The following is a 57,671-nucleotide window of genomic DNA, read 5'->3' as shown; positions in this document are numbered from 1 at the left end:
ATACTGGAGAAAAACAGAGCCCCTGCAACCAGGATTGTTAAATTCACTGCATCCAAATAAAAGCTCCTTTTTTCTTAATGCGCGGGGTAAATCTCCCGGTAGATTTGTTGTAAAGCGGATAACGGATCGGCAGCTTTGGTAATTGGGCGCCCTATCACCATATAGTCTACACCAGCCTTTAATGCATCAGCTGGAGTCATCACCCTTTTTTGATCATCAGCAGTGGCAAAAGATGGTCGGATCCCAGGGGTCACTAAGCAGAATTCTTTACCAAATTGCTGTTTTAATTCAACAGCTTCTTGTGCAGAACAAACCACGCCATCCAGGCCTGATTTATCCACCAGCCCTGCCAGCCTGACTACCTGCTGTTGTGGCGTTAAATTGATACCCAGTTCTGTTAAATCACTTTGCTCCATACTGGTCAATACGGTTACAGCTATCAGCAGAGGTTTTTCTTTGCCGAAGCTTTCTAAGGCTTCACGGGCTGCAATCATCATCCGGCTGCCACCAGATGCATGTACGTTCACCATCCACACGCCTAAATCTGCAGAGGCTTTAACGGCCTTAGCCACTGTATTTGGAATATCGTGAAATTTCAGGTCTAAAAAAACGTCAAACTTGCGCTGATGCAGCTCTTTGACAAAGTCTGGGCCAAAGTGAGTAAACATCTCTTTGCCGACTTTTAAGCGACATAAAGCCGGGTCAAGTTGGCTGACTAAATTCAGTGCTGCGGATTTTTGTTCAAAGTCTAATGCGACCACTATAGGACTGGTGTTATTCATCAGGTTCTCTTCTTTGTCAGATCAGCGACCGTCAATGCCGGTCATTGGCTCTACCGTTTCCCACTGCTGGCAAGACGGACAAAGCCAATAAGGTTGTTTGGTTTTAAAACCACAATTGCGGCAATGATACAGCACTTTAGTATCCAGATAAGCCTGTACCATTTGTTCTATTTCAGCCAAATGTGACTCAGACGGGTTTTGTAACCGTCTGATTTGAATAAATTTTAAAAATAAGCGAATATTCGGCTGCTGTCTGAGTTTATCAGTTAGCAAGTTCTCTGCCTGCAGCAGGTTTTCGCCTTGCGCATAAAACTGTGCCAGCTCTGCCGTCGCGCTGATGTTTTTGTGTTTACGGCTCAGTTCCGTCAGAAGTGTTTGCCACTCTGCTGGTTCTGGTGTTGTCTGTTGCACTAAAGGCAATAGCTCAGCAGCCCATTGAGGTCGTTGTTGCAGTATCGCCAGCAACAGCTCTCGTGCTTCGGTAAACTCTTCTTCTGTAATGAGTTTTTTTGCCAGTTCGTATTTGGGCCGCAAGGAGATTGGATAACGTTGGATCAACTGCCGGTACGCATCACTTGGTGCTGGTTCTTTACGCCAGGCTTCACAGCTAAAATTCGCCACACCAATACGTAAGGATCTGGAGTCTGTCTGCTCTACTACAGCACGGAAATCCATGGCTTTTTGCCATTCATGAGTGGCAGTAAATAAGCTAAACAGCTGTTTTAAAACAGCTTCACGAATGCTTTCGGCCTGAACCAGAGCGCTTAGTAAAGGTTCGGCCCTGTCGTATAAACCGGCGCTGAAGTAATCTTTGGCCAGCTCAAACTGTATTTTTTGTGCCTGTTGTTTGGGTAGTTTTAATTGATGTAGTTTTTCATGGATACGAATGGCCTTGTCCCAGTCACCACGACGACGGAACAGGTTGGCTAATGCGAGATAAGTATCAATAGTAGCGGCTTCAACATCAAGCAATTGCAATAACTGCTCAATAGCTTTGTCTTCCTGATCTGTCAGCAGGAAATTTAAGCCCGAGGATAAGTTTTTAGTGACAGAAGCCCTGCCCTTAAGCTCTTTTTGTTTTTCGCTGTTTCGCCCCATAAACCAGCCATAAGCGGCGGCGACAGGAAGTAACAGAAATAACAGTTCCAGCATAGGGATCAGGTTTTATCAGAAGATTTAGCAAACCAACCTTTGGTTTTTGCCTTCAGGATAAAGGCCATAGACACACTCAGGCCAAGCAGAAAACCAGCAACTAAAAACAGAGCGGAGATATCCACCACTCTGAGTTCTGTTTTTGCAATAAGATAATTAAATTCAGCAACTTGCTGATTGAGGGAACCCAGAATAAGCCCGAAAACAATCAGGGCAATAATAAAGACAACATAAAAAAATCTGGTCAAAACTCCGTCAACCCCGTTTTTTAGCTGAAAAGAGATCAGGTGTTAGTTTTCACCCGGTCACGTAATTCTTTACCCGGTTTGAAATGAGGCACGTATTTGCCATCTAATTCCACTTTATCGCCGGTTTTTGGATTGCGACCTACACGAGGTGCGCGGTAATGAAGAGAAAAACTACCAAAACCACGAATTTCGATACGCTCGTTATTCGCTAGTGAGGTGGCCATTTGTTCCAGAATTTCTTTGACTGAAGATTCGATGTCTTTCACCTGGACATGAGAAAAATCAGTAGACAGTTTTTCGATCAATTCAGATTTGGTCATGGACCCTCCGCTGTATCAGTAGAATGAAGGACCGGAGCCTGTGCTCCAGTCCTTCTATACAAGCATCAATTAGTCAGCTTTTTGAGCAGCTTTGAATGCTTCGGCCATAGCGTTACCACCAAAATCAGTATCATCCTGCTTTTTGATCGTGTCCATAGCTTCTTTTTCTTCAGCTTCGAATTTCGCTTTGATTGACAGGCTGATTACGCGGTTTTTGCGGTCAACACCCATCAGGCGAGCTTCTACTTCTTCACCAACTTTTAATACTGTAGTAGCGTCTTCGATACGCTCACGAGCGATGTCAGATACGCGAACGTAACCTTCAACACCACCTTCTAGCATTACAGTAGCGCCTTTCGCGTCAACTGCAGTTACGTTGCCTTTAACGATAGCACCTTTTTTGTTATCAGCAAGGTAGCCGTTGAACGGGTCTTCGTCTAATTGCTTGATGCCTAAAGAGATACGCTCGCGCTCTGGGTCAACTTGTAACACAACTGCGTGTACTTCGTCGCCTTTCTTGAATTCACGTACAGCGTCTTCGCCAGTTGAATTCCAGCTGATGTCTGACAGGTGTACTAAACCGTCGATGCCACCGTCTAAACCGATGAAGATACCGAAGTCAGTGATTGACTTGATCTTACCAGATACGCGGTCACCCTTGTTGAAGCCCTTCGCGAACTCTTCCCATGGGTTGGCTTTACATTGTTTCAGACCTAAAGAAATACGACGACGTTCTTCGTCGATTTCCAGAACCATAACTTCCACTGAATCACCTAAGTTAACAACTTTAGATGGGTGGATGTTTTTGTTAGTCCAGTCCATTTCTGAAACGTGTACTAAACCTTCAACGCCTTCTTCGATTTCTACGAAGCAGCCGTAGTCAGTCAGGTTAGTTACGCGACCAGTGATGCGAGCACCTTCTGGGTAACGTGAAGCGATAGCTGCCCATGGATCTTCACCCATTTGCTTCAGACCTAAAGAAACACGTTGTTTCTCACGGTCAAACTTCAGAACCTTAACTGGGATTTCGTCGCCAACATTGACGATTTCGCTTGGGTGTTTAACACGTTTCCAAGCCATGTCAGTGATGTGCAGTAAACCGTCAACGCCACCTAAATCTACGAATGCACCGTAGTCAGTCAGGTTCTTAACGATACCTTTAACTTCCATGCCTTCTTCTAAGTTTTGTAACAGTGTATCGCGCTCAGCACTGCTTTCAGATTCGATCACAGCACGACGTGATACAACCACGTTGTTACGCTTCTGATCCAATTTGATTACTTTGAACTCAAGTTCTTTGTGTTCTAAGTGTAATGTGTCACGTACCGGACGCACGTCAACTAATGAACCAGGCAGGAATGCACGGATACCATCCACTTCGACAGTGAAACCGCCTTTAACTTTGCCAGTGATGATACCGATAACAGTAACTTTATCTTCACAAGCTTTTTCCAGGCGAACCCAGGATTCATGGCGTTTAGCTTTTTCGCGAGATAATAAGGTTTCACCGAAACCGTCTTCTACCGCGTCCAGAGCTACGTCGATGATGTCACCAACGCTCACTTCAATCTCGCCAGCCAGGTTTTTGAATTGTTCAACCGGGATTGCTGCTTCAGATTTCAGACCGGCGTCAACCAGTACTACGTCTTTATGGATAGCAACGATGGTTCCTTTAACGATAGAACCAGGGCGAGTTTCGATAGTCTTGAGGCTTTCCTCAAACAGTAGTGCAAAATTTTCAGTCATATTCACTTTTTCAGTTTAAGTGCTCCACGCACAGTCCTGTGTCATGGGGTTGCTAAGTTAACTTGTCATCTTCCTTGCGACAAGCTGTCCAACGTGAAGGTCTAGGCCTGGTTCAACTTTTTACAGACGTTGAGAACCTCGTCCAACACTTGTTCAATGGATTTATTGGTCGAATCCAGCATGTATGCATCGTCTGCAGGCTTTAAAGGCGCTACGGCGCGATTCATATCCCGTTCGTCACGGGCCTGTATTTCGCTCAAAAGGTCGCCGATGTTAACATCATGGCCCTTTTCTTTCAACTCTAAATAACGCCGTCTGGCGCGCTCTGACGCATCGGCTGTTAAAAAGATTTTAACTTCTGCCTGTGGGAACACTACAGTTCCCATATCACGGCCATCTGCGACTAAGCCCGGCGCTTCTTTAAAGGCACGTTGGCGGCGTAATAAGGCTTCACGTACCCGCGGCAAAGAGGCAATTTTAGAGGCCACTGAACCTACTTCCTCAGTACGTATGGTATGAGTAACATTTTCGCCTTCCAGCGTAACCCGGGTATTGCCTTGTTCATCACAAGTAAACTGTACGTCAAGGTGAGCAGCCAGAGGCTGTAATGCTTCTTCGTCAGAAGGGCCTATTTGATGATGGATAGCAGCCAAAGCTAATACACGATAAATCGCTCCGCTATCCAGCAGATGCCAGCCCAGTTTTTGGGAAACTAAACGGCAAATAGTGCCTTTCCCTGAGCCACCTGGTCCATCAATGGTAATTACCGGCGCTTGTTGCATTCTGCCTCCAAAACAGTCGAACACACAAAAAGATGCGGCATTATACAGAAATAAATGACAAAAAGCGCGGTTTAATAAAGGGCGCGCGTAACCATTTGGGTTACGCGTTATTTTTCAAGCTAAAGTACTAAGAGTGCTAAATACTTCAAAGTATTGAGGAAAAGTTTTACGGGTACAATCCGGGTCTTCAATAGTTACCGCAGTGTTACTTAATGCAACCAAAGAGAAACACATCGCCATACGGTGATCGTTGTAAGTCGCTATGCTGGCATGTTTCAGTTGTGCTGGTGGCGTGATCAAGATGTAATCTTCACCTTCTTCCACTTCAGCACCTACTTTACGCAGTTCCGTCGCCATAGCATTCAGACGGTCGGTTTCCTTGACGCGCCAGTTGTAGACATTGCGGATTGCTGTTGGTCCTTCAGCAAATAAAGCTGTGGTCGCAATGGTCATGGCTGCATCAGGTATAGCGTTATAATCACGGTCTATGCCTTTGAGCTGGTTACGGGTAACCGAAATATAATCATAACCCCAGTCGACCGTCGCTCCCATGGCTTCTAATGCGTCGGCAAAGTGAATATCACCCTGCACTGCATTTTTGCCAATGCCTGTGACTTTTATCGTGCCGCCTTTAATAGCAGCAGCGGCAAGGAAATAAGAGGCAGAAGATGCATCTCCTTCCACCAGAAAATCTCCCGGTGACTGATACTGCTGATTGCCTTTGACGACAAAACTTTGATAGTTCTTGTTCTCAACAGAGACACCAAAACGAGCCATCAAGGCCAGCGTGATATCAATGTATGGTTTAGACACCAGCTCGCCACTAATGATAATTCCGCTGTCACCCGACAATAAAGGCGCGGCCATCAACACTGCGGTTAAAAACTGACTGGAAACTGAGCCATCAATATTGATTTTACCGCCAACAAGGGCTTTACCGCGAATACGCAGCGGCGGATAGTCTTTGTGCTGCAGATACTCAATATCGGCATTCCACTGCTGCAAGGCATCCACCAGATGGCCAATAGGACGTTCGTACATCCGCGGCTCACCTGTTAAGGTTACATCAACATGGGATACAGCCAGAGCTGCAGTTAAGGGGCGCATCGCTGTGCCGGCATTACCTAAAAACAGTTCTAACGGCTCTTTATGCTGAAATACGCCAGCTACACCCGTGATTTCGCACACTGTTTTATCAGCAGATAGCGAAAACTGTACGCCAAGTGCTGTTAAGGCATTGAGCATATGGCTGACGTCGTCGCTATCGAGCAAATTGGTGATACGGGTTGTGCCTTTGGCTAAAGCGGCCAGTAATAAAGCGCGATTGGAGATACTTTTTGAACCGGGTAAATGCACCACGCCTTCCACTTTAGCGATAGGCTCTAAGGTTAAAGTTTTCATCAGCCGTGCACCCGCTCAAATTCTTTCATAAAGGTTACTAAAGTTTGTACGCCTTCAAATGGCATAGCGTTGTAGATACTGGCGCGCATACCGCCCACCATACGATGGCCTTTTAATGCCAACAAACCATTGGTCTCGGCTTCGCTGACAAACAAGTCGTTCAGTGTTTCGTCACCTAATAAAAACGGCACGTTCATCGATGAGCGGAATTGTGGCGCCACGTCATTACGATAAAAATCGCTTTGGTCGATGTAGCCATATAAAGTTTCGGCTTTGAGTCTGTTACGCAGTTGCATAGCCTCTACGCCACCCTGACGCTTTAGCCACTGGAAGACTAAACCAGCAAGATACCATGCATATGTGGGCGGTGTATTAAACATACTGTCGTTGTCAGCAGCCAACCGATAATCCAAAACGCTTGGAATACTGCTGCCTTTGGCGGGTAACAAGTCTTCGCGCACTATGGCAAGGGTTAAACCTGAAGGCCCTATATTCTTCTGGGCACCGGCGTAAATCACGCCATAACGGCTGACATCAATCTGACGAGACAAGATGGTGGATGACAGATCGGCGACCAAGGGGGCTTTGGTGCTCGGTAAGTCGATAAACTCCATCCCATCTACTGTTTCGTTTGGGCAAAAATGTACAAAGCTGGCGTTATCATTCAACTGCCAATCGGATGCCGGCACTAAAGTACGCAGACCATCTTGCTTAAACTGAATAGCCTGAGCCTTTAGCGCGGTGAATTTTTCAGCTTCTTCAACAGCCGCCTTAGACCAGGCACCTGAGACTATATAATCAGCACTGACACCGGTTTTGGCTAAATTCAGTGGCACAGCGGAAAACTGACCGCGCCCGCCACCGTGCATAAACAGCACTTTGTAGTTTGCCGGTATGCACAATAAATCGCGCAGATCCTGCTCTGCCTGAGCCGCAACCTGCATAAAATCTTTGCCTCTGTGACTCATCTCCATAATGGAGCAGCCGCGACCATGCCAGTTGATCAACTCTTCCTGTGCCTGTTGCATCACTTCCACCGGCAACATAGCCGGGCCAGCACAAAAGTTATAGGTGGTCATCTCTTGCTCCTGTTACAACGCTTTATCGAATGAAAAAAATTAGAAAACGGCTTTGGGTCATCTTGGGATGATCTTTATTGTTGTGGCCTTGGGTTTATCACTAAAAGTGCTGTCAACGAATAATTCTGACGTCTGGACGGCTCTTTCTAAACAGCCGCTACTGTAGCGTACTTTGCAAAAGACAGAAATAAAAAAGGGGCCAGATCACATTATTTTTTAAGTAATGTGATCTGGCCCCTTATTCACAGTCTTACTCTTCTTCGCCGTCCGCTACAGTATCCTCTGTCGGATTTTGTGCGGCTAAGGCTGCAGCTTCCGCTTCTGCGGCTGCTACTTCGTCCTGATCCTGAATTTCGTCGATGCGTTGTACACCTACTACTTTTTCACCTTCAATGGTGCGGATCAGAATAACACCAGCGGTGTTACGGCCTACTTGTGATACTTCGCTGACGCGGGTCCGTACCAGTGTGCCTTTGTCAGAAATCAGCATGATTTCATCCAGCGCGTTCACTTGTACTGCACCGACCACCAGACCATTACGTTCGGAGACTTTAATAGAGACCACGCCTTGAGTGGCACGGCTCTTCTCTGGGTATTCCTGCAATGCGGTACGTTTACCGTAGCCGTTTTCAGTCACCGTCAGAATAGCGCCTTCGCTCTTCGGAACAATCAATGACACTACAGAGCCGTTTTCGCGTAAGCGGATACCGCGAACACCTGTAGCTCCACGGCCCATTGGACGGACCTGATCTTCTTTAAAGCGTACTACTTTGCCGTCGTCAGAGAACAACATGATCTGGCTGTTGCCGTCTGTGATATCCACACCAATCAGCTGATCGCCTTCGTTCAGGTTCACAGCAATAATGCCGTTACTACGTGGACGAGAGTATTCAGTTAATGACGTTTTCTTCACAGTACCGTTGGCAGTGGCCATAAACACATACTTGCCTTCTTCGTATTCACGAACTGGCAGAATAGCAGTGATACGCTCGTTTTCTTCCAGTGGCAGTAAGTTTACTATTGGCTTACCACGTGCCTGACGGGAGGCCAGCGGTAATTGATACACCTTCATCCAGTACAGACGACCACGGTTGGAGAAGCACAAAATCGTATCATGGGTGCTTGCGATCAAAAGCTGGTCGACAAAGTCTTCATCTTTGACTGTAGTTGCCGCTTTACCACGACCACCACGACGCTGAGCTTCATAGTCAGACAGAGCCTGATACTTGGCGTAGCCTAAATGCGACAGAGTCACGACTACGTCTTCTTCAGTGATCAAGTCTTCCATGTTGATATCCATCGCGTTGTCCTGAATTTCAGTACGACGGGCATCACCATATTGGGCTTTCGCTGCTTCTAACTCTTCACAGATCACTTCCATTAAACGCTCCGGGCTCCCCAGAATGTGTAATAACTCAGCAATCAGCAGTAATAACTCTTTGTATTCGTCCAGAATTTTTTCATGTTCCAGACCAGTCAGTTTGTGTAAACGTAAATCTAAGATCGCCTGAGCCTGTTGTTCCGTCAGGAAATACTCGCCATCACGAATGCCAAAATGTTCTTCCAGCCATTCAGGACGGGCGGCGTTTTCACCTGCACGTTCTAACATGGCGCTGACATCACCTAACTGCCAGCCACGAGCCACTAAACCTTGTTTTGCATCGGCCGGGCTTGATGAGTTTTTGATTAAATCAATAATTTCATCAATGTTGGCAAGAGCAATGGCCAGGCCTTCTAAGATATGAGCACGGTCACGGGCTTTACGTAAGTCATAGACTGTTCTGCGTGTCACCACTTCACGGCGGTGCAACACAAAACATTGCAGCATATGTTTTAAGCCCATCAACTTCGGCTGGCCCTGATCCAGGGCAACCATGTTGATACCAAACACAGTTTGCATCTGAGTTTGGGTATACAAGTGGTTAATTAAAACGTCTGACGATTCGCCACGTTTGACTTCAATAACAATACGCATACCGTCTTTATCAGACTCGTCGCGTAATGCTGAAATACCTTCGATGCGTTTTTCTTTCACCAGCTCGGCGATTTTTTCAATCAAACGGGCTTTGTTGACCTGATAAGGGATCTCATCAACAACAATAGTTTCGCGACCGGTTTTTTCGTCGGTTTCAATGTGAGTTCTGGCACGGATATACACCTTGCCACGACCGGTACGGTAGGCTTCTTCAATACCACGACGGCCATTGATAATAGCGGCTGTCGGGAAATCTGGTCCTGGCATCAGTTCCATCAGTTCAGGAATGCTGATATCCGGATTGGCAATTAATGCCAGACAGGCATCAATCACTTCATTTAAATTGTGTGGCGGAATATTGGTCGCCATACCTACTGCAATACCGGACGAACCGTTCACCAGCAGGTTTGGAATTTTAGTAGGTAATACAGCCGGGATCATTTCAGTGCCGTCGTAGTTAGGCACGAAGTCGACTGTTTCTTTATCCAGGTCGGCTAATAATTCGCCAGCGATACGCGACATACGCACTTCGGTATAACGCATTGCTGCTGCTGAGTCACCGTCTACTGAACCGAAGTTACCCTGACCGTCAACCAGCATATAACGTAAGGAGAAAGGCTGAGCCATACGAACTATAGTGTCGTATACAGCACTGTCACCGTGTGGATGGTATTTACCTATGACGTCACCGACGACACGGGCAGATTTTTTGTAGGCTTTATTCCAGTCGTTGCCTAACTCTTTCATCGCAAACAAAACGCGACGGTGAACTGGCTTTAAACCGTCCCTTACGTCCGGTAAGGCACGCCCCACAATAACGCTCATTGCATAATCGAGATAAGAATTCTTTAATTCTTCTTCGATATTAATGGGAACAATTTCTTTGGCCAAATTTGTCATAAAAAGCTTTTTTCCCTTAAATCAACAAGATACCCGCGTTTTTTACTGTAATGGGTCGCGGGACAAAGGCGGATTCTACCACAGAAAAAATACCTTGCCAGTTCTGTTGTGCTTTGTACAGATGTGTCTGGTGATTGCTCAAACAGATCAAGGCTTTATAATAGGCAAAATTTTAAATGGATACGCTTATGAACCCCTCTTCCAATGTTGATCCGGCCGAAATTGCCAAGTTTAATGAAATCGCCTCTCGCTGGTGGGATCCGTCCGGTGAGTTTAAGCCGTTGCACCAACTGAATCCTTGCCGTTTGGCCTTTATCAGTGATCAGGTGCAAGGCTTCTTCGGTAAAAAAACTGTAGATGTTGGCTGTGGTGGTGGCATTCTGGCTGAGGCGATGGCAAAAGCCGGTGCTAATGTCACTGGCATTGATATGGCTGACGAAGCTTTAACTGTCGCTAAATTGCATGCGCTGGAATCTGCCGTGTCCGTCCAGTATCAGCAAAGTACTGCGGAAGATTTTGCAGCAGCCAATCAAGGCGCCTTTGATTTGGTGACCTGCATGGAGATGCTGGAGCATGTACCGGAGCCTGCGTCTGTGGTTCAGGCTTGTGCTGATTTAGCGAAACCCGGTGCGACGCTGGTGTTTTCTACGTTAAACAAAACCTGGAAAGCCTATCTGATGGCTATTGTTGGTGCTGAACAGGTACTCAAGCTGGTGCCCAAAGGCACCCATGAGTTTGAGAAGTTTATCCGCCCTTCTGATCTGATGCGTTTTATTGACGATGCCGGTTTACAGGTGGTGGATGCCACTGGTCTGCACTACAACCCTATGAATCAGTCCTTCCGCACTGGCCCTGGGCTGGATGTGAATTATTTTGTGGTAGCGAAAAAACCACTATGACTCAACAACTCATTCAACTTAAAAAGCCGGCTGCCGTCTTATTTGATTTAGATGGAACCCTGGTCGATACCGCACAGGATTTAGGAGCAGCGTTGAATTTTGTGTTGCGACAGCATGGCATGGCGGAAAAAAGCCACGAAGAATACCGGCCTATGGCCTCTCATGGTGCTAAGGGCTTGCTGCAGCTCGGTTTTGGTGAAGCGCTAAAAGACATTGATTTTGGAAAAGCACGCCAGAGTTTGCTGGAGTACTACCACGAACATAGCGGCGTGCACAGTGGCTTGTTTCCGGGCGCTGAAGAGTTATTTGCTGCACTTGAGGTACGAAACATTCCCTGGGCTATAGTAACCAATAAGCCTTTCAAGCTCGCCGCCAAAGTACAACGTCAGTTACCTGCCTTATTACAAAGCCGCTTATTGATAGGCGGCGATAGCCTGGCACAACGTAAACCTGATCCAACTCCGTTGTGGATGACTGCTCACTATATGAAGGTCGCAGCAAGCTCTTGCTGGTATATAGGGGATGCAGAGCGTGATATTGAAGCTGGCCGTCGTGCTGGCATGCAAACCGTGATGTGTGATTTTGGTTATGTTGGACCAGATGATAAAACTGAACTTTGGGGCGCAGATTTACATATTTCTGCTTTTACAGACTTGATCCAATACCTCGATTGAGTTCAGTTTTTTCATATTTCTGGTCAATAAAAAATCACCTCTTTGCAGGTGATTTTGTGAATCACTTAAAATTTAACCGAACAGACAAAATAGATTTTTTACTGAAAAACTATTGCTTCCCTGCAGAGGTTTTTAAAAGCCTATTTCGCACGTTAGCGGACACTAACTTGTTGCTTTTTTAGCCCGGCTCCAGGGGTTGCAATTGCAGGTGATCCACTCTATCTTGTGATCCGTTCTCCTTTCACCCCTAGATGTTGTGTCGCTCGGTTGAGTTTGACCTAATGAAGCCAAAAGCGGGTGAATTCGCTGTGCAGGAGAAATTCTGTGCACACAATAATAACAATTGAGATGGAATTTTCGGCGGAAAAATATGACTCAAACATTATACGTAACCAAAAGAGATGGTCTGCGCGAACCATTAGACTTAGACAAAATTCACCGTGTGATTGATTGGGCTGCTGAGAGGTTACAAAACGTATCAGTGTCTCAGGTTGAGTTACGTTCTCATATCCAGTTTTACGACGGTATTAAAACCGCTGATATTCACGAAACCATCATCAAAGCCGCTGCCGATTTAATCTCCAAAGAGACGCCGGATTATCAATATATGGCTGCCCGTCTGGCCGTATTCCATTTACGCAAAAAAGCTTATGGTCAGTTTGAGCCACCAAAGTTGTACGACCATGTGGTCAAAATGGTGGAAGAAAAGCGTTATGACGCCCATATTCTGGCGGACTACAGTAAAGAAGAATTAGAACAGCTGGATAGTTTTATTGTTCACAGCCGTGATTTGGATTTCAGTTACGCCGCAGTAAAACAGCTGGAAGGCAAATACCTGGTGCAAAACCGGGTGACAGGTCAGATTTACGAAAGTGCACAGTTCCTTTATATGCTGGTTGCGGCTTGTTTATTTGCTAATTATCCAAAAGACACACGTTTAAGTTACGTGCGCCGTTTTTACGATGCAGTGTCTATGTTCAAGATTTCATTACCTACACCTATTATGTCTGGTGTACGTACCCCAACCCGTCAATTCAGCTCTTGTGTGTTGATTGAATGTGGTGACAGCTTAGATTCAATCAATGCCACCAGCAGCGCTATCGTCAAATACGTCAGTCAACGTGCTGGTATTGGTATCAACGCTGGTCGAATTCGTGCATTAGGCAGCCCAATCCGTAACGGCGAAGCTTTCCATACAGGCTGTATTCCCTTCTACAAACATTTCCAAACGGCAGTCAAAAGCTGTTCTCAGGGCGGTGTTCGTGGTGGCGCAGCCACACTGTTCTACCCTTTGTGGCATTTGGAAGTGGAATCCTTGCTGGTTCTGAAAAACAACCGCGGTGTGGAAGAAAACCGCGTACGTCACTTAGATTACGGTGTACAGTTTAACCGCCTGATGTACACCCGTCTGATTAAAGATGAAATGATCACCCTGTTCAGTCCATCTGACGTACCGGGTTTATATGATGCGTTTTTTGAAGATCAGGAAAAGTTTGAAGCGCTCTATGTTCAATACGAAGCGGATGCCTCAATCCGTAAAAAGCGTATTAAAGCAGTCGAACTGTTTACCCTCTTTATGCAGGAACGCGCCAGCACAGGTCGTATCTATTTACAGAACGTGGACCACTGCAACACGCACAGCCCGTTTAATCCAAAGTTTGCTTCAGTACGCCAAAGCAACCTCTGTTTAGAAATTGCGTTGCCAACCAAGCCACTGAATGACATCAACGATCCAAACGGTGAAATCGCCCTTTGTACTCTGTCCGCCTTTAACTTAGGTGCTATCGAACATTTAGATGAGCTGGAAGAATTAGCAGAACTGGCAGTACGAGCCTTAGACAGCCTGCTGGATTACCAGGACTACCCTATCCTTGCAGCTTACCACGCCAGCATGAACCGCCGTACTTTAGGTATAGGCGTGATTAACTATGCGTATTACCTGGCGAAAAATGGCGTGAAGTACTCGGATGGTTCAGCCAATGGCTTAACGCACCGTACTTTTGAAGCTATTCAGTATTACCTGATGAAAGCATCCAATAAGCTGGCACAGGAATTTGGCCCTTGCGCTAAATTTAACGAGACCACGTATTCAGAAGGCATTATGCCTATTGATACCTATAAAAAGGATCTGGATAAGGTGTGTGCTGAACCTTTGCATTACGACTGGGATCAGCTGCGTAAAGATGTAGTGCAACACGGTTTACGTAACTCGACCTTATCTGCACTGATGCCATCAGAAACCTCATCGCAAATTTCAAATGCGACTAATGGTATTGAACCACCTCGTGGCCATATCAGTATAAAGGCAAGTAAAGACGGTATTTTAAAGCAGGTTGTGCCTGAGTACGATCGCTTGAAAGACCAATATGAATTGTTATGGGATATGCCAAACAACGACGGTTATATCAGTCTGGTGGCTATTATGCAGAAGTTTGTTGATCAGACGATTTCTGCCAATACCAACTACGATCCGGGCAAGTTCGAAGGCGGCAAAGTGCCAATGAAAGTTTTGTTAAAAGACTTGCTGACGGCTTATAAGCTGGGTGTGAAAACAATGTACTACCACAACACCCGCGATGGTGCTTCCGATATCCAGGAAGACATCAAAGCGACGGCGGAAGACGATGGTTGTGCCGGTGGCGCCTGTAAAATTTAAGTCTGGGGCTGCTTTGCAGCCCTCTTTTTGTATGCATAACTAATAATAAGCTGGATATTGCTGATGAGTTACACCACCTTTAGCCGTACGAATAACGATCAAATGAAAGAGCCAATGTTTTTTGGCAATCCGGTGAATGTATCCCGTTATGATCAACAGAAATATGGCATTTTTGAAAAACTGATTGAAAAGCAGCTGAGCTTTTTCTGGCGTCCTGAAGAAGTGGATGTCAGCAAAGACAGAATCGACTTTCAACAGTTACCAGAACATGAAAAGCATATATTTCTCAGCAATTTAAAATACCAAACTCTGTTGGATTCAGTACAAGGCCGTTCACCAAACGTCGCCTTGTTACCTATAGTCTCATTGCCTGAGTTGGAAACCTGGATTGAAACCTGGGCTTTCAGTGAAACTATTCACAGCCGCAGTTACACCCATATAGTACGTAATATCACCAACGAACCTCACAAGGTGTTTGACGATATATTACTGAATGAACGTATTGTTGAACGTGCTGATGACGTTACCCGTTATTACGATGATTTGATCAATTCTGTTAGCCTGTATCACTTATGTGGTGTCGGCACTCATGAAGTCAACGGCACGACTCATACCATCAGCCTGCATGACCTGAAGCGTAAGCTTTATATCTGTATTTTGTCGGTGAACGTGCTGGAGGCTATTCGTTTTTACGTCAGCTTCGCTTGTAGTTTTGCTTTTGCCGAACGTGAACTGATGGAAGGCAATGCCAAGATTATCAAACTGATTGCCCGCGATGAAGCACTGCATTTAACCGGCACTCAGCATATGCTGAATATTATGGCTGCAGGTGAAGACGACCCTGAAATGGCCATTATTGCCAAAGAATGCGAAGAAGAAGCTTACGCTATATTCCGTAAAGCCGCTGAGCAGGAAAAAGACTGGGCTGAGTTCTTGTTTAAAGATGGCTCAATGATTGGCTTAAACAAAGATATTTTATGCCAGTACGTTGAGTACATTACCAACAACAGAATGCAGGCTGTGGGCTTAAAGCCAATTTTCAGCACCACACAGAACCCTATTCCATGGATCAACGCCTGGTTAGTATCTGATAATGTGCAGGTAGCGCCACAGGAATCAGAAATCAGCTCCTATTTAGTAGGCCAAATCGACAACGAAATGGATGGCGCTGACTTCGGTGATTTTGATCTCTGATCTGCGACCACTGACATGGTTAAAGTAGTGGTGAAGGATGTGCTCAGCCTGGAGTTTGGGCCTGAGCAGCGCACCCTGCTTGATGCACTTGAGGCACAAAAACAACAAGTGAACTACCAATGCCGTGAAGGCTATTGTGGTGCTTGTCGTTGTAAATTACTGTCAGGTTCAGTCAGCTACATTAACGAACCGCTGGCTTTTGTGCGAAAAGGCGAAATTTTGCCTTGCTGCAGCATTCCCATCACAGATATAGAAATAGAATTGCCCTGAGTATCAGAAAATACATCAGGGCAATTTTTTAGCATCTCAATTCAGCATTAAGACTTCTTAATACCTTCCACTGTCAGATCCAAATGCACAGTGGCAGATGCCGGGCCAAGAATATTTTTAATGGCAAAATCTTCCAAGTTGATGCTGGTGGTGCCGGCAAAACCTGCACGGTAGCCACCCCATGGATCAGAACCTTCACCCAGCTTGGTGGCTTTGATCACAATTTCTTTGGTTACACCATTTAACGTGAAATTACCCACCACATCAAAATCAGCACCTTCTTTGGGTACTATTTTAGTGCTGACAAAAGTGGCTTTGCCATGTTTGTCCACGTTCAGGAAATCAGGACTGCGTAAGTGTTTATCGCGCTCAGCATGGTTAGAATCAATACTTTTTGTATCAATTTCTAACTGAATTTTAGAATCTGTTAACTTTGCAGCGTCATAACTGAATGTACCTGCAAAGGTATTAAAACGGCCATATAACCAGCTGTAACCTAAATGACTGATTTTAAACTGAATAAATGCGTGGGCACCCTGGGTATCAATTTCGTAGTCTGCGGCTTGCAGTGCAGGTGCTGCCAACATCGATGTCAACAACCCGGCAATTAGTAATTTTTTCATTCCAATCTCCTTTCGTAGTAAAGTCTTAAGGTTTAAGCATTCGTTTTAACGTGTCGTCTTTATCAAAAAAGTGATGTTTAAAAGCGGCCATTGCATGCAAAAGAACTAAAGCAATTAAACCGTAAGCTGCAAACTTATGAACCAGGCCAGCTCTATCTGCCTGTTCGGCAAACAACTGACCGGCTGATGGCAAATCAAACCAGCCAAATACTTCTATAGGGCGGCCATCCGCAGTAGAAATCAGATAACCGCTACAGATAATCAAAAAGACTAGGCCATATAAAGTCAGATGGGTCAGATGACTGGCGCGCTGTATAGCCTTACTGTGGCTGGACAAAGGCGCAGCAGTTCCTTTCACAAGGCGAAAGAGTAAGCGATACAGCATCAGAGCCAGCAACAATACCCCCACACTTTTGTGCCAGAAAGGCGCAGTTCTGTACCAACTGCTGTAGTAGCTTAAATCCACCATCCAAAAGCCTGAGGCAAAAAGCCCAATCACCATCACAGCCACCAGCCAGTGCAATACAATACCTGTCCAGCTGTAGCCTTTATTTTCTGTTGCCATAGTTTACCCTCTTAGTAGAACCAGCTTATCTTTCCAGAGGATGGTTTAAAAGCCCAAAATTAAGCACATTTCGTTCTATTTAATAGATGAATTATTAAATTAAATGCAAGGAAGGGGGACAAATGTCGTCTGAACTAAAACGCTGCGGGTCAGGCTGGTATTGTTCCTGAGCATAACATGCTAAAAAGAGCCGTGAAGGCTCTTTTTTAAGATACAGGATTTAGAATTCCACTTTGCCATCGCGGATGTGTTGTTCACCCCGCTCTTTCGCCAGAGCTATTTGCTTCTGACGCTCGGCAAAAGATGCTTTCTGCTCTTCAGTAATTTTGTCATGGCAATGCGGGCAACTTAAACCTTGCACATAAAGGGGCGATTTCATTTCGTCTTGGGATAATGGCATGCGACAGGCGTAACACTGGTCGTAACTGCCTTGCTCCAGGCCATGCTTGACCGCAACACGCTGATCAAATACAAAACATTCACCTTGCCACAAACTTTCTGGTTCTGGTACTTCTTCCAGATATTTCAGAATGCCGCCATCCAGGTGGTACACCTCTTCAAAGCCCTGCTCTTTTAGAAAAGCTGTAGATTTTTCACAACGAATACCACCGGTACAAAACATCGCCACTTTTTTGTGTTTAGTTTTATCCAGATTTTGCTCCGCCCAGTCCGGAAACTCACGGAAGCTGGTGGTATTGGGATTGACGGCGTTTTTAAAAGTGCCGATAGCGACTTCGTAGTCGTTGCGGGTATCGATAACGATAGTCTCAGGATCTGAAATCAGCTGATTCCAGGCTTCACCTTTGACATAAGTACCGACTATATGAGCAGGGTTTATCCCTTCCACGCCCATAGTGACTATCTCTTTTTTCAGCTTGACCTTAGTGCGGTAAAACGCCTGCTCATCTGCAAAAGATTCTTTATATGACATGCCTTCAAACCGACTGTCGGCGGCAAACCACTGCAGCATTGCATCAATACCTTCACGTGGGCCACAAATAGTGCCATTAATACCCTCTTCGGCCAGTAACAAGGTCCCTTTGACTTTGTTCAGCACCAAATGTTGGTAGAGGTTATCACGCAAGGCAACATAATCAGGTAAAGCGACAAATTTATATAAAGCAGCAACAACGTACATTTTTTGATTCACCTTCTGCAAAGCCGGACCGTAAATCCGGGGCAAAAATACGGGCGTGCATTATAACGACTGGAAATGAAATGACAAGTTGAGGGCTTTAATGTTGCCATTGTGCCGCTGAGAAGAGTTCAAGTTCGAAGGTATGCTCACCATCTGTGATCAGTAGCTTGTCGTCTTCCCGCCACAGATCCAAATGCATATGGCCTTTGAGCATGGCACAAAACTCCTGCTGGTGTTGATGGCTCAAACTATGAAAGCGTACGTTTTTAAAATACTGCTTATATTGGCTTTTGATCTTTTTCTGCTGTGCTTCATCCAAAAACAAAATGACTTGATCGGCCTGATGGCTGGCGCGTTGCATATGCTTTTCACTGAGTAAATCGACATTGCACCACAACTTAATATGATCAGCGTTGTCGCTGACAAACAAGTCAGGGCTTTTACCTGCGCTTTCTGTTTTGGCCAGCTCAGGGGAGGATTCAAAAAACGACAGATAAGCCAGAATGCGACGGGCAAAGTGTTCAGCCAGCTCAGTTTTATAAGGCGCTATATAACAGGTCCGTTTTTGATAAAAATGACTGGCCTCTGACGCGTAGTTCAGATCCAGCCGTATCACTTTGCTCATCACTTGCATACAGACACCTCGTTGGTATCGGCAACAACCTCTGTTTAGTGTAGCTGAGATTGAATTGCACCGTAAATCAGATGCATAGCCAGTGCCAGTAATACAGCGCCCATCAAACGGTCAAACCAATAGCCTTTTAGCAGTAAAAAAGCCCTTACTTTTTCGCGAGTTAGGATTACAGATAAAAATGCAAACCAGGCCGCTGTTGCGAAGGCCATATAAAGACCATAGATCACTTTGTAAGAAAGTGGTGTAACTGGCGAAATAATGACAGCAAACAAGGACAAAAAGAACAAAGTGGCTTTAGGGTTTAAACCATTAGTGACAAAACCTGAAGTAAAAGCTTTGAGCAATGAAGGCGCTGCGGATATAGCTTCAACCTGCTCTTCTGCCTGTGGTGCTGCTGCACCACTACGGATCGCCTGCCAGCCTAAATAAGCCAGATAGCCAGCAGACAACACACTAAACAGCGTAAACAACCATGGCGTCGTTTTAATCAATAAGCCTAAACCGAGCAGTGAATAACACACATGCAAAAGGATAGCAGCACCTATACCAATACTGGCAGAGAGCGCAATAGTACGGCCGTAGCGCACGGCATAACGTAACACTATGGCGAAATCGGGGCCCGGGCTTGCTACAGCCACTAAATGAACAGAAGCGATCAGTAAAAATTCCGGCCAGAACTCCATAGCTTATCCTTTTGATTACTCGAGCATTATTATGTCGATATTAAAACATGAGATTTCAGAGTGTCGAAGCTAAATCTTAAATTAATGTTACTTCATCACAAAAGTACTTGCGTCTGAATCGTTAATCCGCAAAAATGTTATAACATCACAATCATTAACTACGGTAATAGGTTTTTCAATGCGCCCTTCTCTTTTTCAATTCTCTCCTGTTGCGATGCTGGTTGTTTCGGCATTTTCAGCCCAGGTTGTAGCACAAAGCATCACCGTGAATGGTGTAGTGCTGGATAATGACGGCAAAGCCATTGAACAGGCTCGTGTGCATGTGCATGGCCGTCAGCAATATGTTTATGCAGACAAAAACGGCCGCTTTACCATCCAGGCCCCAGCGGGCGCCGAACTGCATATCTCAGCCAAAGGTTATGGCGATCAGTTTGTTACTTTGTCAAACAACAACGAACTTAAAGTACAACTGCAGTCTGGTGGCGTGGAACGTATTGTGGTCTCAGCTTCAGGTTTGCATCAATACGATTTGGAAATGGCTAATCCTGTTTCTGTGTTATCAGGTGAAGAACTTAGCCGTAAAACAGCACCTACTATAGGTGAAACCTTAAAGTCGATGCCTGGCGTACACAGCAACTATTATGGCCCTGTGGCCTCCAGTCCGATTTTACGGGGTCTGGATGGCCCACGAGTACGAATTTTAAATAACGGCCTTGATTCTGCCGATGTATCCCGTATTGGCCCGGATCATGCCATCAGCGCTGATGCCATCACCACTGAGCAAATTGAAGTATTACGCGGTCCTGCCACTTTATTATACGGCAGTGGCGCTGTAGGTGGTGTAGTGAACGTGGTCGACAACAGACTGCCACGGCAGTTACGTCCTGCCAGCACTCAAATAGAAACGCGTTATAGCTCAGGTGCAGATGAGAAAACTGCAGCCATGACTCATGATGGTGGTCAGGATCAAGTCGCCTGGCACCTGGATGGTTTTAAGCGTAAAACCGGGAACTATGATGTGCCGGATTTTACCAATGATCAAGGCGAAAGCTCAGACCAACTGGCAAACTCCTGGCTGAATAATTCAGCGGTGAATGGTGGTTTAAGCTGGATCACCGATAAAGGCTTGATTGGCTTTTCCATAGGTCATATCGATAGTGAGTATGGTATTCCTGGTCATCACCATCATCATGAAGAACAGGATGGTCACGACGAGCATGATGATGACCAGGATGAACATACAGAAGAAGCTGTATTTGCCAAAGTGAAGCAAGACAGATATGGCCTGGCTGGTGAGCTGTATAAACCTTTTCATGGTATTGAAACCTTGTCCTTTAGCAGCGCTCTGACCCGCTATCAACATCACGAAATAGAAGAAGGCGTTATTGGTACCACCTTTAAGAATGACAGCTTTGAGAGCCGCTTTACTGCTGAACATGAAACTATTGCCGGCTGGCATGGTGTTTTTGGTTATCACCTGCAACAAAGCGATTATCAGGCGATAGGTGAAGAAGCCTTCACACCAGATACCAAAACCGATTCCCACGCCTTATTTGTGCTGGAAGAGCGCAGTTTTGGAGATTTCACAGCTCAGATAGGCGCCCGCATTGAGCACGTCGATTACAAAGCCACTGGCATTGAGTTTGAACATCACCATGAGGAAGAAGAGGCAGACGAACACCATGCTGAGGATGTAAAACATGATTTTACGGCGTCGAGTCTGTCTGCTGGCTTAGTCTGGAACTTCCAGCCCGGTTACAATGCAGCTTTATCCATCAGCCGTTCTGAACGAGCGCCAAGCGCTGCCGAGCTGTATTCAAACGGTGCCCATATCGCTACCCGTACCTACGAATTAGGTTTAGCCTACAACCTGGATCAAGATGGAGAGATTTCAGAGTCTGACATCAAGTTCAAAAAAGAAGTGGCGAACAACATCGATCTGACCTTACGCAAGTATGAAGGTGATTTTACTTTCACTTACAACCTGTTCTACAACAAAGTAAATAACTACCTGCATATGAGAGATTCAGGTTTAACTATGGCCGACCTGCACTCCCATGCAGATGAAGATCATGATCACGACCATGATGACCACGGCGATCATGACGAAAATGGCGAATTTTCTATCTTCCATTACCAGCAGCAGGATGCCACTTTATATGGTGCAGAGTTCGCTATGGCTTATCAGCTGAGCGCTGAACAACAGTTGGAGTTTTTTATTGACTCAGTGCGGGCCAAGCTGGATAACGGCGGAGATTTACCCCGTATCCCACCAGTGAAAGTAGGCACAGGTTACAGCTATTCAGCAGAGGACTGGTCAGCGAATATTGACTGGACTCATTACATGAAGCAAAACCGTGTTGCTGCAACTGAAAGTGCAACCGGCTCTTATCAAATCCTCGATCTGGGCTTTAGTTATTACTTTAATTTAAATGATCTGGATCTGACTGCTTTTGCCAAAGTGAACAATCTGACGGATGAACTGGGTTTTGTGCATAGCTCCTTTGTCAAGGAAGATGCACCTCTGCCAGGTCGTTCTTTCACTTTAGGTGTAAAAGCCCGCTTCTGATTTCGTAGTTTAAAACACAAAATGCACAAGGCCCCGATTATCGGGGCCTTGTTATCTGAATTCGTTGGTTATTGACCTCTGGCAAACAAACCAGTCCCTTTGTCTTCCATCGCTTCCCGGTACCCTCCGAGCCATTGCGACCTGGTGTCTAAATTCTGATAAGGACAAATCTCTTTTGAGCGACCTGTGACAGCGGCGCGATAACCTTGAGCATGAGCACGTTCTAAACGATCTCTTTTCTGTCTTTTCATAAGGCAATCTTCCTCGATCTGATAAATAAGCAAACAACTTACGTTGCACCTTAATAGATAGTCGAGATGCCAAAAAGGTTCCACTAATAAACTTGGCCTCCCCCTATTGACATTAAGTAAGAACCTGAAGTTATTTAAGATTTGATGACAAAATAATTTAATTTTTTTGAATTGCCAGGGGTAACTATTTACTCACATCGCTCATGATGTCCACTTTCGGCAGCTGAAGCTGTGAATAACAGTGATCCTGCAGCCTTTCCAGAACGAATATGAGAAATGGCCGAAAACACAAGTCCGATGATCTCAGAGACGACAAACCCGCTTTCGCGGGTCTGGTTTTAACAATGCTCAGTCATTATCAACTAGCTTAAACGTCTTCTTAGCAGCAGCAATGGCAACAACAATAAACTATACCAAGTGGATGAACCGCCTTGACGTTTATAAGTCTCGTCGTCTGCTACCTGGCAGCTTTCTATAGTGCCATTAGGAACAGGCGTCAGTTTTACAGCTCTGGATACGTTCTCCATGACTGGATTGCCTGCACTGTCTTTTACCACTTCACCTTTGGCATCACGTTGTTCTACGGAAACCACAGCATTGGCAATGATTTCATTATTATTGTTGATATCTTTGGCTTCAACCAAAGTAAAAGCTGAATCACAAGGCAATAAAGTATTTAAATCAGTGAAACTATCGTTTTCGATATCATACAAAAAGGCTACTTTACGTCTTGTTGTACCATCAGTAGGTAACATATCCGCAGAACCTACTACCATGTTATTCTCGTTAATAGCCATAGGGTTGGTATCCGAGCTATTAAAAAAACCATTGGGATAAGTCAGTGTTTTTGTATTGTAATCAAATACAAACAGCCTGTTCGTCGGTAAACCATTAAAAGTGGTGTTTGCAGATCCGATAATAATATTTTGATTATTAATATCAGTTGCCAAACTGGAATTCCATTCCAGAGGATCTATAACTGCTGAGACTTCACCTTCATGAAAGACGGTAGCATGTCTGGTGCTGACCCTGCGTTCCTCATCGGTATAACTAGAGTAGCCAACAGCGACACCATCATCATTGACAGACAAAGCCCGGCTAACGTAAAAGTTTTCAGCAGAACCTTCAATCACCGGACCTAAGATCCCATATTGGACAGGTGCTGAAACTTGCCCGGCCTCGTTCATTTTCCAGACCAAAGCACGTTCTATATAACCACCAACGAATTCATTGTAACAACTATTGATCGGTCTGGTTTTTCCAGTACAGGCTGTTTCAATACTCTTCTGAGTAGTTTCCATCATGGATACACTGCCAGAACCCGCTATATAGTTGTCTTCGCTGATCTTTATTGCTGAAGAAAAACCACCACCAAAGTTTTCAAAAGGAATAGGCAATGGGGTGACGCTGTTACCGTTCGCTACATAGGACTTTAAATAAGTAAGATCTGGCACCCACAAATTGACTGTCTCAGGAGAAGGCTTTTCTTCAGTGGCTTCCGGCGTAAAACTTTGCTGGCTGTATGTTGCTGTCGCAACACCAATAGCATTTCCACTGTTATTAATGTCGTAGAGGTATTCTCTGTTGGTTGGAGCCGATGCTTGTTCGCGGATTTTTACCTGCTCACCTGTCACCAGATCAAAAGCCATCACATCTGTATATCGTTGGACTTTAGTGTCTAAACTATTAGCACTCAAATAATTGATTAAAACAGCCTGTGAAGACGCGCTGATATTACCTTGTTTAATTTGTTCTATTGCTTCAGCCGTTAAAGCGGCTACCAAACTGGCATTTTCAAAATCAATAGAGCTGATATCGACAGGGAAATTGTAGATAAATGACCCAGAACCTACAGCATCACCATTGTCATTCAACGCAGCACCAAACTGTGAGCGGACTGTGTTGATCTCTGCCAGCTCCTGAACCTGATAAACAGCGGCGTAAGCTGAGCTGGCGGCCAGGCCGGGTAATAAGGCTAATACTACGGGCGATAATCTCATTCAGGTCCCCTGTTACTGCTGATTTAATGCTTCTAATTGTTCCCAACGCTCATAGGCGTGCGCGAGCTTCGACTCAGCCTCGTGCAATTGGTTCAACGCTTTTTGGGTGTAATCGGCATTTTGCCGGAAAAATTGTGGATCATTGACTTGCTGCTGCAAGGCACTTAATTCTGCATCAAGTGTCTCGATTAAAGCGGGCAATAGTTCCAGTTCTCTTTTCTCTTTGTATGATAACTTCTTACTGCTTGTGGATGAAAGCTCAACAGGCTTTTCTTCGACAGGTTTTACACTTTTTTGCACAGTTTCAACAGCTTTTACATTGTTTTGCTGCCGTTTTTGATACGCCACTACGTCTTCATAGTCACCCGCTATCTCGACCACCTTGCCCTGACCAGCAAAATACAGCGAGCTGGTCACTGTATTATTAACAAATTCACGGTCGTGGCTGACCAAAAGCACAGTGCCCTGATACTGCTGCAGAATATCTTCAAGCAGCTCCAACGTTTCTACATCCAGGTCATTGGTCGGTTCATCGAGGATCAGTAAATTGCTTGGTTTGGCGAATAAACGCGCCAGCAATAAGCGGTTTTTCTCGCCACCTGATAAAGCCCGGACTGGTGTTCTGGCTCGCGCAGGTGCAAATAAGAAATCCTGCAGGTAACTCAGTACGTGACGGGTCTGGCCATTCTGAATGATCTCCTGCTTCCCATCAGCCACGTTGTCCTGCACTGTGGCATTTAAATCCAGCTGAATACGGTGCTGGTCAAAATAGGCCACTTCAAGGTTCGTACCACGTTTAATTTCACCACTGTCGGCATTGTATTCGCCAAGCAAAGTTTTGATTAAGGTCGATTTACCGACACCGTTTGGGCCCACCAAGGCAATACGATCACCACGCATTACTAAAATGTTGATGTCTTTCAGCACTGTTTCGCCTTTAAAGCTGACGTTGACATCTTTAGTTTCAAACACCAGCTTGCCGGATTTTTGCGATTGCTCAATGGCAAATTCAACCTTGCCCATTTGTTCAACCCGTGCAGCCCGTTCGTTTCGCAGCTCTTTTAAAGCGCGCACGCGACCTTCGTTACGGGTACGACGGGCTTTAATGCCCTGACGGATCCAGACTTCTTCTTCTGCCAGTTTTCTGTCAAACAGCGCATTATGTTGCTGCTCCACTTCCAGCAGCTTCTGTTTACGCTCCAGATACTCGGCGTAGTTACCAGGATGTGACGTTAGTTCACCACGGTCCAAATCGATAATACGGCTGGCCAAAGCACGGATAAATGCCCTGTCGTGCGAGATAAAAATGATCGCACCTTTGAAGTTCATAAAGAACTGCTCAAGCCATTGAATAGCTGCTACATCCAGGTGGTTAGTCGGTTCATCCAATAGTAATACGGTGGGCTGTGAGACTAAAGCTTTGGCTAAGGCGGCTTTACGTAACCAGCCACCTGATAATGAAGCTAAGGTGGTCTCCGGGTCCATTTCAAACTGCAGACACAGCTCTTGAATGCGGTTTTCTAACTGCCAGCCATGACGGGTATCCAGTTCTGCCTGCAAGGTGCCAAATTCACGTTGTTCAGCTTCGGTTGCATCCGAGAAATGATCGGCCAGATGATAAAAACGCTGTAGCTTTTCAGCTAAGTCACCGGCGCCTTCACGAATAAAATCGGCCACTTTAATATCAACGCGAGCTGGTGGATCTTGCTCTAAGCGGCTGATAATTAAATTATTTTGTCGCACCACCTGGCCATCGTCCAGATTTTGATGACCGGTCAATATTTTTAAAAAGGATGATTTACCCGCACCGTTGCGACCAACTAAACAGACGCGTTCGCCGGCAAATAAACTGAAATCCACTTTATCTAAAATGGGGTGTGTACCAAAAGCAAGGCTGGCTTGCTGAAAACGTAATAATTCCACTCTTTATAATCCTGACGACTGCTGACGCAGCAGTTGTTGTATCTGTTCAAGTTCAAAGGGCCAGAACAGTTCCTGTTCATTCACTTTTAACACCGGAATATGGACGCGATAACGCTCAAAAGCAGCCGGTTCGTCCACTATATCTATAATTTCAACAGCACCCTCCAAACCGGCCTGCAGCAAAAGCTGCCCGGCCTGCTCGCACAAATGGCAACCCCAGGTGCTGTAAAGCTTTATTTGCATGAAAACTTACTCTTCAACCCGCTTAAACAGCTCAAAGCAAACGTGAATATTGGGATTACGTTTAAAGTCTTCCGGCAAACTTTGGGCTGAAATATCTTTGATGATCCAACCCGCTTCTTCCAGTTCTGCTTTGTCGATTTTAAAGCGTCTTTTATTGTTGGAAAAAATTACTTTGCCATTAGGCGCCAGACAACGGCCTACCATAGTCAGCAACTTGACGTGATCACGTTGCACATCCCAGGTATCTTCCATCCGTTTCGAATTCGAAAAAGTTGGCGGGTCAACAAAAATTAAATCAAACTGGTTTTTACAGCCTTTGAGCCAATCCAGACAGTTATCCTGCACAAACTGATAGGCTTTGCCATCCAGACCATTAATAAGGAAATTGCGTTTTGCCCAGTCCAGATAGGTATTTGACATATCCACTGTAGTAACAGACAAAGCACCACCTAAAGCGGCATGCACAGAAGCAGTGCCTGTGTAGGCAAACAAATTCAATACTTTTTTGCCTTTGGCTTGCTGTTGAATAGCCAAACGAGTCACGCGGTGATCTAAAAACAAACCGGTATCCAGATAATCACGCAGATTGACTAAAAATTTAGCTCCATACTCAGTAACTTCTTTGTACTGACCGGCCTTGGCCAGCGCCTGATACTGATCCTTACCTTTTTGTTTTTCACGAACTTTTAATACCAGCTTGTCGCTGCTAATACCCAGCACCTTAGGCACAAGGTTCACCACATCAAACAAACGTTTTTGCGCTATTTGCTCATCAACATTAGAAGGTGCGGCGTATTCATGGATCACTACTTCGCCGTCATACCAGTCGACAGCAACGTTGTATTCCGGAATATCGGCGTCGTACATACGGTAGCAACTGATGTTTTCGCGTTTCGCCCACTTCTCTAACTGCTTGACGTTTTTCTTCAGGCGATTGCCAAAAGACTCACTTTCCGCATAAAACAAAGCTGCACTTTGACTGTTGGCATTGACCTGCACTTGCTGTTCGGTCAAATCGAACATAGTAAATTCACAATCCAGCGGACCGTTAGTGAATTTATAGCTTTTGGCTTTGGATAACTTCAGCGCACGTAATAAATCGGGGCTTGAAGTAATAATGGCTAAACGCCAGCCCTGATAGTTTTTTTTCAGGCCTAAGGAGAATTCAGCATAAATAGGAATAAGGCTTGGCAAATCCCCTAAACGCTCACCGTATGGTGGGTTGGTAATAATAACGCCTTTGCCTTCGCATACAGCAGACTGAATTTGTGTCGCATCCTGGGTAACAAATTCAATAAAATCTGCCACACCAGCACGGGCTGCGTTCTGACGAGCTTTTTGTAAGGTGCGCTCATCGGTATCGCTACCGACAAAAGTAACGCCTTCAGCAATAGCCTGACGTGAGCCTAAAGCTTCTGCACGCAATTGTTGCCAGAGTTCTGGCTGGTGGTCACCCCACTGTTCAAAAGCAAACTTCTCCCGCTTTAAACCTGGGGCTAACTGACGGGCCATCAGCACTGCTTCTATTAATAAAGTGCCACTACCACAAAATGGGTCATATAAAGGCTGATCGGCTTTCCAACCTGAGCGCAATAATAATGCCGCAGCTAAGTGTTCTTTTAATGGCGCTTCGCCCTGCTCTTTACGATAACCACGCTGATGCAGTGAAGGACCAGAGAAATCCTGAAAGAAATGGAAAAACTGACGTTCTAAACGCACCTGAAAGCGGACGTCCGGATCCAGACGATCAACATTTGGACGCTCGTCATAACGCTCGCGGAACTGATCCACTATGGCATCTTTCACTCGCATGCCACCAAACTGGGTATTGTCTATGGTTGGGTGCTTCCCCACACACTCGACAGCAAAGCTTTGTTCCATCCGCATTAAGGAAGGCCAGTTAATGCGCATGGCGACCTGATACAAGTCTGAATTGGCATCAATTTCGATGGATTGTTCCAGGCGCATAATACGGGTCGCCAGACGCGACCATAAGCACAGCTGATATGCATCCTTAAGTTCAGCTTTAAAGCGAACCACGCCCATGCCTAATTTAATGATTTCGCCTTGATAACGACGGATCTCATCCGCCAATAGCTCTTCAACACCTTTAGATGTTAAGGCCCAGAATTCCAACATATGATCTGCCCTGCAATAAAATGGCGCACATTATAACAGAAGCGCTTTCGAAAGCATTGGGATGTTTTTCAGCTCAAAAAAACAAAGATTTGCGCTGCTGCTACTTCAGAAACAGCCGCTATCGTCTACTTAAAGACCTATGCGTTTAATAATTGTGCAGTCAGTTCACTTCTTTGGAATTTACTGATATTAAGCCTTGCGCTGCTATGCCAAAAGCTCTACTATGCGCCCCGCAAACACGGACGCGGGATGGAGCAGCCTGGTAGCTCGTCGGGCTCATAACCCGAAGGTCGTCGGTTCAAATCCGGCTCCCGCAACCAATTCGTGATTGCATTTAAGGTCTTAACACATACTGCTCGGTGTTAAGTTACGGACGCGGGATGGAGCAGCCTGGTAGCTCGTCGGGCTCATAACCCGAAGGTCGTCGGTTCAAATCCGGCTCCCGCAACCAATTATTGATTGGTGTTTTAAAGTAGTTTGGCCCTCGGGCTCCTCTTTATAACCCCGTGGCGAAGGTCGTCGGTTTAAACCACGCTCCCGCAACCAATAAAGTGTATGTTTTAAATCCTGATAGTTACTGCTCAACTGTCAATACGGACGCGGGATGGAGCAGCCTGGTAGCTCGTCGGGCTCATAACCCGAAGGTCGTCGGTTCAAATCCGGCTCCCGCAACCAACTTTAAGACCGACTTTTTAGTCGGTTTTTTTGTATCTGAAATTCATGATTGGCAGGATGGAGCAGCCTGGTAGCTCATCGGGCTCCTCTTTATAACCCGTGGCGAAGGTCGTCGGTTCGCTCTTCATAAAGATCGGGGCTCCCACAACAAACAATCAGCCGACTTACTAGTCGGTTTTTGTGTATCTGAAATTCAGGATTGGCAGGATGGAGCATCTTGGTAGCTCATCGGGCTCCTCTTTATAACCCGTGGCGAAGGTCATCAATTCAAATCCGGCTCCCGCAACCCACAATCAGCCGACTCACTAGTCGGTTTTTTTGTGCCTCAAATTTGGGATGGATCAGCCTGATAGCCTGTCGGCCTCCTCTTTATAATCCCTGGCATTAACCATCCCTTCGCACCGGAAAAGTAATTTTATAATGCAGCCCCTGTTCAGGTTCGCTTTGCACTTCGATATGGCCTTTTAAACTGACAGTCACCAGGTTATAGACAATGTGTGCTCCCAGTCCTGTGCCACCGTTATTGCGGTTGGTGGTATAAAAAGGTTCAAACAGATGCTGCAAAGCTCTCTGATCCAAACCTTTACCGTTGTCACTGAATTTCATTAACAAGGTTCGGCCTTCCTGAATAAAACTGAGTTGGATTCTGGGATCTGGTCTGTCTTTTACACCATGGATCAGTGCATTCATCACCAGATTGGTAATAATCTGAGCTATTGCGCCTGGATCGGTATAAAGCACAATATTGGGTTCGCACTGAGCGTCAAGCACACAGCCTGCTTTATGTAATTGTGGTTTTAATGTCAGCACAACATCCTGCAAGTAAGTAGCGAGATTAAATTCACGCAGACTAACATTGGATTGATCCACTGATACTTTTTTAAAACTCTGCACTAAATCTGCTGCTCTGCCCGTATTAACCTGCAGAATTTTCAGGCCTTCACGCAGATGCTGCAGGAAACGCTGAAATTGGCTTTGCTGTAGCATTTTTTGATCAACGGCGTGCTGAACTGTGTCGAGCTCAGCCTGTAAATGACTGGACGCAGTAACACAAATACCCAGCGGCGTATTAATTTCATGAGCAACCCCAGCCACCAGTGAGCCAAGTCCGGCCATTTTTTCCTGAGTGATCAGTTGCTGCTGGGTCAATTGTAACTGCTCAAAGGAGTCAGCATTGGCCACTGAGATGGCGACATAACTGGCCAAAGTGCGTAGCAGTTCAATCTGAGAATCAGAGTAAGCGTGATCTTCTAAACTTTGCACGGAAAAAACACCAACAGCTTTTCCACTGACAGTCAGTGGAAAATACAAGACGGATTTGGTCATAGAACCGTAGAGCGGCCGGGGAACTTCGGGCAGATGCATAAGGAATTCAGCGGCTTCCCGAATGATTATTTCACGCTGATTATTAAAACAAATCACAGCCGGTGTATTCTCCTGCGCCAAATCCACATCAAACCGGGGCGCCAATTGGTTATTTTCCATCCAGAAAGCAAAGTCGAGTTTGTGTTCTGTCTCGCGGTAGATACCGATAAGCAGCACATGGGCATCCAGCATATGCGATAGATGTGAATGGCAGCGGGTCAATACCTGCTTCAAATCCAGCGACGCTGTGATTTCCCGGCTAATTTGTTGTAATAAGGTAATATCCTGATAAGAGCGCCTTAACGCCTGATGTTTCTCTTGTAACTGACTGGTTTTCTGGCTCAGTTCTTCTGTACGCAAGCTGACCTGAAGCTCCAACTGGCGTCTCATTTCCAGTTGCCTTTTCATTTTTTGTTGGTACCAGGAAAAACCGCTAAACAGGACCAGAGCAACCAGCGCAGTTCTGAACCACCAGGTCATCCACCATGGTGGTAATACCTCAATAGCTAATGAGGTTTGAGTCTGCCAGGGGCCATCCCCCATACTGGCTTCCGCTTGCCAGACATAACTGCCTGGAGGCAGGCGGGTGTATGTCGCAACAGGCTGGCTGGCCTGGATCCAATCCCGGTCGAAGCCATTAAGTTGATAGCGGTAACGCAGTTTTTCTGGCTGCACAAACTCAGGCACAGAAAAATGCAGGCTGAACATGTCCTGTTGATAGTCTAATGTCAGTTTATCCAGTGCAGACAACACCACAGGTAACAAAGACTGAGTTTCAGCTCTTGCCGGTGGCACAATCTGGTTGAATAAACTCAGGCTGGTCAGTTTTAAGCTGTTTAAAGGCCATTGCTGAGGTAATTGATCAATCTGGTAGAAATCCAGCCCTTCTTTACCACCACGAAATAACCAGCCCTGATGCTCAGCCCATGACCCTATCCAGGTCACGCTTTGCACACCAAGCCGTTCATCCAGATTGAGGTAACTTTTCTGCTCCGGCAAAAAATGCTGACGATACAATAAACGAAACAGCTGAGCCGAGCGTAACTCAGCATCATCATCCGCTGCTGTCAGGTAAGGTTTAAAGCCTTCAATCTGCGCCGGCGTATTTTCAGAGCGCACTGCCCTATGACGTAAATTGCCTGCATGTATCCATAAATGTTCATTTTCTTCAACCACCAGCTGAATACCATTAAATTGCAGCCCATGTTGGCTGGCGTCCTTTTGTTGCCACTGTTGCAGCCTTCCATCCTGCTGATCATAAAGAAACAAACCTTGATCGGCAGTCCCAATCCAGATCAGACCAAAGCTGTCCTGATACACCAGATTAATGTCATCCACTGGCAAACCAGGTTTGCTGTATCTGTTCAGTGCTGTGATTTGCTGACCATCGGCACTGACGATAAATACACCATGACCCCGTGTGCCGACCCACAGTTGCTGTTGGCGATCCAGATACAACGATTTAACCACGGGTTGTGTCTGTGTATCACTGAGCAAGGATACAGACTGCCACTCTTGTGTTTTGGGTTTGAATTGCCAAAGCCCCTGCTCTGAGCCTGTCCAGACAAGGTCCAACTGTGGAGCCCATCGAACCTGCCGTGCGCTGAAATCCGGGCTACCGTCTGGCATAGGGATAGCTTCGAGTTGGGCTTGTTGGGGATCAAATTTTAATAATCCCCCTTGTCGATTTGCCAGCCAGACAGTGCTGCCATTGACCACATCAATACCTAAGATATCGCTGGCGGGCAACAGTTGCGGCAGCTCCGTTGCTGTGGGTAAGGTGCGGATATGGCGGGCAAAGCGACTGATACCGGCAACGCGCAGCTGATTAACAGTCCAGACCGTGCCTTGTTTGTCTAGCATCAGCGCGTAAATACTGTTACCGGGTAAGCCCCCACTGAATTGGCCCTGATGCTGGAATTGCAGCCAGTCACTACCCGTATCCTGTTGATACCACAATCCTGCATTGTAACTCCCCAACCATAAGCCGCCAGCTTCATCTTTGAGCATGTCGGTTAACTGGGCCTGTCGTAATGTTGCAGGTTGCACAGGGATCGAAAGCTCACCAGAACTAAGGTCTAGCTGTAACAAACCGCCACTAAAACTGGCCAGCATCAGCTGCTGAGGACTTTTCAGGTGAAGTCTATTAATAGAACCAGCCGCTTGCCCGCTCTTAACTTTATGCCAGCCACGAGCTGAGTTTTGCTCCGGATCCCAGGCAATAAGACCCCCTCCTGTTCCGGATAAAGTCCGCAGAGGTGCATCACCTGAAGCCAAATACAAAACGCCGTCTGTTGTCATCAATAAATCATTGATATGGATACTGGAGACACCATCCACATGAGCAGGTAAAGTTTGAGCCGTCAGACTTAGTTGTTGTGGATCCAATAAAAATAAACCAGCACCGTAGCTGCCAACCCAAAGCTTGCGCTTTGGATCCTGATACAGCACTGAAATTTCACTGGAGCCATTGTTGATCGTTGCAGGTAATGGCACCCTGCTAAAGCTTTCTGAAGACGGATTAAATTTGTTCACGCCCGCATAACGAGTGCCAATCCACAAGGTGCCTTGTTGATCGACCAATAAACTGCTGATCCAGTCTGCTGATAATGAATCAGGATCAGTCGCATCAGCCCTGAACAGGGTCACCTCAGACCCATTCAGGCGATAGAGGCCATGCTGAGTGCCAAGCCAGATTTGACCAGCATGATCTTGTGCCAATGCAGTAGAAGAAATATGAGCCTGGTTTTGTTCCAGTGCAATAAACCTGCTGTAGACCTGACGCACCTGCTCAGATGCATAGGCAACATTGGCCATCAGCAATACAAACCCCAGCAACAAGGACCAAAGGCCTTTTACCACAGTTTTTCCCCAGCTATATCACATTGTTTATTCAGTATTTACCGCTTTCACAATTTGAGCAAGCCAATGGATTTAAGCGGGTTGGAACTGAGTTAACCTAAACTCTGTTCCATAGTAAAGCCTTGATGTGCTGAACTAGTCTGACTGCATTAACAGCTCTTCCAGACAATGCTGCTGTATGCCGTAAAAGCTTTTGATCTGTTGAACCTGGGAAAGCAGTTCTTTGCGATTTTTTGGTTTCTGGCTTTTTACTGCCAGAATCATCTTATTTTTACTGGTGTGCTCCAGGGATATGAATTCAAACACCTGAGTTTCATAACCATAAGCCTCCAGCAGCAAAGCACGCAGACTATCGGTCAGCATTTCAGCCTGTTCACCTAAGTGAATGCCGTGTTTTAGCATGGGTTGTAACAAAGGGGGGCTGATGAGTTGTGGTCTGAGTTGTTTATGGCAACATGGCGAACACATAATCATCGAAGCGCCAGTACGAATGCCCATATGAATAGCGTAGTCTGTGGCTATATCGCAGGCGTGCAGGGCTATCATGACATCTATGCCTTTGGTCTGAAAATGTTTAACATCACCCTGCTCAAAACCAATGCCCTGTAAATTCAAATCACAGGCGACAGCATTGCATAAATCGACCAGTTCCTGGCGAAGTTCAACCCCGGTCACTTTGGCATCAAGCCCCAACTGGTGCGTCAGGTAATCATGTACTGCAAAAGTCAGATAGGCTTTACCAGAGCCAAAATCGGCAATATGCACTGCAGGTTTTTGTTTTAAAGCCGTTTGCTCCAAGGCTCGGTCAAAAACTTCGACAAACTTATTAATCTGCTTCCATTTACGCGACATGGCAGGAACCAGCTTATGCTGAGCGTCTGTGACACCAAGTTGCTGTAAAAAAGGCCGATCCAGCGTCAAAAAACGCTGTTTTTCTTTGTCATGCGTTAAAGCCGCCGGGCTAGCTGCTGCTTGTTTGATCAGCTTAGTGCTGCTTAACACTTTGCCTTTTTTACTGACACTCAATTGAGTTTCGCTGTCTGAAGCTGTGAAATGCGCCGCTTTAAACTCTGTGCCCAATAGGTTTTGGATAAGCTCAAGCCCTTCACTGAGCACAAAATTTTTGGTGATATCACGGCTTTTATGTCGGTATAAAAAGCTTAAATGCGCGACATTTTTCAGCAAGACAAGCCGTACTTCAATCCGCACCAGAGTCGTATCTTCGCCCTGATAACCGCTTAGCAGCAGTTTTTGCCAGCTGTTGCTTTCAAGCTTTTGTTTTAGGAGTTGGATAAAGGCGCTGAAATCTGAAGTACTCACTGAAATTCTCTGCAGTCAAAAGCCGTTAGTATATACCCTTGACGTAAACCCACTCCAGCCTTGTTTAGGATACAGAAGGCGTTTTTGTCTCAGCCTGAGCTTCAGCATCAAATTCAATCTGAGACTTTTCGACAAAATACTCGGGAAGCTCGGCCTGAATTGCAGGCGTCAAATCTTTAAACTCGTTCACCTGTTTCACCAGATTCGCCCTGCCCTTGTACAGCTGGCTTTCGGCAGTCTCATAAGCTTCCTGGGCCCTGTTTAAGCTCTCTTTGACTCTTAAAAAAGTCGTCAGAAAGGTGCGTAATTTGTTAAACACCGCATCGGCGCGTTTCGCCAGTTCTGCCGTATGTTTATGCTGATCTTCATATCGCCATAACTGACGGACAATATTGAGGCTGGTTAATAAAGTGGTAGGTGTCGCCACCAGTACATTCTGATTCAGCGCTTGCTGGAATAAGCTTTCATCGGCTTTTAAGGCTTCAACAAAGGCCGACTCTATGGGCACAAACATAAACACCAAATCCGGTGAATTCAGACCAGGTAACTTGTGGTAATTACGATCGGATAACTCTTTAATACGAGCGGCCATAGCAGCAACATGCTCCTGCAACGCAAGTTGACGTTCCAGATCATCCTCTGAGTTGATATAACGGCTGTAGGCATTTAAAGACACTTTGGCGTCGATAATCAAATGTTTCCCCTGGGGTAAAAACACCACTAAATCAGGCCGCAGTTTAGCGCCATCTTCCTGGGTCACCGAAAATTCACGCTGGTAATCCTGACCCGCTCTTAAGCCTGAACGTTCCAGCACATTTTCCAATACCAGTTCACCCCAATTGCCTTGCGTTTTTTTCTGGCCTTTTAAGGCCACAGCCAACTGATGTGCTTCTTCGGTGATTTGTTGATTCAAAATTTTTAAATGCTGTAACTCGTGATTCAGTAAAGCCTGCTGCTGGCTGTCTTTGAGGTGAATATCTTCCACTTTACTTTTAAAGGCATCTAATTGCAGGCGGAACGGATTCAGTAAGCTGTTTAATGCTTCCTGATTGGAGGCCTGGAAACGCACCGACTTGTCTTCAAAAATTTGTTGGGCCAACTGTTGAAATTCAAGACTGAGTTGCTGTTTGCTGTTTTGCAACAACGCCTGTTGCTCGACAAAATGCTGCTGCTTTTCTTTCAAGCTGATTTGTAAGGCACTGTGGTCACGCTGCAGCTGCATATAATCCTGTTGCTGCGCCTGATGTTGCTGCTTTAACTCGGTCCAGAGCTGTGATACCTGCTGATACTGGCTTTGGCTGCGGGCTAATTCGGCCGCATACTTTTGTTGCTGGTAACTTAAATCTTTAAAGTCGTCCTGAGCCTGCTGCAATTGCAGTTGAGTCTGTTGTAACAGCTGCTGATCATGTTGGCTTTGCTGAGCCTGAAGCTGATTTGTGGTTTGTTGCACCCCAAGTTGTTGTTGCAATTGAACTGCTTTGCTACGGAATAGGATCAAAGCCCAGATGCAACAAAGCAAAACCACAGCCAAAACGCTGGTTAAACCGAACAAAGCTTCTGTGGTCATGGTTCTCTCTACATCATAGGGGTAACAAAAATCAGCTTGCTGGCTGCCCTATACTGCACTTTTGTGCGACACAGGCACTTGCAGGCGGCATCAGCATCTGACAAGTCGACATCATTCCAAGCTTTTCATTTTGTTGCTTTTTTAGCTTTTGATAACGATCGTTGGTGTAGCTTAACATTTTTTCATCTGTATGCAGCGTCGAGTAAAGCAGATACTGATCCGGTCCACCACAAGGACGGGCGCCAACCCCTATGACTTTACACTGATTGTCTTGTTCGCACTCTTTGTTTTCTGTTAACCGTTCCAGTCTTAACTGCAACTGGCGGGTGTCGAGCTGAAGCTGTGCCAAAGGACCATCAAGCTGGGTGACCAGGTTTTCTGTAGTGGCTGGCACAGTAGCGCAGCCTGTCAGTGACAACACAAAAACAGCCAGCGTTAAGGTTTTTTTCATTTTTTATCTCCTGAACAGCGTGATCACCCAAGTGGCGAAAAGCCCGAAACGGCGCATTAGCCGCCTATCTTAGTGATCCACATCAAAGGGAACAAGAGAGTTACTGAAGAAATTTGTAAGCAATTTATTAACTTGAGTAAAGAGGGCCAAAGTTGGCCCTCTGTAAACCGATCAAAAGATTATAGAGGTTAAATCTTCGCTTCCAATTCAGGCAGAATGGCAAACAAGTCGCCAACCAGACCATAATCCGCGACCTGGAAAATTGGCGCTTCAGGGTCTTTATTGATGGCCACTATCACTTTGGAATCTTTCATACCGGCTAAATGCTGGATAGCACCAGAAATACCCACTGCTATATACAAATCTGGCGCAACAATTTTACCTGTCTGGCCTACTTGCATATCGTTAGGCACAAAACCAGCATCCACTGCAGCACGAGAAGCACCAATAGCAGCATTCAGCTTGTCGGCAATGCCGTTTAACAGCGCAAAATTTTCACCATTTTGCATGCCACGGCCACCAGAGATGATGACCTTGGCTGCCGTCAGTTCAGGACGTTCTGATTTCGTCAGCTCTTCACTGACAAAAGCCGATACACCCGCATCTTTTGCTACATTGATGGCTTCAATGGCTGCGTTATTGCCTGTATCTACCGCATCAAAAGCTGCAGAACGTATGGTCAGCACTTTAATGGCGTCACCGCTTTTCACTGTGGCTATGGCATTACCTGCATACACAGGACGCACAAAGGTATCAGCACTTTCAATAGCTATCACATCAGAAATCTGTGCAACGTTTAATAAAGCGGCAACGCGTGGTAAAAAGTTTTTGCCGTTGGTGGTCGCGCTTGCTACTACATGCTGATAATCTTTTGCCAGTTCTGTCACCAGCAGGCTGATGTTTTCTGCCAATTGATGTTGGTACACTGCCGCGTCAGCATGCAATACCTTAGTCACACCTTGTAAAGTCGCAGCTTCAGCCGCCGCTGCAGCAGAATTAAAGCCAGCCACTAACAGATGAATATCGCCGCCAATCTGGCTGGCTGCTTTCACTGCTTTATGAGTATCAGCCTTCAGGCTCTGATTGTTGTGTTCCGCTATGACTAATATGCTCATCAGATCACCTTCGCTTCTTGTTTTAATTTGGCTACTAACTCATCCACAGAGCTGACAATGACACCAGCCTGACGTGATGCCGGAGCTGTTACTTTGACGGTAGTCACGTTCGATTTTAATTCGACACCATAGCTGTCTGCTGCTTTGACATCTAAAGGCTTTTTCTTGGCTTTCATAATATTAGGTAATGAAGCGTAACGTGGCTCGTTTAAGCGTAAGTCAGTGGATACCACGGCTGGTAAGCTCAGCTCCACTTGCTGTAAACCACCGTCTATTTCGCGGGTGACTTTGACTTTGCCATCAGCGACAACCACTTTGGACGCAAAAGTGCCCTGACCCATACCAGTTAATGCAGCCAACATCTGGCCAGTCTGGTTATTGTCTGAGTCAATGGCTTGTTTGCCTAAAATCACCAGTTGAGGTTGCTCATCAGCCACTACTTTGCTTAATAACTTCGCCACTTGCAGCGAATCTAAGTTGTGTTCAGTATCAATCTGTATGGCACGATCAGCGCCTAAGGCTAACGCAGTTCGCAGCTGTTCCTGCACTGCTGCAGGCCCGATAGACACTACCACTACTTCAGTGGCAATACCTGCTTCTTTTAAACGTACCGCTTCTTCCACTGCAATTTCACAAAACGGATTGAGTGCCATTTTCACATTGGCTAAATCCACACCGCTTTGATCGGCCTTTACCCGTACTTTGACGTTGTAATCTATGACCCGTTTGACCGGTACTAAAATCTTCATAAAAACCCCATTCGGCCGCTATACTCAGCACTAAGTTGACGTTAAGGTAAAGCTGATTCTTTCCAGGTCATCAATCTACTTACTGTTGACGTTAACGTCAACCTGAAATACCCTAGCAAACAGCAGAAGTTATGAATTTTATGTCAAGTTAATCATCCATCAGCAGAACAAGGCGAAAAGCCAGACAAAAAAGATGGATAAGTTGAGGTTGTTGTGGTTGAACGTGAGTCGATGGAATTTGATGTAGTGATAGTTGGTGCAGGCCCTGCGGGTTTGTCGACCGCTATCCGCTTAGCTCAACAAGCCAAAACAGCAGGCACTGAAATAAGTCTGTGTGTTGTTGAAAAAGGCTCTGAAGTGGGCGCCCATATTTTATCCGGCGCTGTGTTTGAACCCCGGGCTTTAAATGAATTATTCCCTGACTGGCAAAAAATGAATGCGCCAGTGACAGCTTCGGTTACGCATGACCATATTTATCTGTTAAAAGACGAGCAGAATGCACAAAAGCTCCCTAATTTTCTGGTGCCTAAAACCATGCACAATGAAGGCAACTACATTGTGTCTATCGGTAATCTATGTCGCTGGTTAGCCACTCAGGCTGAACAACTGGGGGTTGAGATATTCCCTGGTTTTACCGCTGCAGAGCTGCTGATTGAAAATGATATCGTCAAAGGGGTGATTACAGGTGAAATGGGAGTCGCCCATGACGGCAGTCAAAAAGACAGCTATGTGCCTGCCATGGAGCTTCGCGGTAAATACACTGTCTTCGCTGAAGGTTGCCGCGGCCATTTAGGTAAAGAGCTGATATCCCGTTTTGAACTGGACAAAGGTCGCTCTCCTCAGCATTACGCCCTGGGTTTTAAAGAAATCTGGGATGTGCCGGCAGAGCACCATCAGCAAGGTTTAGTGGTTCACAGTGCCGGCTGGCCATTGCAACAAGATACCAGCGGCGGCGGTTATTTGTACCATGCCGAAGGCCAGCAAATTGTGGTTGGCCTTATTGTTGATTTGAATTACAGCAACCCTCACCTGAGCCCTTTTGAAGAATTCCAACGTTATAAACAACACCCTGTAATTAAACAGTATCTGCAAGGCGGTAAACGGGTGTCTTATGGCGCCCGTGCTATCGCCAAAGGTGGCCTGAACAGCTTGCCTAAAATGACCTTCCCTGGTGGTGTGCTGGTAGGTTGTGACGCGGGTACGCTGAATTTTGCAAAAATTAAAGGCAACCATACGGCGATGAAATCAGGCATGCTGGCCGCCGAAACTATATTTACAGCACTGCAGCAAGATAAAACCGGTGCTGACTTAACCGAATTTGCAGAACATTTTGAGCAAAGCTGGTTATTTGACGAGCAGTTCAGAAGCCGTAACTTTGGTCCTGCTATGCATAAGTTTGGCTCTTTCTGGGGTGGTGCTTTTAATACCCTGGATCAGAATGTCTTCGCTGGTAAACTGCCCTTCACCTTAAAAGATGACACCTTTGATCATCTGACATTAAGACCGGCCAGTGAGGCCCCAAAAATTCAATACGCTAAGCCCGATCAGAAGCTGAGCTTTGACCGTTTGTCTTCTGTGTATTTATCCAACACTAACCATGAAGAAGATCAGCCTTGCCATTTAAAACTGGCCGATGATTCCATTCCTGTTCAAGTGAACTTAGCTTTGTATGACGAGCCAGCGCAGCGTTACTGCCCGGCAGGCGTCTATGAGATCATTGAAGAAAACAACCAGCCGCGACTACAAATCAATGCACAGAACTGCATTCATTGTAAAACATGCGATATTAAAGACCCACGTCAGAACATCACCTGGGTGACACCAGAGGGTGCTGGTGGTCCAAATTATCCGAATATGTAGCAGTCAGGGGAAGATGGGATCAGAAGCAAAAAACTAAAATCGACAGTTTCTGATCCCATTTATTTCATATCCCTGGGAGATTAATGCGGTATTTTTCAGTTTTATTTTCCTGATTATCAAAAAGTTCAATTCTCTTCGATAATTTTGCTGTACTGTACTTCATGCCAATTGTAATAATAGACAGCTAAGTCTATGTTTATGACTCAGATCGAAAGTAGCTCAGAACAATAAAAACAGCTTGGAAGGTTATCCATGAGTACAAAAGTGATAAAAAGCAGCGCCGGTAAAGACGATGTAAATGTAACAGTGCGTCCATTCTCCGCCACTGAAACTGAAGCAGACCTGAATTTTGGTTCTGGCCGCTACATGTATTTCACTGAACGCGACCTGAGTCGGATCCTGTCCAATCTGGATGCCTTGCGAAATAGTGTTTTCCCTATTCCAGCCTCAGAAGTTGAAGACGTTAACAGACGACAGCAACAGTTTCCTTCGGTTTGTTTAATTGGCTTAGGCCGATGTGGCTCTAATATAGCGCTGGACGTGGCCTCTCTGGTCTACAATGCCCGCAGCTTCTATATGAACGAATTTAATATTGAAGAACGTCAGCAAAAAGAAACCGAATACCGCCCTGTACGCTGGATCAAAAAAGGCCTGAATCTGGATAAGTCCCATCAGGTGAAACCGGTGTTTTTGATTGAGCCTTTAGTGATGCTGGGTGACCTGGATAAAGATATCGAAGGTCGTATTCGTTTTTCTCATAAAGGTGAAAAATCCAATTTCCTGCAAGACTACAACAAAATGAAAATTATGGACTTATCTGAAGTCCATGCTGGTGGTGCAGGTAACGCCCCTATTCTGGGTCAGTACTTAGCGAAAATCATTCTGAACAAAGACACGCAGAAATTCTCTAACCCGGACTGGAAATTTATCCACTCTTACCTGATTGATTCCTGTGGTATCAAAGCCAACCAATCCCGTCTGTATTTCTATATTTTCAGCGCAGGCGGCGGTACAGGTTCTGGTATGGCGTCTGAGTTTGGTTTGGCTCAGCAATATGCTTATATGGCGAAAACCTTCGATACCAGACCAGAAATGGAAAATGAAGCCAACGCTGGCCATTCTTTTGTATTTGAACCTATCTTCACCAGCGGTATCTGTATACTGCCGAATATTACCGATCACGGCGTGGAGATGTCAGAAGCTTTGCATATCAACTCAGGCCGTTTGTTATGTAAGTATTTGGCTGAAGAATGGGATTTCTCGTACAACCTGGAAAATGAAGACAGCGCTGAATCCAGCGTGATGCACCGCATCCGTCCCTGGAATGCAATGATGTTGATTTCTAACGACATTATGCGTTACGCCGAAGAAACCGATGACGGTGAAATTCAGCATATTGACGTGAATGCGATGGAAAAATATGCCAACCAGTATATTTCCCAGCAGATTTTTAACATCTTAACAGCGCAGGCTGTGACCACAGATTACGACGAAAACTACTTCCGCCGTGCCGGTATCGACATTGGGGAAACTATACGTTTAGATGCCAACGACTTATTTATGAGTCTGGCAGGCCCTGTGGCAGTGGCTTATGCTGAATCTGTGATCCCAAGCACTCCTGCTGCAGTGGATAAACTGAAGTTGTTTGATAAAAGCAGCAATAGTGGTCTGAATATCGATGACCTGTTTTTCCGCTCCATTGACCTGCCCCACTTTAATAAAGTAACGCAAGCCATCGAAGGCATCAGTTTGTTACCTATCGAATCTGGCCGTTACCGCGAAGCTTTAGCGTCCTACGTCAAAAGTGGATACGATCCAAAAGATTTAAAAGATCTGCATTTCTTCAAGAACTGTTCGTCTGTCGTGTCTATTATTTCGTTGCCAAAAGACTATAAACTGTCGTACATGGATTTAAATCGTCTGAAAAGCCATTTAAATACCCTGTTCCCAAACACCACCTTAAAGCGTTATGCGCTGGTGATTGGTGCTTCAGCGAATATCTCGCTGACTACCCTGATTGTTAAAAGTCCTTGTTTAAGTGATGATTTCCTGACCTTGATCGTGTCTTTTATCAAACGTTGTTTTGCCAAAGACGACTATCGTTTTAATGACTCGCTGGATAAAGCCATGCTGGACTTTATCCGTGACGATCATTTTGACGAAGAACGTCTGGACGAGATGCTGCATGAGTTTGAAAATCCGGCGAAAATTCTCGATACCAACTGGTATGCCATCAAACCTATGTATGAGAAAAAATACCGTGAGCTGATTCGTAATAAAGACAAGTTTGTCTCTATTAATGACATTCGTTTGTCCCGCGACAGTGTGAAAAAGTCTATCCACTACCTGCGTGAGATTTATCGTCACAAGATCAGTAAAACTAAGGTTATTTCACTGAATAACCTGTCCGATAAAGGGGCTAAAACTGAGCCCGGTCCGGATAAAAACTAAGTCGCAAGCCTCCGCTGTGCGGGGGCTTTTTTTATCTTTATCTTTTTTATACTTACGGAGTCTTAATGAACCTCTCTCACTCCTTGCTGCTGGGCAGCTTCATGTGGTGCTGTTTTACCTTACAAGCCAACACTCACGACAATATGAATGCCACCTTGTGGTATCAAAGTTCAGCAGAATTTAAAGCCAGTGCGATTCAGACCTATCAGGCCGCGACTTTACAACTGCCTTTGGCAATAGCAGACAAAAGCTGGACTGCTCTGACGAACCAGAAAGAGAATTACCAACAGCTGCCACCCGCTATTATTGTCGATATTGATGAGACTATTCTGGATAACTCCCCTGTTGCCGCTCAAAGCGTGTTATTAAATGCGGGCTACGATCCGAAACGTTGGGACCAATGGGTCGCTATGGCTGCAGCAAAAGCAGTGCCGGGCGCAGTAGCTTTTGTCAACACAGCAGAAGCAGCTGGCGTCAAAGTGTTGTATATCAGCAACAGAGAATGTGAAAAACGTACTGGCTCTGATGATAGTTGCCCACAAAAAGCCGATACGCTGCGTAATTTAAAAGCTGTAGGTATAGAAAAAATTGATGCCTCACAAATCTGGTTAAAGTCAGAACAACCGCTCTGGAGCAGCGAAAAAGAAAGCCGCCGCCTGCTGGCTGCCAAAGACTTTCGCATTTTAATGTCGATTGGCGATGATTTTGGTGATTTCCTGCCCGACGTAAAGAAAAACATCACACCAGAGAAACGTTCCACTTTGGTGGATAGCTATCAGGACTACTGGGGTACAAAATGGTTTGTATTAGCCAACCCAACTTATGGATCCTGGCAGACTATTTTAGAACAACCTAATAGCCAGTATTTGCAGTCTGTGCCAACGACAAACAACTAAGTCCCACAAATAAGAACCATGAAGGGAACTGTCTTAGCTCAGTTCCCCTTCATGTAACATTTATTTGAATCACATAGAATTTTGCCTTACTGTAAAACAACAAACCAATCGATATAGGTAGATGACTGAATGAGTGATGCTTTTCAATATATGGCTGATAGATTGTTGGGGACGAACCTATCAGGACTAAACGGTCCAAAGGGCGTGACTTTGCCTCAATCTGAGGTCGATAGAGTAAACAGCATTATCATTGAGTACAATAACCTTATTAAATCTAATAAACACCTTCATGACGAGAATCAACAGTTGATTCAGAAAATTAGTGGACTGGAATCCGAAAATCAGGATTTTAGAATGAAGCTCGCGAGAATATCTTCTGAAAACAAGAGAGTGTCACAAGGTGAAATAGCAGGTTCATTTGTTGATTTGAGGCTAAATGCTTATCTAACATCAGTATCCATTGACCCTTCTCTCAACATTGAAGACCGTATTGCTAAAATGACTCGGTCCCAACGTTACACTTACAATTTGTATGCGATCGCCTCAACAGATTACATGTTGCTTACGTACAACATTGCAGATTTGCTATTAGCCGTAGAATCGCTTATCAATAAATCAAACCAACGGATGGAAACAGGATTGGAAACCTGTGACGGATACACGAAAAGCTTGTATGAAGTTAAAACTTTATTATCTGACTACCTTCTTGCTTTAACACAGGCTGACAATGAAGTCTATAAAGCATGGTTTACAAGACGAGTCGAAGAACTTAGCGCATCCGTTAGGTTTTTTAGCGATACTAAACAAATTAACCCATCTACTATCCCCTCGATCTCTTTGGGCGGAGCAGGACACTGCATTAACGATGTAAAGCTTATAAAGGCAATCAAAGCCGAATTGTCTGAGTATGCCAATTATCTTTTTGTTGGAGAAGATACAGAATTAACATCTGAGGTTTTGCTACCTAGTTGCTATCAAACTGGCGCATACGGTATAAAGTATCGGCTCATACCTATTTAACACAAAACTTTTAGCGAAGAATTGTAGAACAAGATAGACAGCGTCATTGAGCTTGTAAAAATCAATCACGCTGTTTTACCTCTTTTAAGGTAATGCCTTACCTCTGGCGGCAACGTAAAGTGCATACCAGTGTTCACGGCTTAGCTGGACAGTTAAGGCCTTTTGGCAAGCTGCAATACGAGCTGGCGAGGTGGTGCCTATCACGGGCTGAATGCCTGCCGGGTGTTTTAATAAAAACGCCAGCACTATAGCTTCCGGACTGGTTTGGTACTCTGCGGCCAATTGCGCTACCAGAACGGCAGTGGCCTGCTGAGCTTGAGTTTCAGGGCTACGGCCACCGCTAAACAAACCTTGCGCCAGACTGCCCCAGGCTTGCAGTTGCACCTTGTGCAACTGGCAATATTCCACAGTGCCATAACTAAAATGATGAGCCGCACCATCTGGCATAGCGGTCAGTACGTTCTGCTCCAGCCAGTTTAAATCTTTCAGGCTCATTTGCAGCTGATTGGCAACCAAAGGCTCAGGCAATACCGACTGCAGTAACTGCAGTTGCGGCCAGCCAAAGTTGGATACGCCAAAAGCTTTGACTTTGCCTTGTTGTTTCAGCTCTGCAAAAGCTTCAGCCACTTCATCAATCAACATCAGTTGATCCGGTCTGTGCAGCAATAAAATATCTAAATAGTCAGTTTGCAGTCGTTTCAGTGACTGATGTACAGACTCAACAATGTATTTTTTGCTAAAGTCATAACGCCCTACCGCTGTATCATCAGCAAAACGTATCGCACATTTACTTTGTATGATCAGCTGTTCACGTAATCCGGAATGAGCAGCCAGATAATCGCCAAACACAGCTTCGGCTTTGCCTCTGGTGTAAATATCCGCATGATCAAAAAAGCGGATATTAGCTGCAAGTGCAGCCTCAATGGCGGTAAAGGATAAATCCCGTTGTTCTTTGCTGGTCGTGGGCAGATCCCAGCTGCCGCCCAGGCCCATGCAGCCATAAACTAAGGCATCGGCTTGGGGGAAATAGTGCTGAATAGGTAACATCAGTGGTCCCTTCTAAATAGTAAGCAGCAAGTGTACCTCATCCACCCGTCTTGCCAAGACCCAGCCTGTTTTCTGCTCTAAAATAAACAGCGGCCTTGCCCCTGATGCATTGAGCCCCTAAACTATCGTCCTTTTTCAACTGCCGGGTGTGAAGCTGTGGAGCAAACAACATTGTTTCGTTTAAATAAATTTATTAGTGACACAGGTTTTTGTTCACGCAGGGAAGCCGATAAACTGATTGAGCAAGGTCTGGTGACTGTCAACGGTCAGCCGGGGACTTTGGGCACAAAAGTGACAGAGCAAGACCTGGTCCTGGTGCAAGGCAAGCCACTCAAAGCCAAACCACGGCGGGTTTATCTGGCTTACCATAAAGCTGTAGGAATTACCTGCACCACAGAGCTGGATGTCAAAGGCAATATTATTGACGCCATGGGTTATCCCGAGCGTATTTTCCCCATAGGCCGGCTGGATAAAGAATCTGAAGGGCTGATTTTTTTGACCAACGATGGTGATATCGTTAATAAAATTCTGCGCGCCGGTAATGAGCATGAGAAGGAATATGTGGTTACGGTCGACAAGCCTGTTACAGAGCAGTTTTTGCGTAAAATGGCCTCTGGTGTGCCTATCCTCGAGACCATTACCTTACCTTGTCAGGTGAAACAGATTTCCCGCCAAACCTTTAACATTATTCTGACTCAGGGGTTAAACCGGCAAATTCGTCGTATGACAGAATTCCTGGGCTTTAACGTCACCAAACTCAAACGTGTCCGTATTATGAATGTACGTTTGGCTGAGTTAAAAGCAGGTCAGTACCGTGAACTGACCCAGACCGAAATGGCAGAGCTGGAAAGCAAATTGTTAAGTTCCAGTAAAACTGAAGAGGCCTCCTTATTGGCGACGCCCAAAGCCGTTTCTGCCCACAGACGCAGTGAATGAATAAGCAGCTGCGCTGGTTCCTGCTGCTGTGTGGCTATCTGCTGGCCGTTACACTGGCTCTATGCGCTGCACAGCATTGGAACTACCGGCAACTGACGATAAAAGCAGAGCATCAAAGCGATAATCTCGCCGCTTTTATTCGTTATGAAATAGGCCGTTATGCTGATTTACCACAACAAATTGCAGAGTCGGCCTTCTTAGTCTCTTTACTGCAAGACCTGCCTCGATCAACTGATCCACTTAATCAGTATTTGTTTCAACTACAGCAAAGTGCAGATGTGGCTGATTTATACCTGGTCAACCCTGCAGGAATAGTCATCGCCAGTTCGAACGCAGATAAGAAGATCAATTATCTCGGCAAAGATTTTGGCTTTCGGCCTTATATACAAAACGCGCTGACAGGCCAGAGCGCTCAGTATTATGCGCTGGGTCATACCAGTGAACGCCGCGGTTTTTATTACAGCGTGCCAGTGCTTGTACAGAACCAGATAGTTGCCGTGATGGTTGCCAAAGTGGATTTGGAACCTATAGAGCAACATCAGCACCAAATTGCCGGGCTTGCCGACAGTCACTTTATGGTCACAGGACAAAGTGATGAGGTGTTTTTATCTGATATTCAGCAATGGCGTTTAACCAGCCTGACGGGGAAAGCCCTCAGCCCATCTGAGCAGCAGCGCTATATTACCCAAGATATCGAACCCATGGACTATTCGGTTCGCTCTGCTGTACTGGCTTCAGCATATAGACTGTGGCAGTTGAAGATCGACAACAAAACCTCCAGCTTTTTAGCGTACCAGCGGCCTTTGCCGGAATTTGGCTGGACCTTAACAGTGCTGGCCTCTCCTGCTCCGCACCAATCCTCCCTCTGGTGGGCGTTTTTACTGATCTCCTTGTTTTACAGTTCGGCATTATTGGCCTTGTGGGTAAAACGCGAACGGCAAAAACGTCATTTGCAATTAGTGCAACATAATCAGCAACTGGAACAACGTGTGATAGCCCGGACCAAAGATCTGGCAGAAACCAACAGGCAGCTGATACGTCAGATAGAGCGTCGTGAACAAACTGAAACTGAGCTGGCACAAACTGAACAACAGCTGGTGCAAACGGCCAAGCTTGCGACTATAGGCGCATTGTCAGCCTCTTTGAATCATGAATTGAATCAGCCGCTGACCGCTTTACAAAGTTATGCTCAAACGACTGAGAAGCTGATCGACAAAGGTTATCTGGTTGACGCCAAAACCAATATTCAGGCTATGCGCCAGTTAATGCAGCGTTTAAGTGTGATAGTGGCGCAGTTTAAAGATTTCAGCCGTAAAAGCTCCGGCAAAAACCAGTTAGTGCAGGTAAATAAACTTATTTTGGACGCCCTGGGTATAGTCAAACATCAATGCCAGCAACAAGGCGTAAAAATCAGGCTGCAGCTGCCAGATAACTCCCCTATGGTGCTGGCCGATCCTATTCAACTGGAACAAGTGCTGGTGAATATTTTGACCAATGGGGTGCAAGCTATGGCAGGAGCAGCTGATGCCAGCTTTCATATCGCGGTTAAAACTCAACAGCAGCAGGTCAGTATTCATATCCGTGATCAGGGCCCAGGTATAGAGCCTCATCATTTAGAACGCATTTTTGAGGCGTTTTTTACCACTAAACAACGGGATGGTTTGGGGCTGGGTTTATCTATTTCACAGCGTATAGTGCAATCCTTTGGTGGCCAGCTTGAAGTACGTAACGCCTCTGCGGCTGGTGCTGAATTTATTATTTCGCTTGCTATCGCAAACACAGGATCTTAAATGGCGACTACAGAACAACAGCATCCGGCTATTATTTTTATTGATGATGAAACCGATATTCGCAGTGCGGTCAGCCAGTTGTTGAAGCTGGAAGATTTACCTTGCTTCACCACCGCCAATCCTGCCGAAGTTCTTAAACAAATCAGCCCACACTATAGCGGCATAGTGATCACCGATATGCATATGCCGACGCTGAATGGCCTTGAACTATTGCAGAAAATTCATGCGATAGACGCTGAAATCCCAGTGGTGATGCTGACAGGTTATGGTGCAGTGTCATTGGCCGTCAAAGCCATGCAACAAGGCGCTTATGATTTTCTGGAAAAACCTTTTGATAATGATCATCTGGTAGAAGTCAGTCGCCGGGCTTTGGAAAAACGTCATTTAGTGCTGGAAAACCGGCAGTTAAAAGCTGCGGTTGAACGCGAACAACAGCCTGGTTTACGTATTTTAGGCCAAAGCCCTGTGATGCAGCAGTTACGGCGCACTCTGGATGCCGTGATCGACGCCCCTGCTGACGTGCTGATTTATGGAGAAACCGGCACAGGCAAAGAACTGGTGGCGCGCTACTTACATGAGCAAAGTAGCAGACGCCAGCATAACTTTGTTGCCATCAACTGCGGAGCTATACCAGAACAACTGATTGAAAGTGAACTCTTTGGTGCTGAAGCAGGAGCTTTTACCGGCGCAGATAAAAAACGTATAGGTAAATTTGAGTTTGCCAATGGCGGCACTTTATTACTGGATGAGATTGAAAGCACCCCTTTGTCTTTACAGGTCAAACTGCTGCGGGTGCTGGAAGAACGTAAAGTAACCCGCTTAGGCTCGAATCAGGCCATAGATTTGGATATTCGGGTCATAGCCGCCAGCAAAATGGATTTAAAACAATTGGCTGGCACAGGCGAATTTCGCAGTGATTTGTATTACCGCTTGTCTCTGGTGGATTTGCATTTGCCCGCACTACGCCAGCGTAAAGATGATGTGTTTTTATTATTTTCACATTTTGCCCGCATAGCCGCAGCGCGTTTCCATAAAGAATATATTCCGCTCAAAAGCACAGAGTTACAACAATTGGCGCAGCATCAATGGCCTGGCAATGTGCGGGAGCTGCGTAATATGGCGGAACGTTATGTATTAATGGGTGCGCAGGTTGCTTTTAGCACTCAGCCACATAAAGCAGAACATGGCATCACAGGCAGTATGAGCTTACAGCAGCGGGTTGAATATTACGAAAAAATGCTGCTGGAAGAAGCCTTAAATCAACACAAAGGGGCGATAAAAGCTGTGATGAGCGAGCTGGATTTACCCCGTAAAACTTTGTACGACAAAATGGCTAAATATCAGCTGACCCGCCGCGACTTTCTGGACAAAAACGAAGACTGAGCTGCACCTTGTGCGGATTAAGTGACAACCCTCTTTGTAGCTTGTGCGGAAATCCGCACAAGCCTTCTCACCCTTTAAATAAATAATATGTAACCACCTGAATTTAAACAATAATATTAAAATAAAAAAGCTGGCTTCCTCTTTGCTATTGACTGTCTGACAGGGAGATTTACTCCATAACCAGAGAGACAATAATAATGAAAAATAAAACCAAAAGGCTGCTCTCCAGCCTCTATATCCAAGTATTGTTAGCTATAAGCATAGGTATCTTTTTAGGTCATTTTTATCCGGAGCTTGGCACCGCCATGCAGCCTTTGGGCACAGCCTTTATCAAGCTGATTAAAATGATTATCGCGCCCATTATCTTTTGTACCGTAGTGGTGGGTATCGCCGGTATGGAAGATATGAAAAAAGTAGGAAAAACAGGGGGTTATGCCCTGCTCTATTTTGAAACAGTGTCGACCATCGCATTAGTCATAGGTTTAGTGGTGATTAATGTCGTCAAACCTGGTGTCGGAATGCATATAGACCCGGCCAGTCTGGATCAACAATCCATCAGTAAATACACAGCGCCGGATCAGATGCAAAGTACCACTGATTTTCTGCTGAATGTGATCCCCAGCAGCGTATTTGATGCTTTTGCCCGTGGCGATATGCTGCAAGTGCTGTTTTTTTCTGTCCTGTTTGGTTTTGCTTTGCAGCGCTTGGGTGGCCGGCAAAACCTGATTTTTGGTTATGTGGAAAAAAGCTCAGAAGTGTTATTTGCCATAGTGCATATGCTGATGAAAGTCGCTCCTGTTGGTGCTTTTGGTGCCATGGCCTTTACCATAGGTAAATACGGCATTGCTACTTTATGGTCTTTAGCCGGTTTAATGGCCACCTTCTACATCACCTGCCTGCTGTTTATTTTTATCGTATTAGGTGCAATTTGCCGTTACCACGGTTTTTCTATTACCCGCTTTATTCGTTATATTAAAGAAGAGCTGCTGATCGTATTAGGCACATCATCGTCTGAATCCGTGTTGCCACGTATGATGGCCAAGCTTGAGAAATTGGGAGCTACTAAATCTACTGTAGGTTTAGTTGTGCCTACAGGCTATTCTTTTAATCTCGACGGTACAGCTATTTATCTGACCATGGCGGCGGTCTTTATTGCTCAGGCGACAGATACCCCCATGGATTTAACTCAGCAGCTGACCTTACTGGCGGTGTTACTGGTGACATCCAAAGGTGCTGCAGGGGTGACCGGCAGCGGTTTTATCGTATTAGCTGCTACTTTAGCTTCAGTAGGTTCAGTACCAGTGGCTGGTATAGCCTTGATTTTAGGCATAGACAGATTTATGTCTGAAGCCAGAGCATTAACCAATTTAATTGGTAACGGTGTCGCCACTTTGGTGGTTTCCAAATGGTGTGGTGAACTGGATATGCAACAATTGGATAAGGAGCTGGCTCTGGGAGCAACTTCACAAACAGATACAGTGTCAGTCAAAGCGGCAGAGGTGCAACATGGTTAAATCAATATATTCTGCAGCCGTCTGTTGCACTCTGGCTTTTACAGCGTCAAAGGTCAACGCTTTTGAATGGGACTGGTACGGTAAACTTGAACTACAAGCACTGGATGTTGATAAAGGGCTGTATCGTTATGCCGATCAAGGCCGGCAAATTGAAGTGCCGTTTTCCCGTTTGGGTCTGAAAGCCAAACATCAATTGACAGATGGATTGGCTGTCATAGCTGTGTATGAGTGGCAGGTAAATGGTCTGGATGATGCCAATAAAGGTCACCGCTTCGGTTCACGTAATACCTATATAGGGCTAGCTGGTCGCTATGGCGAATTGGTGTTTGGTAAAAATGACACCAGGTTTAAAAAATCTGAGGGAAAAATCGATTTATTTAACGAGTCCCTCGCCGATATAGCTCAGATCACGCCAGCTCAGGACAGGCTGGAAAATATACTAAGTTATCAGTCGCCGATTATCGAAGGTTTTAACTTTTCCGCCACCTGGCAGACAGGGGCCAGTGATGAGATTGCCGGTGGTTATGACTGGGTAGTGGGTTATGGCGACCCGGCGTTAAAAAAATACCCTCTGTATCTGGCGTATGGCCGTACTGATGAACTGAACAATATCACTGCAGAGCGTCTGCTGGCACAACTGCCACTGTGGCAAACTGATGGTGCTGTGCTTGCAGCAGGCTTGATGTATCAGCACAGTGAACATCTGGTGCGTAATATCGAAGGGGACGCCTGGCTGGCGCAGCTGAGTTATCAGCGTAACGACTGGACTTATAAATGGCAATGGCAAAAGGATGACAGCCGAACCCGTCATGCTGAAAATGCCAGATTGCATAGCATTGGAGTGGATTACCAGTGGCGAAACAATTTGACGGCCTATCTGCTTCTGTCCAAACTTAACTTTGAAACCGGGCGCGATCATGCAGCCGCTCTGGGCATGAAGTTTTTTTTCTGATCTCACCGGAGCCTTGCTCCGGTTTCTTTTAAGGATGTATTATGTCGTCTTTCTCCAGCCGCATGCTGCTACTCTGTGGCCCCTTGTTATTACTACTGACTATTTTGTTACCGCCCCCCACAGCACAAATGAGCCAGGCCGCCTGGATGATCACGGGTTTAATGGCCTGGATGGTGCTCTGGTGGATCACCGAGATCGTGCCCATTCCGGTTACATCATTGCTGCCGATGATTTTTATCCCCCTGTTGGGCATAGATAAACTGGACGCAGCAACCTCGCCTTACGCCCATCCGTTGATTTTCCTGTTTTTAGGCGGTTTCTTTCTTTCCATAGCAATGGAAAAAACCGTTCTGCATAAGCGCATCGCTTTAAAAGCTTTGTCTATGGTCGGGTCTTCACCAGGTTTACAAATAGCAGCTGTGATGGCTGTCACTGCCTTTTTATCCATGTGGATGTCCAATACCGCCACAGCTGTGATGATGTTGCCTATAGGTTTATCCATTATCGCTATGGCAAACGCCTCAACACAGGACCAGTTTGGTAAAGCTGTTTTGCTTAGTATCGCCTACAGTGCCAGCATAGGGGGTGTGGCTACTTTAATTGGTACTCCACCCAATGCGCTGCTCGCCGCTTACTTATCAAAAAGTTATAACATTCAAATCAGTTTTGCCGACTGGATGCTATTGGGTGTGCCATTGGCTTTGACTATGTTGGTTATTTGCTGGGTCTGGCTGACAAAAATCCATTTCCGCATGCCCAAAACTGAACTGGCTCAGAATGATACTTCAGCCCAGTTGCAGGCTTTAGGCGCTATGTCACGTTCACAAAAATTAGTGTTAATGGTATTCGCGCTGGCGGCTTTTAGTTGGATCAGCCAGCAATGGCTGGTGAAATGGACCGGATTACCCGTCAGTGACACAGTAATTGCCCTTTGCGCAGCCGCTTTACTTTTTATCTTGCCAGGCGAAAAAGGTTCTGGCACAGCTCTGCTGGAATGGAAAGACAGTCAGAATTTGCCCTGGGGAGTGTTGTTGCTGTTTGGTGGTGGTCTGAGTATGGCCGATCAGATCCAGAAAACCGGTGTTGCTGAATTATTGGCACAACAATTACAGCTATTGCACACTGTGCCGCCTGTACTACTGCTGCTGGTGGTGACCAGTCTGATCATCTTCCTGACTGAAGTTACCAGCAATACAGCTACTGCGGCAGCTTTCCTGCCATTATTAGGCCCTGTGGCTCTCTCTATGGACCTGTCGCCGCTGTATTTAGTAGTGCCAGCGGCTTTGGCTGCCAGTTTTGCCTTTATGATGCCTGTGGCTACGCCACCCAACGCTATTGTGTTTGCTTCAGGCAAGCTACAAATTAAAGATATGGTCAGGGCAGGCTTAGTGCTGAATCTGGTCGGTATAGTAGCGATCAGCCTGTTTAGTCTGTGGCTGGGTTCACTCCTGGTGAGTTAACTTCCGTTGGATCACAAAAAGCGGTTTAGGCCGCTTTTTTTAGGCACAAACAACACCATTCTGCTCTGCAGAGCCTAAAACGAAAAAAGCAGCCTGGAGGCTGCTTTTTCTAAATTTGGAGCGGGCAACGAGGCTCGAACTCGTGACCTCGACCTTGGCAAGGTCGCGCTCTACCAACTGAGCTATGCCCGCTTAGGCATTTTGCAGATAACAACCTGCTTTGGTATTTCAGGTTTCTCAACCTGTCTCAACATCTTGCTATTGAGATGGTGCCCGGGGCCGGACTTGAACCGGCACGCCCTTTCGAGCGAGGGATTTTAAATCCCTTGTGTCTACCGATTTCACCACCCGGGCAAACACTTTTCAATTTTGTATTACAGCCAACGACATTCAACCAAGTAACGCATTAGATGGAGGCGGGTCCCGGAGTCGAACCGAGGTGGACGGATTTGCAATCCGCTGCATGGCCATTCTGCCAACCCGCCATCTGGCGTACGACTTGGAGCGGGCAACGAGGCTCGAACTCGTGACCTCGACCTTGGCAAGGTCGCGCTCTACCAACTGAGCTATGCCCGCTTTCTACTGGCCATTCGCCGTAACACGAGACGCATTCTACTGGTTTATGCTTTTACGTCAACCACAAATTTATGCTTTTAAATTCGTTTGCTCAAAAAGTAGCTTCACTGCTGTTTTTGCAAACTTTTTCCGCCTATTTACTCAGCGCTGGCCAGGATGCTTTCAGGTAAACCAACATAGACCAAACTGTTAATAAGGTCGCTATATACAGCAGCGCCATACTTAAATCAGTCAGCCAGCCGACAGGCTGCCAAATTAAACCTATCAATGCCAACATCTGCGCTGCTGTTTTGTATTTACCCACTTCGGACACTGCGACCTGAGCACGTTGCCCTACTCCGGCCATCCATTCACGTAAGGCAGAAATTAATATCTCTCTGCTGATCATAATAAAAGCCGGAATAGTCACCCATAAGGTTTGCATATCGACGGCGATCAAGACTAAAGCAGCTGCCACCATCAGTTTATCAGCCACAGGGTCTAAAAAAGCCCCAAAAGGCGTCAGCAGCTCCATTTTACGGGCAAGGTATCCATCCAGCATGTCGGTGATAGCAGCAAACCAGAAGGCAAAAGCGGCAAAAAAGCGGGCGTGTTCCAGTTCAGAGTAAAAACAGAATAAACAAACAGGGATCAAACACAATCGGAACATAGTCAACAGATTTGGAATATTCCACATAACACTACTTCTCAAAGTCGGCACACATATTTAGTTATTGTGACATGCCTGGTAAATCTTTTCGGCCTGTTGCCTGGAAATTCCCGGTACTGTCGCGAGTTCGTCCACAGAGGCCTGCATCACGCCATGCAAACCTCCGAGGTATTGTAACAAAGCTTGTCGGCGTTTCTCACCTACTCCGTCGATATTTTCCAATGGGCTTTTAATAATGGCTTTACCGCGTTTATTTCGATGGCCTGTAATGGCAAAACGGTGCGCTTCATCGCGGATTTGCTGAATTAAATGCAAAGCAGGTGACTCTGCAGCTAAGGAAAAACCTGCAGGGTTATCGGGCAAAATTAAAGTTTCTAAACCAGGCTTGCGACTAGTGCCTTTTGCTACCCCCACCAGCACTGGTTTTTTAGCAAAAGGCCAACTGCTGAAAAAATCGATGGCCTGAGTCAGTTGGCCCTGGCCGCCGTCTATTAAAATCAAATCCGGGATCCGGCTTTCATCTGTGAGCTTGCTGTAGCGTTTATTCAGCGCAAATAACATAGCGGCATAATCATCCCCAGGTGTAATGCCTTCGACATTAAAACGGCGGTATTCGCTTTTGTTCGGTCCCTGACCATCAAATACTACGCAAGAAGCAATGGTTGATTGCCCCATGGTATGACTGATGTCAAAACACTCCATCCGCTCTAAAAACTCAAGCTTTAATGTCTGTTTAAGCTCACGATAACGCACTGCAACCTGCTCTTTGACAGACAACTTAGTGGCAGCAGCCACTTGTGCATTTTTTTGTGCTAAAGCCAGATAACGGGCTTTTTCACCACGTTTGGCATAAACAAAACTGACTTTACGCTGCGCGAGTTCACTAATAGCCTGCGCCAGTTGCTCGTCATCTTCGACCTGCTCGCTCAGTACCAGCTCTTTAGGCATCATTTGGCCACCGGCACCACTTAAATAAAACTGAGCTAAAAAAGAGGGTAAAATTTCTTCAGGTGCAGAACCTGCCGGTACTTTAGGGAAAAAGTTCTTACTGCCCAGCACTTTATGATCGCGTATAAAAAGCACATGGATACAAGCCACACCATGCGACCACTCCAAAGCTATCACATCCATTTCTTCGTGATCGCCACTGACGTATTGCTGCTCTTGAACTTTGCGTAAACTGACAATTTGATCGCGAAACTGGGCCGCTTTTTCAAAAGCCATTTCAGTGCTGGCTTTTTCCATTTGCTGCACCAGTTGCTCTATCAATTGCTGGCTTTTACCGGATAGAAACAGCGAGGTATTTTTTACTTCGGCAGCATAGTCTTCATCTGATATTTTGCCGACACAAGGCGCTGAACACAGCTTTAACTGGTACTGCAAACAAGGCCGGGTGCGGGCGCGATAAAAACCGTCCTCACACTGGCGGATAGGAAATACTTTTTGCAGCAGCTTTAAACTTTGCCAGACAGCGCCTGCGCTTGGATAAGGGCCAAAATACTGCCCTTCCACTTTGCGAGGCCCACGGTGCGAGCTGATACGAGGATGTTTGTGGTTGGTGATCAAAATAAATGGGTAAGACTTATCGTCACGCAGCAAAATATTGTATTTAGGCAGGTACTGCTTAATCAGGTTGTTTTCTAAAATCAGCGCTTCTGTTTCACTTTGGGTGACTGTTAGCTCGACACTATGAATATGACTGACTAAGGCGCGGGTTTTACTGCCGGAAACATTCTGGCGAAAGTAACTGGATAAACGTTTTTTCAGATCTTTGGCTTTACCGACATAAATAACGGTTTCTTTCTGATCCATCATACGATAGACGCCCGGCATATGGGGCGCTGTTTTCAGGAAGCTCTTGGCGTCAAACATCGGCATCAAACATAAGGAAAAGGGTTATAACTTTGCAATGTCAATCATGCCATGCCGTAATGCTAAATGCGTCAACTCAACATCTCCACTGATATCCAGTTTTTCAAACATACGGTAACGATAGGAATTGACGGTTTTGGCGCTGACATTTAACTGCTCAGCGATATCGTTGACCTTCTGACCACGGGTGATCATCAGCATAATTTGCATTTCACGGTCCGATAACTCTTCAAAAGGATTTTGATTGCTGCTGGTGACCCGGCTCATCGCCATTTTTTGCGCCACCTCACCTGAGATATAACGCTCCCCTGCATG

46 protein-coding genes and 7 tRNA genes (2 of these 53 cut by a window edge) are annotated in these 57,671 nt (G+C 45.8%); 19 read left to right on the top strand and 34 right to left on the bottom strand.

The window, feature by feature from the left end:
• The 10 genes from J2W69_RS03895 to gyrA all read right to left on the bottom strand — a co-directional run.
• Positions 1-47, bottom strand: the 5' end (the start) of a protein-coding gene (locus J2W69_RS03895) for a potassium/proton antiporter (RefSeq protein ID WP_310275083.1). The gene continues 1,666 nt to the left of window position 1, outside the view; the window shows 47 of its 1,713 coding nt (coding positions 1-47); the start codon lies at positions 45-47; its stop codon lies off the left edge, out of view.
• A gap of 27 nt (positions 48-74) precedes the next feature.
• The gene (pyrF, locus tag J2W69_RS03890) at positions 75-782 is read right to left on the bottom strand and encodes an orotidine-5'-phosphate decarboxylase (protein WP_310274739.1); all 708 of its coding nucleotides are present in this window, start codon (positions 780-782) and stop codon (positions 75-77) included.
• Positions 783-803: 21 nt separating this feature from the next.
• On the bottom strand, positions 804-1,934 hold the full coding sequence (locus J2W69_RS03885; protein WP_310274737.1) for an N-acetylglucosaminyl transferase: 1,131 nt from the start codon (positions 1,932-1,934) through the stop codon (positions 804-806).
• Positions 1,935-1,939: 5 nt separating this feature from the next.
• The gene (locus J2W69_RS03880; RefSeq protein ID WP_310274735.1) at positions 1,940-2,182 is read right to left on the bottom strand and encodes a LapA family protein; all 243 of its coding nucleotides are present in this window, start codon (positions 2,180-2,182) and stop codon (positions 1,940-1,942) included.
• A 35-nt stretch (positions 2,183-2,217) separates the two neighbouring features.
• Entirely contained in the window at positions 2,218-2,502 is a 285-nt protein-coding gene (gene ihfB / locus J2W69_RS03875) for an integration host factor subunit beta (RefSeq protein ID WP_008899011.1), read from the bottom strand.
• Positions 2,503-2,571: 69 nt separating this feature from the next.
• Positions 2,572-4,248 (bottom strand): 30S ribosomal protein S1, encoded by a 1,677-nt coding sequence (rpsA, locus tag J2W69_RS03870; protein WP_008899010.1) that lies wholly within the window; start codon positions 4,246-4,248, stop codon positions 2,572-2,574.
• A 101-nt stretch (positions 4,249-4,349) separates the two neighbouring features.
• On the bottom strand, positions 4,350-5,030 hold the full coding sequence (gene cmk / locus J2W69_RS03865; protein WP_310274732.1) for a (d)CMP kinase: 681 nt from the start codon (positions 5,028-5,030) through the stop codon (positions 4,350-4,352).
• A gap of 114 nt (positions 5,031-5,144) precedes the next feature.
• The gene (gene aroA, locus J2W69_RS03860; RefSeq protein WP_310274730.1) at positions 5,145-6,431 is read right to left on the bottom strand and encodes a 3-phosphoshikimate 1-carboxyvinyltransferase; all 1,287 of its coding nucleotides are present in this window, start codon (positions 6,429-6,431) and stop codon (positions 5,145-5,147) included.
• Positions 6,431-7,510 (bottom strand): 3-phosphoserine/phosphohydroxythreonine transaminase, encoded by a 1,080-nt coding sequence (serC, locus tag J2W69_RS03855; protein WP_310274727.1) that lies wholly within the window; start codon positions 7,508-7,510, stop codon positions 6,431-6,433. The genes aroA and serC overlap by 1 nt, the downstream gene beginning before the upstream one ends.
• Positions 7,511-7,760: 250 nt before the next feature.
• Positions 7,761-10,385, bottom strand: a complete 2,625-nt coding sequence (gene gyrA / locus J2W69_RS03850; protein WP_233079398.1) for a DNA topoisomerase (ATP-hydrolyzing) subunit A — start codon at positions 10,383-10,385, stop codon at positions 7,761-7,763.
• 188 nt (positions 10,386-10,573) lie between these two features.
• Here gyrA and ubiG point away from each other — a divergent pair, with 188 nt between their 5' ends.
• From ubiG to yfaE, 5 genes are all read left to right on the top strand, one after another.
• Positions 10,574-11,284 (top strand): bifunctional 2-polyprenyl-6-hydroxyphenol methylase/3-demethylubiquinol 3-O-methyltransferase UbiG, encoded by a 711-nt coding sequence (ubiG, locus tag J2W69_RS03845; protein WP_310274725.1) that lies wholly within the window; start codon positions 10,574-10,576, stop codon positions 11,282-11,284.
• On the top strand, positions 11,281-11,958 hold the full coding sequence (locus J2W69_RS03840; RefSeq protein ID WP_310274723.1) for an HAD family hydrolase: 678 nt from the start codon (positions 11,281-11,283) through the stop codon (positions 11,956-11,958). Before ubiG ends, J2W69_RS03840 begins: the two co-directional genes overlap by 4 nt.
• A gap of 370 nt (positions 11,959-12,328) precedes the next feature.
• A complete protein-coding gene (gene nrdA, locus J2W69_RS03835) occupies positions 12,329-14,614 on the top strand; it encodes a class 1a ribonucleoside-diphosphate reductase subunit alpha (protein WP_310274721.1) in 2,286 nt (761 codons plus the stop codon).
• Between the two features lie 63 nt (positions 14,615-14,677).
• A complete protein-coding gene (gene nrdB, locus J2W69_RS03830) occupies positions 14,678-15,808 on the top strand; it encodes a class Ia ribonucleoside-diphosphate reductase subunit beta (protein ID WP_310274719.1) in 1,131 nt (376 codons plus the stop codon).
• Positions 15,809-15,823: 15 nt separating this feature from the next.
• The gene (yfaE, locus tag J2W69_RS03825) at positions 15,824-16,078 is read left to right on the top strand and encodes a class I ribonucleotide reductase maintenance protein YfaE (protein WP_008899001.1); all 255 of its coding nucleotides are present in this window, start codon (positions 15,824-15,826) and stop codon (positions 16,076-16,078) included.
• 47 nt (positions 16,079-16,125) lie between these two features.
• Here the strand turns inward: yfaE and J2W69_RS03820 are convergent, their stop codons facing one another.
• The 5 genes from J2W69_RS03820 to J2W69_RS03800 form a co-directional block, all read right to left on the bottom strand.
• Positions 16,126-16,701, bottom strand: coding sequence for a YceI family protein (locus J2W69_RS03820; protein WP_310274717.1), 576 nt, complete (start codon positions 16,699-16,701; stop codon positions 16,126-16,128).
• 25 nt (positions 16,702-16,726) lie between these two features.
• Positions 16,727-17,266 (bottom strand): cytochrome b, encoded by a 540-nt coding sequence (locus J2W69_RS03815; protein ID WP_310274716.1) that lies wholly within the window; start codon positions 17,264-17,266, stop codon positions 16,727-16,729.
• Positions 17,267-17,486: 220 nt separating this feature from the next.
• Complete coding sequence (trhO, locus tag J2W69_RS03810) at positions 17,487-18,404, bottom strand: oxygen-dependent tRNA uridine(34) hydroxylase TrhO (protein ID WP_310274714.1); 918 nt, start codon at positions 18,402-18,404, stop codon at positions 17,487-17,489.
• Between the two features lie 97 nt (positions 18,405-18,501).
• Positions 18,502-19,038, bottom strand: coding sequence for a YaeQ family protein (locus J2W69_RS03805; protein WP_310274711.1), 537 nt, complete (start codon positions 19,036-19,038; stop codon positions 18,502-18,504).
• Positions 19,039-19,073: 35 nt separating this feature from the next.
• Complete coding sequence (locus J2W69_RS03800; RefSeq protein ID WP_310274709.1) at positions 19,074-19,721, bottom strand: LysE family translocator; 648 nt, start codon at positions 19,719-19,721, stop codon at positions 19,074-19,076.
• Positions 19,722-19,899: 178 nt separating this feature from the next.
• Between J2W69_RS03800 and J2W69_RS03795 the strand changes: the two genes are divergently transcribed.
• Positions 19,900-22,290, top strand: coding sequence for a TonB-dependent receptor domain-containing protein (locus J2W69_RS03795; protein ID WP_310274708.1), 2,391 nt, complete (start codon positions 19,900-19,902; stop codon positions 22,288-22,290).
• Positions 22,291-22,358: 68 nt separating this feature from the next.
• Here J2W69_RS03795 and rmf read toward each other — a convergent pair whose 3' ends face one another.
• The 5 genes from rmf to rlmKL all read right to left on the bottom strand — a co-directional run bounded on the left by rmf (position 22,359) and on the right by rlmKL (position 28,846).
• On the bottom strand, positions 22,359-22,541 hold the full coding sequence (gene rmf, locus J2W69_RS03790; protein WP_008898994.1) for a ribosome modulation factor: 183 nt from the start codon (positions 22,539-22,541) through the stop codon (positions 22,359-22,361).
• A 362-nt stretch (positions 22,542-22,903) separates the two neighbouring features.
• Positions 22,904-24,541 (bottom strand): DUF3466 family protein, encoded by a 1,638-nt coding sequence (locus J2W69_RS03785; RefSeq protein ID WP_310274706.1) that lies wholly within the window; start codon positions 24,539-24,541, stop codon positions 22,904-22,906.
• A gap of 12 nt (positions 24,542-24,553) precedes the next feature.
• Positions 24,554-26,464, bottom strand: coding sequence for an ATP-binding cassette ATPase Uup (uup, locus tag J2W69_RS03780; RefSeq protein ID WP_310274704.1), 1,911 nt, complete (start codon positions 26,462-26,464; stop codon positions 24,554-24,556).
• A 3-nt stretch (positions 26,465-26,467) separates the two neighbouring features.
• Complete coding sequence (locus J2W69_RS03775; protein ID WP_310274702.1) at positions 26,468-26,707, bottom strand: glutaredoxin family protein; 240 nt, start codon at positions 26,705-26,707, stop codon at positions 26,468-26,470.
• Between the two features lie 6 nt (positions 26,708-26,713).
• Positions 26,714-28,846 (bottom strand): bifunctional 23S rRNA (guanine(2069)-N(7))-methyltransferase RlmK/23S rRNA (guanine(2445)-N(2))-methyltransferase RlmL, encoded by a 2,133-nt coding sequence (rlmKL, locus tag J2W69_RS03770; protein WP_310274700.1) that lies wholly within the window; start codon positions 28,844-28,846, stop codon positions 26,714-26,716.
• A gap of 243 nt (positions 28,847-29,089) precedes the next feature.
• Here rlmKL and J2W69_RS03765 point away from each other — a divergent pair.
• The 3 genes from J2W69_RS03765 to J2W69_RS03755 all read left to right on the top strand — a co-directional run bounded on the left by J2W69_RS03765 (position 29,090) and on the right by J2W69_RS03755 (position 29,521).
• Positions 29,090-29,166: transfer RNA gene (locus tag J2W69_RS03765), tRNA-Met, on the top strand.
• A gap of 54 nt (positions 29,167-29,220) precedes the next feature.
• Positions 29,221-29,297 (top strand) — tRNA-Met (locus J2W69_RS03760).
• Positions 29,298-29,444: 147 nt separating this feature from the next.
• Positions 29,445-29,521, top strand: a tRNA-Met gene (locus J2W69_RS03755).
• Positions 29,522-29,905: 384 nt separating this feature from the next.
• On the opposite strand, the gene J2W69_RS03750 is transcribed toward J2W69_RS03755, so the two are convergent.
• From J2W69_RS03750 to J2W69_RS03725, 6 genes are all read right to left on the bottom strand, one after another.
• Positions 29,906-33,748: a two-component regulator propeller domain-containing protein gene (locus J2W69_RS03750; protein ID WP_310274698.1), complete on the bottom strand. Its 3,843-nt coding sequence runs from the start codon at positions 33,746-33,748 to the stop codon at positions 29,906-29,908.
• A gap of 135 nt (positions 33,749-33,883) precedes the next feature.
• Positions 33,884-35,068, bottom strand: coding sequence for a class I SAM-dependent methyltransferase (locus J2W69_RS03745; protein ID WP_310274696.1), 1,185 nt, complete (start codon positions 35,066-35,068; stop codon positions 33,884-33,886).
• Between the two features lie 64 nt (positions 35,069-35,132).
• Complete coding sequence (locus J2W69_RS03740) at positions 35,133-36,635, bottom strand: DNA recombination protein RmuC (RefSeq protein ID WP_310274694.1); 1,503 nt, start codon at positions 36,633-36,635, stop codon at positions 35,133-35,135.
• A gap of 31 nt (positions 36,636-36,666) precedes the next feature.
• Positions 36,667-37,086 carry a hypothetical protein gene (locus tag J2W69_RS03735; protein WP_310274692.1) on the bottom strand — a complete coding sequence of 140 codons (420 nt, stop codon included), beginning with the start codon at positions 37,084-37,086 and terminating at the stop codon, positions 36,667-36,669.
• A gap of 188 nt (positions 37,087-37,274) precedes the next feature.
• On the bottom strand, positions 37,275-38,201 hold the full coding sequence (locus J2W69_RS03730) for an electron transfer flavoprotein subunit alpha/FixB family protein (RefSeq protein WP_310274690.1): 927 nt from the start codon (positions 38,199-38,201) through the stop codon (positions 37,275-37,277).
• Entirely contained in the window at positions 38,201-38,950 is a 750-nt protein-coding gene (locus tag J2W69_RS03725) for an electron transfer flavoprotein subunit beta/FixA family protein (protein WP_310274688.1), read from the bottom strand. The genes J2W69_RS03730 and J2W69_RS03725 overlap by 1 nt, the downstream gene beginning before the upstream one ends.
• 231 nt (positions 38,951-39,181) lie before the next feature.
• Between J2W69_RS03725 and J2W69_RS03720 the strand changes: the two genes are divergently transcribed.
• The 4 genes from J2W69_RS03720 (at position 39,182) to J2W69_RS03705 (ending at position 45,177) form a co-directional block, all read left to right on the top strand.
• Positions 39,182-40,810, top strand: coding sequence for an electron transfer flavoprotein-ubiquinone oxidoreductase (locus J2W69_RS03720; protein WP_310275080.1), 1,629 nt, complete (start codon positions 39,182-39,184; stop codon positions 40,808-40,810).
• Between the two features lie 366 nt (positions 40,811-41,176).
• Positions 41,177-43,261, top strand: a complete 2,085-nt coding sequence (locus J2W69_RS03715) for a hypothetical protein (RefSeq protein ID WP_310275078.1) — start codon at positions 41,177-41,179, stop codon at positions 43,259-43,261.
• A gap of 65 nt (positions 43,262-43,326) precedes the next feature.
• Entirely contained in the window at positions 43,327-44,157 is an 831-nt protein-coding gene (locus tag J2W69_RS03710; RefSeq protein ID WP_310274686.1) for a 5'-nucleotidase, lipoprotein e(P4) family, read from the top strand.
• 129 nt (positions 44,158-44,286) lie between these two features.
• The gene (locus J2W69_RS03705) at positions 44,287-45,177 is read left to right on the top strand and encodes a hypothetical protein (RefSeq protein ID WP_310274685.1); all 891 of its coding nucleotides are present in this window, start codon (positions 44,287-44,289) and stop codon (positions 45,175-45,177) included.
• An 84-nt stretch (positions 45,178-45,261) separates the two neighbouring features.
• On the opposite strand, the gene J2W69_RS03700 is transcribed toward J2W69_RS03705, so the two are convergent.
• Positions 45,262-46,224, bottom strand: a complete 963-nt coding sequence (locus tag J2W69_RS03700; protein ID WP_310274683.1) for an aldo/keto reductase — start codon at positions 46,222-46,224, stop codon at positions 45,262-45,264.
• Between the two features lie 156 nt (positions 46,225-46,380).
• Between J2W69_RS03700 and J2W69_RS03695 the strand changes: the two genes are divergently transcribed.
• From J2W69_RS03695 to J2W69_RS03670, 6 genes are all read left to right on the top strand, one after another.
• A complete protein-coding gene (locus J2W69_RS03695) occupies positions 46,381-47,160 on the top strand; it encodes a pseudouridine synthase (RefSeq protein WP_310274681.1) in 780 nt (259 codons plus the stop codon).
• Positions 47,157-48,950: a sensor histidine kinase gene (locus tag J2W69_RS03690; RefSeq protein ID WP_310274679.1), complete on the top strand. Its 1,794-nt coding sequence runs from the start codon at positions 47,157-47,159 to the stop codon at positions 48,948-48,950. The genes J2W69_RS03695 and J2W69_RS03690 overlap by 4 nt, the downstream gene beginning before the upstream one ends.
• Positions 48,951-50,333, top strand: a complete 1,383-nt coding sequence (locus tag J2W69_RS03685) for a sigma-54-dependent transcriptional regulator (RefSeq protein WP_310274676.1) — start codon at positions 48,951-48,953, stop codon at positions 50,331-50,333. It abuts the gene before it with no gap.
• Positions 50,334-50,530: 197 nt separating this feature from the next.
• Positions 50,531-51,847 (top strand): dicarboxylate/amino acid:cation symporter, encoded by a 1,317-nt coding sequence (locus tag J2W69_RS03680; protein WP_310274673.1) that lies wholly within the window; start codon positions 50,531-50,533, stop codon positions 51,845-51,847.
• Positions 51,840-52,799 (top strand): porin, encoded by a 960-nt coding sequence (locus J2W69_RS03675; RefSeq protein WP_310274671.1) that lies wholly within the window; start codon positions 51,840-51,842, stop codon positions 52,797-52,799. The genes J2W69_RS03680 and J2W69_RS03675 overlap by 8 nt, the downstream gene beginning before the upstream one ends.
• A gap of 41 nt (positions 52,800-52,840) precedes the next feature.
• A complete protein-coding gene (locus J2W69_RS03670; protein WP_310274670.1) occupies positions 52,841-54,259 on the top strand; it encodes an SLC13 family permease in 1,419 nt (472 codons plus the stop codon).
• Between the two features lie 116 nt (positions 54,260-54,375).
• Here J2W69_RS03670 and J2W69_RS03665 read toward each other — a convergent pair.
• The 7 genes from J2W69_RS03665 to uvrY all read right to left on the bottom strand — a co-directional run.
• Positions 54,376-54,451: transfer RNA gene (locus tag J2W69_RS03665), tRNA-Gly, on the bottom strand.
• A 75-nt stretch (positions 54,452-54,526) separates the two neighbouring features.
• Positions 54,527-54,613, bottom strand: a tRNA-Leu gene (locus tag J2W69_RS03660).
• Positions 54,614-54,670: 57 nt separating this feature from the next.
• Positions 54,671-54,744, bottom strand: a tRNA-Cys gene (locus J2W69_RS03655).
• Between the two features lie 15 nt (positions 54,745-54,759).
• A tRNA-Gly gene (locus J2W69_RS03650) sits at positions 54,760-54,835 on the bottom strand.
• Positions 54,836-54,968: 133 nt separating this feature from the next.
• Entirely contained in the window at positions 54,969-55,511 is a 543-nt protein-coding gene (gene pgsA, locus J2W69_RS03645; RefSeq protein ID WP_310274668.1) for a CDP-diacylglycerol--glycerol-3-phosphate 3-phosphatidyltransferase, read from the bottom strand.
• Between the two features lie 30 nt (positions 55,512-55,541).
• Positions 55,542-57,362 carry an excinuclease ABC subunit UvrC gene (uvrC, locus tag J2W69_RS03640; protein WP_310274666.1) on the bottom strand — a complete coding sequence of 607 codons (1,821 nt, stop codon included), beginning with the start codon at positions 57,360-57,362 and terminating at the stop codon, positions 55,542-55,544.
• An 18-nt stretch (positions 57,363-57,380) separates the two neighbouring features.
• Positions 57,381-57,671, bottom strand: partial view of a UvrY/SirA/GacA family response regulator transcription factor gene (gene uvrY / locus J2W69_RS03635; protein WP_473091919.1) — the 3' portion only. 345 nt of this gene lie beyond the right edge of the window; only the last 291 of its 636 coding nucleotides appear in the window; the start codon falls outside the window, past its right edge — the gene reads right to left on this strand; it ends in the stop codon at positions 57,381-57,383.

Source organism: Rheinheimera soli (genome assembly GCF_031457405.1).
Taxonomy (GTDB): Bacteria; Pseudomonadota; Gammaproteobacteria; order Enterobacterales; family Alteromonadaceae; genus Pararheinheimera; species Pararheinheimera soli_A.
The sequence above is the reverse complement of the archived record's forward strand: the minus strand, read 5'-3'. Positions and strand labels throughout refer to the sequence as shown.

Bases quoted from the DNA above. Each gene is read 5' to 3' on its own strand.
- pyrF (WP_310274739.1), bottom strand. From the start codon at position 782: ATGAATAACACCAGTCCTATAGTGGTCGCATTAGACTTTGAACAAAAA.
- J2W69_RS03885 (WP_310274737.1), bottom strand. From the start codon at position 1,934: ATGCTGGAACTGTTATTTCTGTTACTTCCTGTCGCCGCCGCTTATGGC.
- ihfB (WP_008899011.1), bottom strand. From the start codon at position 2,502: ATGACCAAATCTGAATTGATCGAAAAACTGTCTACTGATTTTTCTCAT.
- rpsA (WP_008899010.1), bottom strand. From the start codon at position 4,248: ATGACTGAAAATTTTGCACTACTGTTTGAGGAAAGCCTCAAGACTATC.
- cmk (WP_310274732.1), bottom strand. From the start codon at position 5,030: ATGCAACAAGCGCCGGTAATTACCATTGATGGACCAGGTGGCTCAGGG.
- aroA (WP_310274730.1), bottom strand. From the start codon at position 6,431: ATGAAAACTTTAACCTTAGAGCCTATCGCTAAAGTGGAAGGCGTGGTG.
- serC (WP_310274727.1), bottom strand. From the start codon at position 7,510: ATGACCACCTATAACTTTTGTGCTGGCCCGGCTATGTTGCCGGTGGAA.
- gyrA (WP_233079398.1), bottom strand. From the start codon at position 10,385: ATGACAAATTTGGCCAAAGAAATTGTTCCCATTAATATCGAAGAAGAA.
- ubiG (WP_310274725.1), top strand. From the start codon at position 10,574: ATGAACCCCTCTTCCAATGTTGATCCGGCCGAAATTGCCAAGTTTAAT.
- J2W69_RS03840 (WP_310274723.1), top strand. From the start codon at position 11,281: ATGACTCAACAACTCATTCAACTTAAAAAGCCGGCTGCCGTCTTATTT.
- nrdA (WP_310274721.1), top strand. From the start codon at position 12,329: ATGACTCAAACATTATACGTAACCAAAAGAGATGGTCTGCGCGAACCA.
- nrdB (WP_310274719.1), top strand. From the start codon at position 14,678: ATGAGTTACACCACCTTTAGCCGTACGAATAACGATCAAATGAAAGAG.
- yfaE (WP_008899001.1), top strand. From the start codon at position 15,824: ATGGTTAAAGTAGTGGTGAAGGATGTGCTCAGCCTGGAGTTTGGGCCT.
- J2W69_RS03820 (WP_310274717.1), bottom strand. From the start codon at position 16,701: ATGAAAAAATTACTAATTGCCGGGTTGTTGACATCGATGTTGGCAGCA.
- J2W69_RS03815 (WP_310274716.1), bottom strand. From the start codon at position 17,266: ATGGCAACAGAAAATAAAGGCTACAGCTGGACAGGTATTGTATTGCAC.
- trhO (WP_310274714.1), bottom strand. From the start codon at position 18,404: ATGTACGTTGTTGCTGCTTTATATAAATTTGTCGCTTTACCTGATTAT.
- J2W69_RS03805 (WP_310274711.1), bottom strand. From the start codon at position 19,038: ATGCAAGTGATGAGCAAAGTGATACGGCTGGATCTGAACTACGCGTCA.
- J2W69_RS03800 (WP_310274709.1), bottom strand. From the start codon at position 19,721: ATGGAGTTCTGGCCGGAATTTTTACTGATCGCTTCTGTTCATTTAGTG.
- J2W69_RS03795 (WP_310274708.1), top strand. From the start codon at position 19,900: ATGCGCCCTTCTCTTTTTCAATTCTCTCCTGTTGCGATGCTGGTTGTT.
- rmf (WP_008898994.1), bottom strand. From the start codon at position 22,541: ATGAAAAGACAGAAAAGAGATCGTTTAGAACGTGCTCATGCTCAAGGT.
- J2W69_RS03785 (WP_310274706.1), bottom strand. From the start codon at position 24,541: ATGAGATTATCGCCCGTAGTATTAGCCTTATTACCCGGCCTGGCCGCC.
- J2W69_RS03775 (WP_310274702.1), bottom strand. From the start codon at position 26,707: ATGCAAATAAAGCTTTACAGCACCTGGGGTTGCCATTTGTGCGAGCAG.
- rlmKL (WP_310274700.1), bottom strand. From the start codon at position 28,846: ATGTTGGAATTCTGGGCCTTAACATCTAAAGGTGTTGAAGAGCTATTG.
- J2W69_RS03740 (WP_310274694.1), bottom strand. From the start codon at position 36,635: ATGACCACAGAAGCTTTGTTCGGTTTAACCAGCGTTTTGGCTGTGGTT.
- J2W69_RS03735 (WP_310274692.1), bottom strand. From the start codon at position 37,086: ATGAAAAAAACCTTAACGCTGGCTGTTTTTGTGTTGTCACTGACAGGC.
- J2W69_RS03730 (WP_310274690.1), bottom strand. From the start codon at position 38,201: ATGAGCATATTAGTCATAGCGGAACACAACAATCAGAGCCTGAAGGCT.
- J2W69_RS03725 (WP_310274688.1), bottom strand. From the start codon at position 38,950: ATGAAGATTTTAGTACCGGTCAAACGGGTCATAGATTACAACGTCAAA.
- J2W69_RS03720 (WP_310275080.1), top strand. From the start codon at position 39,182: ATGGAATTTGATGTAGTGATAGTTGGTGCAGGCCCTGCGGGTTTGTCG.
- J2W69_RS03715 (WP_310275078.1), top strand. From the start codon at position 41,177: ATGTATTTCACTGAACGCGACCTGAGTCGGATCCTGTCCAATCTGGAT.
- J2W69_RS03710 (WP_310274686.1), top strand. From the start codon at position 43,327: ATGAACCTCTCTCACTCCTTGCTGCTGGGCAGCTTCATGTGGTGCTGT.
- J2W69_RS03705 (WP_310274685.1), top strand. From the start codon at position 44,287: ATGAGTGATGCTTTTCAATATATGGCTGATAGATTGTTGGGGACGAAC.
- J2W69_RS03700 (WP_310274683.1), bottom strand. From the start codon at position 46,224: ATGTTACCTATTCAGCACTATTTCCCCCAAGCCGATGCCTTAGTTTAT.
- J2W69_RS03690 (WP_310274679.1), top strand. From the start codon at position 47,157: ATGAATAAGCAGCTGCGCTGGTTCCTGCTGCTGTGTGGCTATCTGCTG.
- J2W69_RS03685 (WP_310274676.1), top strand. From the start codon at position 48,951: ATGGCGACTACAGAACAACAGCATCCGGCTATTATTTTTATTGATGAT.
- J2W69_RS03680 (WP_310274673.1), top strand. From the start codon at position 50,531: ATGAAAAATAAAACCAAAAGGCTGCTCTCCAGCCTCTATATCCAAGTA.
- J2W69_RS03675 (WP_310274671.1), top strand. From the start codon at position 51,840: ATGGTTAAATCAATATATTCTGCAGCCGTCTGTTGCACTCTGGCTTTT.
- J2W69_RS03670 (WP_310274670.1), top strand. From the start codon at position 52,841: ATGTCGTCTTTCTCCAGCCGCATGCTGCTACTCTGTGGCCCCTTGTTA.
- pgsA (WP_310274668.1), bottom strand. From the start codon at position 55,511: ATGTGGAATATTCCAAATCTGTTGACTATGTTCCGATTGTGTTTGATC.
- uvrC (WP_310274666.1), bottom strand. From the start codon at position 57,362: ATGCCGATGTTTGACGCCAAGAGCTTCCTGAAAACAGCGCCCCATATG.